The sequence below is a fragment of the Stenotrophomonas maltophilia genome (assembly GCF_900186865.1).
GTDB classification, from domain to species: domain Bacteria; phylum Pseudomonadota; class Gammaproteobacteria; order Xanthomonadales; family Xanthomonadaceae; genus Stenotrophomonas; species Stenotrophomonas maltophilia.
This window is the reverse complement of the sequence record NZ_LT906480.1, coordinates 226,072-280,518: the sequence shown is the minus strand read 5'-3', so window position 1 is coordinate 280,518 and position 54,447 is coordinate 226,072. Positions and strand designations below refer to the sequence as shown.

At 65.9% G+C, this 54,447-nt stretch carries 63 protein-coding genes and 1 riboswitch (2 of these 64 cut by a window edge); of the genes, 44 read left to right on the top strand and 19 right to left on the bottom strand.

Annotated features, from left to right (window positions below; translation table 11 throughout):
- The 17 genes from CKW06_RS01330 to CKW06_RS01255 all read left to right on the top strand — a co-directional run.
- Positions 1–258, top strand: the end of a protein-coding gene (locus CKW06_RS01330; protein ID WP_024956182.1) for a glycoside hydrolase family 19 protein. The gene continues 378 nt to the left of window position 1, outside the view; 258 of the gene's 636 nt are visible here — the last part of the coding sequence; the start codon falls outside the window, past its left edge; the stop codon is at positions 256–258.
- A complete protein-coding gene (locus CKW06_RS01325; RefSeq protein WP_024956183.1) occupies positions 258–782 on the top strand; it encodes a hypothetical protein in 525 nt (174 codons plus the stop codon). The genes CKW06_RS01330 and CKW06_RS01325 overlap by 1 nt, the downstream gene beginning before the upstream one ends.
- Positions 779–1,264, top strand: coding sequence for a phage tail protein (locus tag CKW06_RS01320; protein WP_024956184.1), 486 nt, complete (start codon positions 779–781; stop codon positions 1,262–1,264). The genes CKW06_RS01325 and CKW06_RS01320 overlap by 4 nt, the downstream gene beginning before the upstream one ends.
- The gene (locus CKW06_RS01315; protein ID WP_024956185.1) at positions 1,261–1,722 is read left to right on the top strand and encodes a phage virion morphogenesis protein; all 462 of its coding nucleotides are present in this window, start codon (positions 1,261–1,263) and stop codon (positions 1,720–1,722) included. Before CKW06_RS01320 ends, CKW06_RS01315 begins: the two co-directional genes overlap by 4 nt.
- An 86-nt stretch (positions 1,723–1,808) precedes the next feature.
- Entirely contained in the window at positions 1,809–2,699 is an 891-nt protein-coding gene (locus tag CKW06_RS01310; RefSeq protein ID WP_024956186.1) for a baseplate assembly protein, read from the top strand.
- On the top strand, positions 2,692–3,243 hold the full coding sequence (locus tag CKW06_RS01305; protein ID WP_024956187.1) for a phage tail protein I: 552 nt from the start codon (positions 2,692–2,694) through the stop codon (positions 3,241–3,243). The genes CKW06_RS01310 and CKW06_RS01305 overlap by 8 nt, the downstream gene beginning before the upstream one ends.
- A 3-nt stretch (positions 3,244–3,246) precedes the next feature.
- Positions 3,247–4,413: a tail fiber protein gene (locus CKW06_RS01300; RefSeq protein ID WP_024956188.1), complete on the top strand. Its 1,167-nt coding sequence runs from the start codon at positions 3,247–3,249 to the stop codon at positions 4,411–4,413.
- Between the two features lie 338 nt (positions 4,414–4,751).
- Positions 4,752–5,249: a phage baseplate assembly protein V gene (locus CKW06_RS01295; protein WP_231910859.1), complete on the top strand. Its 498-nt coding sequence runs from the start codon at positions 4,752–4,754 to the stop codon at positions 5,247–5,249.
- Positions 5,246–5,596: a GPW/gp25 family protein gene (locus CKW06_RS01290; RefSeq protein ID WP_024956190.1), complete on the top strand. Its 351-nt coding sequence runs from the start codon at positions 5,246–5,248 to the stop codon at positions 5,594–5,596. Before CKW06_RS01295 ends, CKW06_RS01290 begins: the two co-directional genes overlap by 4 nt.
- A gap of 15 nt (positions 5,597–5,611) precedes the next feature.
- Complete coding sequence (locus tag CKW06_RS01285) at positions 5,612–6,781, top strand: phage tail sheath protein (RefSeq protein WP_024956191.1); 1,170 nt, start codon at positions 5,612–5,614, stop codon at positions 6,779–6,781.
- Between the two features lie 20 nt (positions 6,782–6,801).
- Positions 6,802–7,311 (top strand): phage major tail tube protein, encoded by a 510-nt coding sequence (locus tag CKW06_RS01280; RefSeq protein WP_024956192.1) that lies wholly within the window; start codon positions 6,802–6,804, stop codon positions 7,309–7,311.
- Between the two features lie 60 nt (positions 7,312–7,371).
- Complete coding sequence (locus tag CKW06_RS01275) at positions 7,372–7,683, top strand: phage tail assembly protein (protein ID WP_024956193.1); 312 nt, start codon at positions 7,372–7,374, stop codon at positions 7,681–7,683.
- A gap of 8 nt (positions 7,684–7,691) precedes the next feature.
- Positions 7,692–7,808 (top strand): GpE family phage tail protein, encoded by a 117-nt coding sequence (locus CKW06_RS01270; protein ID WP_032963109.1) that lies wholly within the window; start codon positions 7,692–7,694, stop codon positions 7,806–7,808.
- Positions 7,809–7,820: 12 nt separating this feature from the next.
- On the top strand, positions 7,821–7,958 hold the full coding sequence (locus tag CKW06_RS23700; protein WP_169800875.1) for a hypothetical protein: 138 nt from the start codon (positions 7,821–7,823) through the stop codon (positions 7,956–7,958).
- 22 nt (positions 7,959–7,980) lie between these two features.
- The gene (locus CKW06_RS01265; protein WP_024956194.1) at positions 7,981–10,845 is read left to right on the top strand and encodes a phage tail tape measure protein; all 2,865 of its coding nucleotides are present in this window, start codon (positions 7,981–7,983) and stop codon (positions 10,843–10,845) included.
- An 11-nt stretch (positions 10,846–10,856) separates the two neighbouring features.
- Positions 10,857–11,258, top strand: coding sequence for a phage tail protein (locus CKW06_RS01260; protein ID WP_024956195.1), 402 nt, complete (start codon positions 10,857–10,859; stop codon positions 11,256–11,258).
- A complete protein-coding gene (locus CKW06_RS01255) occupies positions 11,255–12,286 on the top strand; it encodes a phage late control D family protein (protein WP_024956196.1) in 1,032 nt (343 codons plus the stop codon). The genes CKW06_RS01260 and CKW06_RS01255 overlap by 4 nt, the downstream gene beginning before the upstream one ends.
- A 384-nt stretch (positions 12,287–12,670) precedes the next feature.
- Here CKW06_RS01255 and CKW06_RS01250 read toward each other — a convergent pair whose 3' ends face one another.
- Positions 12,671–13,102, bottom strand: a complete 432-nt coding sequence (locus tag CKW06_RS01250) for a helix-turn-helix domain-containing protein (RefSeq protein WP_024956197.1) — start codon at positions 13,100–13,102, stop codon at positions 12,671–12,673.
- An 84-nt stretch (positions 13,103–13,186) separates the two neighbouring features.
- Between CKW06_RS01250 and CKW06_RS01245 the strand changes: the two genes are divergently transcribed.
- The 15 genes from CKW06_RS01245 to CKW06_RS01165 all read left to right on the top strand — a co-directional run bounded on the left by CKW06_RS01245 (position 13,187) and on the right by CKW06_RS01165 (position 23,567).
- A complete protein-coding gene (locus tag CKW06_RS01245) occupies positions 13,187–13,519 on the top strand; it encodes a DNA-binding protein (protein ID WP_076738385.1) in 333 nt (110 codons plus the stop codon).
- On the top strand, positions 13,516–13,860 hold the full coding sequence (locus CKW06_RS01240) for an ogr/Delta-like zinc finger family protein (protein ID WP_032963111.1): 345 nt from the start codon (positions 13,516–13,518) through the stop codon (positions 13,858–13,860). Before CKW06_RS01245 ends, CKW06_RS01240 begins: the two co-directional genes overlap by 4 nt.
- A 66-nt stretch (positions 13,861–13,926) precedes the next feature.
- Positions 13,927–14,133, top strand: a complete 207-nt coding sequence (locus CKW06_RS01235; protein ID WP_024956198.1) for a hypothetical protein — start codon at positions 13,927–13,929, stop codon at positions 14,131–14,133.
- Positions 14,130–14,699 carry a hypothetical protein gene (locus CKW06_RS23880; RefSeq protein ID WP_231910854.1) on the top strand — a complete coding sequence of 190 codons (570 nt, stop codon included), beginning with the start codon at positions 14,130–14,132 and terminating at the stop codon, positions 14,697–14,699. Before CKW06_RS01235 ends, CKW06_RS23880 begins: the two co-directional genes overlap by 4 nt.
- Entirely contained in the window at positions 14,699–15,007 is a 309-nt protein-coding gene (locus tag CKW06_RS01225; RefSeq protein WP_024956200.1) for a hypothetical protein, read from the top strand. Before CKW06_RS23880 ends, CKW06_RS01225 begins: the two co-directional genes overlap by 1 nt.
- A complete protein-coding gene (locus CKW06_RS01220; RefSeq protein ID WP_024956201.1) occupies positions 15,007–15,264 on the top strand; it encodes a hypothetical protein in 258 nt (85 codons plus the stop codon). The genes CKW06_RS01225 and CKW06_RS01220 overlap by 1 nt, the downstream gene beginning before the upstream one ends.
- A 149-nt stretch (positions 15,265–15,413) precedes the next feature.
- Positions 15,414–16,049 carry a phage antirepressor N-terminal domain-containing protein gene (locus CKW06_RS01215; protein ID WP_024956202.1) on the top strand — a complete coding sequence of 212 codons (636 nt, stop codon included), beginning with the start codon at positions 15,414–15,416 and terminating at the stop codon, positions 16,047–16,049.
- Between the two features lie 103 nt (positions 16,050–16,152).
- A complete protein-coding gene (locus CKW06_RS01210) occupies positions 16,153–18,849 on the top strand; it encodes a toprim domain-containing protein (RefSeq protein WP_024956203.1) in 2,697 nt (898 codons plus the stop codon).
- A 351-nt stretch (positions 18,850–19,200) separates the two neighbouring features.
- Entirely contained in the window at positions 19,201–19,626 is a 426-nt protein-coding gene (locus tag CKW06_RS01205; RefSeq protein WP_024956204.1) for a hypothetical protein, read from the top strand.
- On the top strand, positions 19,619–19,804 hold the full coding sequence (locus CKW06_RS01200) for a hypothetical protein (protein ID WP_024956205.1): 186 nt from the start codon (positions 19,619–19,621) through the stop codon (positions 19,802–19,804). Before CKW06_RS01205 ends, CKW06_RS01200 begins: the two co-directional genes overlap by 8 nt.
- A 14-nt stretch (positions 19,805–19,818) precedes the next feature.
- Positions 19,819–20,025, top strand: coding sequence for a hypothetical protein (locus tag CKW06_RS01195; RefSeq protein ID WP_024956206.1), 207 nt, complete (start codon positions 19,819–19,821; stop codon positions 20,023–20,025).
- Between the two features lie 179 nt (positions 20,026–20,204).
- Positions 20,205–20,396, top strand: a complete 192-nt coding sequence (locus tag CKW06_RS01185) for a DNA adenine methylase (RefSeq protein WP_197697519.1) — start codon at positions 20,205–20,207, stop codon at positions 20,394–20,396.
- A 265-nt stretch (positions 20,397–20,661) separates the two neighbouring features.
- Complete coding sequence (locus tag CKW06_RS01175; RefSeq protein ID WP_024956208.1) at positions 20,662–20,901, top strand: hypothetical protein; 240 nt, start codon at positions 20,662–20,664, stop codon at positions 20,899–20,901.
- Positions 20,902–21,323: 422 nt separating this feature from the next.
- On the top strand, positions 21,324–21,743 hold the full coding sequence (locus CKW06_RS01170) for a lysozyme inhibitor LprI family protein (RefSeq protein WP_024956209.1): 420 nt from the start codon (positions 21,324–21,326) through the stop codon (positions 21,741–21,743).
- Positions 21,744–21,785: 42 nt separating this feature from the next.
- Positions 21,786–23,567 (top strand): peptidoglycan-binding domain-containing protein, encoded by a 1,782-nt coding sequence (locus tag CKW06_RS01165; RefSeq protein ID WP_024956210.1) that lies wholly within the window; start codon positions 21,786–21,788, stop codon positions 23,565–23,567.
- Between the two features lie 222 nt (positions 23,568–23,789).
- Here the strand turns inward: CKW06_RS01165 and CKW06_RS23430 are convergent, their stop codons facing one another.
- Positions 23,790–24,437: a hypothetical protein gene (locus tag CKW06_RS23430; protein WP_143568587.1), complete on the bottom strand. Its 648-nt coding sequence runs from the start codon at positions 24,435–24,437 to the stop codon at positions 23,790–23,792.
- Between the two features lie 69 nt (positions 24,438–24,506).
- On the opposite strand from CKW06_RS23430, the gene CKW06_RS01160 reads away from it, so the two are divergent.
- Positions 24,507–25,100 carry a DUF4304 domain-containing protein gene (locus CKW06_RS01160; RefSeq protein ID WP_024956211.1) on the top strand — a complete coding sequence of 198 codons (594 nt, stop codon included), beginning with the start codon at positions 24,507–24,509 and terminating at the stop codon, positions 25,098–25,100.
- Positions 25,101–25,278: 178 nt separating this feature from the next.
- Here the strand turns inward: CKW06_RS01160 and CKW06_RS24150 are convergent, their stop codons facing one another.
- On the bottom strand, positions 25,279–25,458 hold the full coding sequence (locus CKW06_RS24150; RefSeq protein WP_024956212.1) for a hypothetical protein: 180 nt from the start codon (positions 25,456–25,458) through the stop codon (positions 25,279–25,281).
- Between the two features lie 104 nt (positions 25,459–25,562).
- Between CKW06_RS24150 and CKW06_RS01150 the strand changes: the two genes are divergently transcribed.
- Positions 25,563–26,543, top strand: a complete 981-nt coding sequence (locus CKW06_RS01150) for a cation diffusion facilitator family transporter (protein ID WP_032963115.1) — start codon at positions 25,563–25,565, stop codon at positions 26,541–26,543.
- Between the two features lie 111 nt (positions 26,544–26,654).
- Positions 26,655–27,080: an organic hydroperoxide resistance protein gene (locus tag CKW06_RS01145; RefSeq protein WP_004153735.1), complete on the top strand. Its 426-nt coding sequence runs from the start codon at positions 26,655–26,657 to the stop codon at positions 27,078–27,080.
- Between the two features lie 148 nt (positions 27,081–27,228).
- Here the strand turns inward: CKW06_RS01145 and mmsB are convergent, their stop codons facing one another.
- From mmsB to CKW06_RS01120, 5 genes are read right to left on the bottom strand one after another with little or no spacing between them, the layout of a single operon-like run.
- Positions 27,229–28,119 carry a 3-hydroxyisobutyrate dehydrogenase gene (mmsB, locus tag CKW06_RS01140; protein ID WP_005407687.1) on the bottom strand — a complete coding sequence of 297 codons (891 nt, stop codon included), beginning with the start codon at positions 28,117–28,119 and terminating at the stop codon, positions 27,229–27,231.
- Complete coding sequence (locus CKW06_RS01135) at positions 28,116–29,291, bottom strand: enoyl-CoA hydratase/isomerase family protein (RefSeq protein WP_024956213.1); 1,176 nt, start codon at positions 29,289–29,291, stop codon at positions 28,116–28,118. Before CKW06_RS01135 ends, mmsB begins: the two co-directional genes overlap by 4 nt.
- On the bottom strand, positions 29,288–30,085 hold the full coding sequence (locus tag CKW06_RS01130; protein WP_024956214.1) for an enoyl-CoA hydratase: 798 nt from the start codon (positions 30,083–30,085) through the stop codon (positions 29,288–29,290). Before CKW06_RS01130 ends, CKW06_RS01135 begins: the two co-directional genes overlap by 4 nt.
- On the bottom strand, positions 30,082–31,248 hold the full coding sequence (locus tag CKW06_RS01125; protein WP_005407684.1) for an acyl-CoA dehydrogenase family protein: 1,167 nt from the start codon (positions 31,246–31,248) through the stop codon (positions 30,082–30,084). The genes CKW06_RS01130 and CKW06_RS01125 overlap by 4 nt, the downstream gene beginning before the upstream one ends.
- A 14-nt stretch (positions 31,249–31,262) precedes the next feature.
- Complete coding sequence (locus CKW06_RS01120) at positions 31,263–32,768, bottom strand: CoA-acylating methylmalonate-semialdehyde dehydrogenase (RefSeq protein ID WP_024956215.1); 1,506 nt, start codon at positions 32,766–32,768, stop codon at positions 31,263–31,265.
- A gap of 115 nt (positions 32,769–32,883) precedes the next feature.
- Here CKW06_RS01120 and CKW06_RS01115 point away from each other — a divergent pair, with 115 nt between their 5' ends.
- Both CKW06_RS01115 and CKW06_RS24065 read left to right on the top strand, forming a co-directional pair.
- Positions 32,884–34,251, top strand: coding sequence for a helix-turn-helix domain-containing protein (locus CKW06_RS01115; RefSeq protein WP_012478808.1), 1,368 nt, complete (start codon positions 32,884–32,886; stop codon positions 34,249–34,251).
- A gap of 219 nt (positions 34,252–34,470) precedes the next feature.
- Positions 34,471–34,599, top strand: a complete 129-nt coding sequence (locus tag CKW06_RS24065; protein ID WP_262986147.1) for a hypothetical protein — start codon at positions 34,471–34,473, stop codon at positions 34,597–34,599.
- On the opposite strand, the gene CKW06_RS01110 is transcribed toward CKW06_RS24065, so the two are convergent.
- A complete protein-coding gene (locus CKW06_RS01110; RefSeq protein WP_024956216.1) occupies positions 34,593–36,485 on the bottom strand; it encodes a patatin-like phospholipase family protein in 1,893 nt (630 codons plus the stop codon). The genes CKW06_RS24065 and CKW06_RS01110 overlap by 7 nt on opposite strands.
- 193 nt (positions 36,486–36,678) lie before the next feature.
- On the opposite strand from CKW06_RS01110, the gene CKW06_RS01105 reads away from it, so the two are divergent.
- The 4 genes from CKW06_RS01105 (at position 36,679) to pncA (ending at position 41,045) form a co-directional block, all read left to right on the top strand.
- Entirely contained in the window at positions 36,679–37,728 is a 1,050-nt protein-coding gene (locus CKW06_RS01105; protein ID WP_032963117.1) for a bifunctional nicotinamide-nucleotide adenylyltransferase/Nudix hydroxylase, read from the top strand.
- Between the two features lie 64 nt (positions 37,729–37,792).
- Entirely contained in the window at positions 37,793–39,202 is a 1,410-nt protein-coding gene (locus CKW06_RS01100; protein ID WP_024956218.1) for a nicotinate phosphoribosyltransferase, read from the top strand.
- 83 nt (positions 39,203–39,285) lie between these two features.
- Positions 39,286–39,515: riboswitch (cobalamin riboswitch) on the top strand.
- A 161-nt stretch (positions 39,516–39,676) separates the two neighbouring features.
- A complete protein-coding gene (locus tag CKW06_RS01095; protein WP_012478805.1) occupies positions 39,677–40,363 on the top strand; it encodes an epoxyqueuosine reductase QueH in 687 nt (228 codons plus the stop codon).
- A gap of 55 nt (positions 40,364–40,418) precedes the next feature.
- The gene (gene pncA, locus CKW06_RS01090) at positions 40,419–41,045 is read left to right on the top strand and encodes a bifunctional nicotinamidase/pyrazinamidase (protein ID WP_024956219.1); all 627 of its coding nucleotides are present in this window, start codon (positions 40,419–40,421) and stop codon (positions 41,043–41,045) included.
- Between the two features lie 288 nt (positions 41,046–41,333).
- Here pncA and purU read toward each other — a convergent pair whose 3' ends face one another.
- A complete protein-coding gene (gene purU, locus CKW06_RS01085; protein ID WP_005411937.1) occupies positions 41,334–42,185 on the bottom strand; it encodes a formyltetrahydrofolate deformylase in 852 nt (283 codons plus the stop codon).
- Between the two features lie 114 nt (positions 42,186–42,299).
- Here purU and CKW06_RS01080 point away from each other — a divergent pair, with 114 nt between their 5' ends.
- Positions 42,300–43,211, top strand: a complete 912-nt coding sequence (locus tag CKW06_RS01080; RefSeq protein WP_024956220.1) for a LysR family transcriptional regulator — start codon at positions 42,300–42,302, stop codon at positions 43,209–43,211.
- Positions 43,212–43,214: 3 nt separating this feature from the next.
- Here the strand turns inward: CKW06_RS01080 and CKW06_RS01075 are convergent, their stop codons facing one another.
- The 3 genes from CKW06_RS01075 to CKW06_RS01065 form a co-directional block, all read right to left on the bottom strand.
- Positions 43,215–44,315, bottom strand: a complete 1,101-nt coding sequence (locus CKW06_RS01075) for an NADH:flavin oxidoreductase/NADH oxidase (protein WP_024956221.1) — start codon at positions 44,313–44,315, stop codon at positions 43,215–43,217.
- A 121-nt stretch (positions 44,316–44,436) separates the two neighbouring features.
- Positions 44,437–45,252, bottom strand: coding sequence for an NAD-dependent protein deacetylase (locus CKW06_RS01070; protein WP_024956222.1), 816 nt, complete (start codon positions 45,250–45,252; stop codon positions 44,437–44,439).
- A gap of 55 nt (positions 45,253–45,307) precedes the next feature.
- Positions 45,308–45,709 (bottom strand): acyl-CoA thioesterase, encoded by a 402-nt coding sequence (locus CKW06_RS01065; RefSeq protein ID WP_005407672.1) that lies wholly within the window; start codon positions 45,707–45,709, stop codon positions 45,308–45,310.
- A gap of 152 nt (positions 45,710–45,861) precedes the next feature.
- Between CKW06_RS01065 and CKW06_RS01060 the strand changes: the two genes are divergently transcribed.
- Positions 45,862–46,497 carry a LysE family translocator gene (locus tag CKW06_RS01060; RefSeq protein ID WP_005407671.1) on the top strand — a complete coding sequence of 212 codons (636 nt, stop codon included), beginning with the start codon at positions 45,862–45,864 and terminating at the stop codon, positions 46,495–46,497.
- A 39-nt stretch (positions 46,498–46,536) separates the two neighbouring features.
- Here CKW06_RS01060 and CKW06_RS01055 read toward each other — a convergent pair whose 3' ends face one another.
- The 5 genes from CKW06_RS01055 to CKW06_RS01035 all read right to left on the bottom strand — a co-directional run bounded on the left by CKW06_RS01055 (position 46,537) and on the right by CKW06_RS01035 (position 53,127).
- Positions 46,537–46,794: a hypothetical protein gene (locus CKW06_RS01055; protein WP_005411932.1), complete on the bottom strand. Its 258-nt coding sequence runs from the start codon at positions 46,792–46,794 to the stop codon at positions 46,537–46,539.
- Between the two features lie 365 nt (positions 46,795–47,159).
- A complete protein-coding gene (locus tag CKW06_RS01050) occupies positions 47,160–48,179 on the bottom strand; it encodes a ribonucleotide-diphosphate reductase subunit beta (RefSeq protein ID WP_005407669.1) in 1,020 nt (339 codons plus the stop codon).
- 144 nt (positions 48,180–48,323) lie between these two features.
- Positions 48,324–50,726 (bottom strand): ribonucleoside-diphosphate reductase subunit alpha, encoded by a 2,403-nt coding sequence (locus CKW06_RS01045; RefSeq protein WP_024956224.1) that lies wholly within the window; start codon positions 50,724–50,726, stop codon positions 48,324–48,326.
- Between the two features lie 632 nt (positions 50,727–51,358).
- The gene (gene zapE, locus CKW06_RS01040) at positions 51,359–52,459 is read right to left on the bottom strand and encodes a cell division protein ZapE (RefSeq protein WP_005411930.1); all 1,101 of its coding nucleotides are present in this window, start codon (positions 52,457–52,459) and stop codon (positions 51,359–51,361) included.
- Positions 52,456–53,127 carry an alpha/beta hydrolase gene (locus CKW06_RS01035; protein ID WP_012478798.1) on the bottom strand — a complete coding sequence of 224 codons (672 nt, stop codon included), beginning with the start codon at positions 53,125–53,127 and terminating at the stop codon, positions 52,456–52,458. The genes zapE and CKW06_RS01035 overlap by 4 nt, the downstream gene beginning before the upstream one ends.
- Positions 53,128–53,170: 43 nt before the next feature.
- Between CKW06_RS01035 and CKW06_RS01030 the strand changes: the two genes are divergently transcribed.
- Positions 53,171–54,028, top strand: a complete 858-nt coding sequence (locus CKW06_RS01030; RefSeq protein WP_024956225.1) for an EamA family transporter — start codon at positions 53,171–53,173, stop codon at positions 54,026–54,028.
- Positions 54,029–54,329: 301 nt separating this feature from the next.
- Here CKW06_RS01030 and CKW06_RS01025 read toward each other — a convergent pair whose 3' ends face one another.
- Positions 54,330–54,447 carry the final stretch of an ExeM/NucH family extracellular endonuclease gene (locus tag CKW06_RS01025; protein WP_024956226.1) on the bottom strand. 1,328 nt of this gene lie beyond the right edge of the window, so the window shows 118 of its 1,446 coding nt (coding positions 1,329–1,446); its start codon lies beyond the right edge, outside the window; its stop codon occupies positions 54,330–54,332.

Here is a 54,447-nt window from a genome sequence, read left to right as displayed (position 1 = left end):
TACCGCAGCATGGGTCAGCTGATCGGCCAGCCGTTGGAAGAGCAGCCGGGCCTGCTGATCGAGCCGGAAATCGGCGCCATGGCAGCGGCGGCGTTCTGGCAGGTGAACGGCCTCAACGCCTATGCCGACCAGCGCGACGTACTGGCCGTCAGCCGCATCATCAACCTGGGCAACGCCCGCAGCCGCGCCACGCCCAATGGCATGGCCGACCGCACCGCCCGCACCAACCGCGCCCTGGCGGCGCTGGGGGCGCGCTGATGCTCTACCGCGCCCTTGCATTGGCCGCATTGGTACTGGCCACCGCCGGTCTTTTCAGCTGCCAGCAGGGGCGCGTCAGTCGCGCCACCGCCGCGCTGGACAAGGCCAATCGCGCCCTGGCCACTGCCAACGCCGAGAAGTCCGATCTGGCCGGCAAGCTGGAGCTGGCCCAAGGCACTACCCGCGTCGTGACCGAGTACGTGGACCGCGTACAGCTGGTGCGCGAGCGCGGGCACACCATCACCAAAGAGGTTCCCGTCTATGTCACTGCGTCTGCTGATTCTGCCTGCGCTGTTACTGCTGGCTTCGTGCAGCTCCACGACGCCGCCGCGAGCGGCGACCCCGCCGCCGGCCCTGCCGGCGATCCTGATGCGCCCGCCACCGGCACTCCGCTCTCTGCCGTCGCCGAAACCGTCGCCGGCAACTACGCCATCTGCCACGCCACCGTCGAGCAGGTAGTGGCCCTGCAGGAGCTGGCACGCAAACTGCACGCCGAGCTTGAGCGACAGGCGGGTGGACAGTGAAGAAGCCGCAGCTGCTGCGGCAGCACCTGGTCGCGGCCATCCCCGCGCTGACCAGCGACCCGGACAAGCTGCTGATCTTCGTGGACAGCGGTGGGCTGGCTGGTACCTACCGGCCGGGCCTGGCATTCGAGTACCGCTACACCCTCGACCTGGTGCTGACCGACTTCGGCAGCGCACCCGAAGCGGTCATGGTGCCGCTGCTGCAATGGCTGACCCGTCACCAGCCCGAACTGCTGGCCAACCCTGCCAACCGCGAGAAGCTGACCTTCGAGGTGGACGTGCTGGGCGACAACCTGGTGGATCTCGCCATCAAGATGCCGCTCACCGAACGCGTGCTGGTCACCCGGAGCGCCGATGGCACCGTGCAGCTGCAGCACCTGCCCGAGCCGCCCACCGAGGTCGCCCATGCCGATACGTTGGCAGGCGGCATCTTGGTGGCCGACGGCGTGCAGATCGCCACCCTCCCGGCAATCACCGAATGAGCGAGGATCTGCAGCGGCTGGAAGCCTGGGTGGCGCCGCTGCTGCAGCGCCTCAAACCCGCCGAGCGCAACCGCCTCGCTCGCAAGGTTGGGACGGCCCTACGTCGCGCGCAACAACGCCGGATCGCGTCACAACACAACCCTGATGGCTCGCCATTCGCCCCACGTCGCGCCGCTCCCCCGCGCCGGGCCAAGGCCGGCCGCATCAAGCGCGGCGCCATGTTCGTGAAGATCCGACAGGCCCGGCATCTGCGTGTTCGCGTCACCCCCAACGAGGTTGCCGTGGGCTTTACCGGGCGCGTTTCCCGTATCGCCCTGGTGCATCAGGAAGGGCGGTCAGACACCGTCGCCAAAGGTGGCCTCAAACACACCTATGCCCGCCGAAAGCTGCTGGGCTTCTCGCCCGCCGACGAACAGCTGGTGCGTGATCTGATCCTCGACCATCTGCGGGAGCCATAGCGTAATCATCGCCATTACACGGCCAGCGCGATGACCACGCGCGCGCGCGATGGGAAGCTGCAACCACGCTCCCAGCCGATGCCGCCGTGTCTACCTTTACCGCCGTTGACCTCTCCCGCCTGCCGCTGCCTGCCGTGTTTGAGCCGCTGCAGTTCGAGCAGCTGCTCGCTCGGCGCGTGGCCGAGTTCAAGCGGTACATGCCCGAATACGACGCCCTGGTCGAATCCGATCCGGTCTACAAGGTGCTGCAGGCCAGCGCCTACCGCGAACTGATGCTGCGCGAGCAGTTCAATCAGCGTGCACGTGGCCTTTTCCTGGCCTATGCGATGGGCGCGGATCTGGACAACCTCGCTGCCCCCTTTGGCGTCACCCGCAAACAGCTGGCCCCTGCCGACACCGAAGCCGGGACGCCGGCCGTGTTCGAGACAGATGCCGAGTTTCGACGCCGCATTCAGCTGGCCCCCGAAGGGCTTTCGGTGGCCGGGCCAGAGGGCGCCTACATCTTCCACACGCTTTCTGCCGACACCGCCGTGCTTGATGCCAGCGCCACCAGCCCGGCGCCAGGGGAGGTCGTGGTAACCGTACTCGGGCGGGACGGCGATGGGACGCCCTCGGCCGCGCTGCTGGCCAAGGTCAACGACCTACTGCAGAGTGGCGAAGTCCGCCCGCTTACCGATCTTGTGACCGTCGCGCCGGCGCAGATCGTCAGCTACACCGTCGACGCGGACCTGATTACCTTTGACGGCCCGGATGCGGCCGTGGTGATCGCTGAAGCCAGACGACGTCTGGCTGCTTACATGAGCGAGGCGCATCGCCTCGGCCGCGATATCGCCGTATCGGCCATCTATGCCCAGCTGCACACAGAGGGCGTGCAACGCGTTCGCCTACGCAGCCCCACGGCCGATCTGAGCATCAGCCGCACACAGGCCGCGTACTGCGCCTCGGTCACGGTTAACCACGTGGGCACCGATGAGTAGCGCCAGCCTGCTGCCGCCCAACGCAACCACGCTGGAGCGCGCATTGGAAGCGGCAGACGCCACGGTGCTGGCCATGCCCATGCGTCACGGCCAGATCAAAGACCCGTGGACGTGCCCGGCCGAGTTCCTGCCGTGGCTGGCGTGGGAAATGTCGCTCGATACCTGGGACAGCGCGTGGCCTGAGCACATCAAACGGCAACGCATTGCCAGCGCGATCAACATCCAACGCCACAAGGGCACCGCCGGAAGCGTGCGGGAGGTGATCGAATCGTTTGGGGGATCGGTGGCGATCCGCGAATGGTGGCAGCAGGAACCACGTGGGCAGCCACACACCTTCGAGCTGGTGCTGACAATTTCCGGGCGCCCCGGCGTGGATCCCTCGGCCAAGTACGTCGAGGACGTGATCGCCGAGATCAGCCGTACCAAGCCTGTGCGTTCTCACTTCACGTTCACCCAAGGCGCCGAGTTCGCCGAGCAGCTGGGGCTGGTCGCGGCAATCAAGGCCGTCGCCTACCGCCGCTTACAAATGACCACCGAGGACTGACCCATGCGATTGAAGTTCACCACACGCGGCCGCGCCGCCCTGGTCAACGCGGCCCACACCGGCACTAAGGCGGTGACGGTCACGCAGATCGGTGTCACCGATCAGGCATTCGTTCCAGACCCCAATGGGGGCGACGTTCTCCTACCCGGCGAGCGCAAGCGACTGAACACCTTCGGCGGCAAAGCCGTGGCTGACGACGTGGTGCATCTGACCGTCCGAGATGAAACGACCGACTCCTACATGCTGCGCGGCATCGGCCTGTACCTGGCCGACGGCACGCTGCTGGCCGTGTACGGGAGCGATAAGATCATTCTTGAAAAGTCGGCCCAAGCGATGATGATGCTCGCCATCGACTGGATGATGGCGGATGTGGACGCCAGGCAGATCCAGTTCGGAAACGCCGATTTCCTCAACCCTCCGGCAACCACCGAAACGCAGGGCGTGGTCGAGCTGACCACAGACGAAGAGGCGATCACCGGTCAGGACCGCCAGCGTGCCGTTCACTCTGCGGCCTTGCATGCCACGTTGAACGCTCGCTTCGGCGCAGGCGCACCCACGCCCCTGACCAAGACCATTCTCGCGCGTGACAACGCAAACGACGTGCGCAAGGATCTCGGGCTGAAGGGGGCCTCACTCAAGGATGAGGGCGCCGGAAACGGCCTTGATGCCGACACCGTGGACGGCAAGCATGCGGTCGACTTCGCACCCAAGCAGCACAAGCACACCATCGCCGATGTCAGCGACCTCCAATCTGACCAGCTTCTACCGGCGGGCATGGTTGCCCACTTCGCGATGGCGTCCCCTCCTGGGGGTTGGCTGCGCTGCGACGGATCAGACGTGAGTCGAACAACCTACGCGGCCCTATTCGCTGCGATCGGCACAACCTTCGGCAGCGCTAGCGGGCTCACGTTCCGACTACCAGATCTGCGCGGCGAGTTCATTCGAAGCTGGGACACCGGTCGGGGAGTCGACTGGGCCAGAGAGCTGGGTAGCAGCCAGGCAGATGACCTTAGAGCGCACTCCCACGCTGTCCGTGCATACAGGCCTGGTGGGATTCGCAATGTGGCCATTGGCTCCGATGATGCAGTAGGTAGTGTGTACACCGAACCGGCGGGTGGCGGTGAGACCCGTCCACGCAACGTCGCGCTTCTCGCTTGCATCAAGTACTGAGTCGCCCAATGAGAACAAAGCGCGTATGGCAGTGCGATGCCTCTGGAAATTTACTCGGTGCAACGGTGGCTGGCGAAAGCCCACTGGAGCCTGGTGTATTCCTGATCCCAGCCGACGCAGTTGAAACCAAGCCACCCTATCCCCTCTCTGGAACGCAGCAGTGGCGATGGGTGCGCGGCTCCTGGGTGGAAGTTGATGTAAGACGGTAAGCCGGCATCAGGCTGTATGGCAGCAACTTACAGGCCGCTCCGCTCACGCGCGCGTGCAACCGCGTCCAACATGGCCCTATGGAAAGCGGCCTGCTCCAAAAAGTAAGCAACCTGATACGCGACGGCGTGGTGACCGAGGTCGATCACGCCGCCGCGCTCTGCCGTGTGCGCAGCGGTGAACTGGAAACCGCGTTCATCCCATGGCTGACGCCCGCCGCAGGCAAGGTCCGGGTGTGGCTACCGCCGAGCCGCGGCGAGCAGGTCCAGCTGCTCTGCATCGACGGCGACCTGGCCAACGCGGTCGCTGTGCCCGGAATGTTCAGCAACGCGTTCCCGGCGCCGTCCAGCAACCCGGATCTGGTGCTGATCCAGTTTGCCGACACCGCCACCGTGGCCTATGACAGCGCCGCCCACGCACTCGCAGCCAACCTGCCCGCCGGCGGCACCGTCAGCATCGTGGCCGACGGTGGCCTGCATATCACCGGGCCGGTCACCATTGAGGGCAACGTCTCCATCACCGGCAAGGCCGAAGCCAGCGAGGATGTGATCGCCGGCGGCGTCAGCCTCAAGCAGCACAAGCACCGCGACGTGCAGCCCGGCGGCGGTACTTCGGGACCGCCGGCGTGATCGGCATGGATGCCATCAACGGTGGCAGCGCCGAGGGCACCGCACACCTGGTGCAGTCCATCCGCGATGTGCTGACCACCCCACTCGGTTCGCGCATCCAACGCCGTGAGTACGGTTCGCTGCTGCCGGAACTGATCGACCAGCCGTTCAACGATCACACCCGTCTGCAGCTGTTCGGTGCCACCGCCACCGCCCTGATGCGGTGGGAGCCACGGATACGGCTCACCCGCGTTGCGCTCGCCCAAGGCGATGCCCCCGGCGTCTTTGTGCTCGACCTGGACTACCAGCACGCAGGTAGCCGCCAACCACAGCGCGCCACCGTCCCGCTTCGCTTCCAAACCCCATAACCGCAGGAGTTACCCATGGCTCAGGACTATCACCACGGCGTGCGCGTCATCGAACTCGATGGCGGTATCCGTCCCATCCGCACCGTCGCCACTGCCATCGTCGGCATCGTCTGCACCAGCCAGGATGCAGACGACGCAACCTTCCCCATCGATACCCCGGTGCTGCTGACCGATGTGCGTGGCGCCATCGCCAAGGCGGGCACCAAGGGCACGCTCGCAGGCGTGCTTGCCGCCATTGCCGATCAGTCCAATCCGGTGACCGTGGTGGTGCGCGTGGATGAAGGCGAGGATGCTGCGACCACGACCAGCAATGTCATCGGAACCGTTGCAGGTGGTCGCTACACCGGCCTGCAGGCGCTGCTGGTGGCCGAGAGCAAGCTCGGCGTGAAGCCGCGCATCATCGCCGCACCGGGGTTGGACACCGAAGCGGTCACCACCAGCATCGCCTCGATCTGCAAGAAGCTGCGCGCCATCGCCTATGTCGGCGTGGGCGAGGCCAAGACCGTCTCGGAGATCCTGCTCTACCGCAAGAAGTTCGGCGACCGCGAACTGATGATGATGTGGCCCGACTTCCTGACCTGGGACACCACGGCCAAGAAGGAAGCCGTCAGCTACGCCACGGCCCGCGCCCTCGGCCTGCGCGCCCTGATCGACCAGCAGACCGGTTGGCACAAGACCCTGTCCAACGTGAAGGTGCAGGGCGTTACCGGCCTCAGCGCCGACGTGACCTGGGATCTGCAAGACCCGCAAACCGACGCCGGGCTGCTCAATGCCGCTGCGGTGACCACCCTCATCAACAGCCAGGGCTACCGCTTCTGGGGTTCGCGCACCTGCAGTGACGATCCGCTGTTCGCCTTCGAGTCGGCTACGCGGACTGCACAGATCCTGGCCGACACCATCGCCGAGGCGCAGATGATCTACATCGACAAGCCGCTTCACCCGTCGCTGGTGAAGGACATGATCGAGACGATCAACGCCAAGTTCCGCGAGTTGAAGAATGGCGGCTACGTGATCGACGCCAACGCCTGGTACGACGAAGCGGCCAACCTGCCCACGCAGCTCTCCAGCGGCCAGCTGGCCATCGACTACGACTACACCCCGGTACCGCCGCTGGAAAGTCTGAATCTTCGCCAGCGCATCACCGACCGCTACTTCGCCGACTTCGCCACCCGCATCACCGCCTGATGCACTGAGGAACCACTCCCATGTCCCTGCCCAGCAAACTGAAAAACCTCAACCTGTTCAACGATGGCGCCAGCTATCTCGGCCAGGTTGTCGAGGTGAAGCTGCCCACCCTGACCCGCAAGATGGAAGAGTTCCGCGCCGGCGGCATGGTCGGCCCAATCGATATCGACCTCGGCCAGGAGAAGATCGAACTGGAATGGAAGTGCGGCGGCCTGATGCGCGACGTGCTGCGCCAGTACGGCGCGGTGCGCCACAACGCCGTGCAGCTGCGCTTCGCTGGTGCCTACCAGCGCGAAGACAGCGCCGAGGTCGATTCGGTGGAAATCGTCGTCCGTGGTCGCCACACCGAGATCGACGCCGGTACCGGCAAGGTCGGCGACGACACCGAGTTCAGCACCAAGACCTCGGCCAGCTACTACAAGCTGAGCATCAACGGCCGCACGGAGATCGAAATCGACATGGTCGGCATGGTGTTCATCGTCAACGGCGTGGACTTGCTCGCCGCCCAGCGCCGCGCCATCGGCGCCTGATCCCCCAAGCGCCGAGCCGCTCCCAAGGCCCGGCCGCCCCCTTCCTGAGAGAGACGCACCATGACCGCCAAGACGAACACCGCCATCGCCCCGAACACCATCGCGCTCGACTATCCCATCCAGCGCGGCGAGCAGACCATCGACACCATCACGCTGCGCAAGCCCAATGCCGGCGAGCTGCGCGGCATCAAGCTGGTGGATCTGCTGCAGATGGACGTGGGCGCGGTGGCCACGCTGCTGCCACGCATCACCGAGCCGACCCTGACCGCTGCTGATGTGAACAAGCTGGACCCCGCCGACCTGGTCGCCATCGGCACCGCGACGGCAGGTTTTTTCTTGCCGAAGGCGCAGCAGGAATTCCTCGCTGTGTAGAGGATTACATGGCCGATATCGCGGTGATCTTTCCGTTCACGCTCACCGAACTATCGGCCCTTTCGCTGTCTGAACTGATCGAATGGCGCGAGCGCGCCCGTGTAAGAAGTGGAGCCGAGCCGTGATACCGTCCCCCCATGGTCACCGTGATCGCCATCGTTGTTGCGCTGCTCCTGCTCGGGTTCGTCCTCGCGCTGCTGGTGTGGGCCTTGAGCGCGCTCTGCCGTCTGCTGGCCACGTTCGCCCCCGATCCATCCGATACCACGCCGCCGTAGGTGGCGCGCCGGTTGTCGTCGCATGAGCGGCGGCAACCTTCGCCTGCAGGTAGTCCTGCAGGCACTCGATCAGGCCACAGCGCCCTTCCGCAAGGTCATGGCCGGCAGCAAGGGGCTGGCCGGCGCCCTGCAGGAGCAGCAGGCCACCCTGCGTCGACTGAACAACGCCCAGCGCGATGTGAGCGCGTATCGCCAGCAACAGCAGGCCATGCGGTCCACCCAGCAGCGCTATCAGGAGGCCCAGGTCCGCGTCGCCGCCCTGGCCCGGCAGATGGCCACCGCTGGCACACCGACCCGCAAACTCAGCCGTGAGTTTGCTCAGGCCAAGACCGCCGCCGCCCAGCTGAAGAACCAGCATCAGCAGCAGTCCGTGGAACTGCAGCGTCTGCGCTCTGGTCTGGATCGCGCAGGCATCAGCACGCGCCAGCTCGGCGCCCATGAGCGCAAGCTACGCACCGATATCGCTGCCGCCTCGCAGCAGATGGAACAACAGCGCACTCGCTTGGCCGCACTCGACGCCGCCAAGGCGCGTAGCCAGAAGATCCACAGCGCTGGCATGAGCGCAGCAGCCCACGGCGCTGGCGTCGCACTGGCCGCATTCGGTGCGCTGCGCGCCCAGGGTCTGCCCATCGCTCAGGCTATGGAGTTCGAGTCCGCCATGGCCGACGTCAAGAAGGTGGTCGACTTCGACACACCCGACGGCTTCGAGAAGATGGGCAACGATATTCAGGAACTGTCCCGGCGCCTGCCAATGGTGCCCACCGACATTGCCAAGATCGTCGCCGCTGCCGGTCAGGCCGGCATCGCCAGCAACGAGCTGACCCGCTTCGCCGAGGACGCGGCTAAGATGGGTGTGGCCTTCGACACCACCGCCGAAGACGCCGGCCAGACGATGGCCACCTGGCGCACCGCCTTCCGCATGGGCCAGGATGACGTTGTCGTGCTGGCCGACAAGATCAACTACCTGGGCAACACCGGTCCGGCTAGCGTCCAGAAGATCAGCGAGGTGGTGAACCGTATCGGTGCGCTCGGTGAGGTCGCCGGCCTGGGTAGCGGCCCGCTGGCGGCGCTGGGCGCCACGGTGGCCGGTATGGGCATCGAGTCGGAAGTGTCGGCCACGGGCATCAAGAACATGCTGCTCACCCTGTCCTCGGGCGAGGCGGCAACGGCCCGTCAGGTGGCATCGTTCGACAAGCTCGGCCTCAAGGCGGGCGACCTGGCCAAGGCGATGCAGGACGACGCCGGCGGCGCCATTCTCGACGTGCTGGAGAAGCTCAAGCAGCTGCCCAAGGCCGAGCAGGCCGCGACCATGACACAGCTGTTCGGGCGTGAGTCCATTGGCGCCATCGCCCCGCTGCTGACCAACCTGGACCTGCTGAAAGAGAACTTCGGCAAAGTGGCCGATGAGCAGAAGTACGGCGGCTCAATGAACGCTGAGTACGCCGCCCGCGTCGGCACCGCCGAGAACGGCCTGATCCTGCTCAAGAACAGCGCCATCGTGCTGTCACAGCGGATCGGCAAGACCCTGCTGCCCACGGTGAAGGAACTGGCCGCGCGCGTGGCCAAGGTCGCCGACCGCATGGCCGAGTGGGTCAAGAACAATCCGCAGTTGGTCGCCACCATCGCCAAACTGGTCATAGGGGGCACCGCCTTGGCCGTGGCGCTGGGTGGCCTGCTGGTCGCCGGAGGCGTGGGAGCGATGGCGCTGACGCAGATCCACAAGGCCGTGACGCTGCTCAGCGGTGGCGGTGGCCTGGGCAAGCTGGTGGGCCAGGTGCTCTCACTCGGTGGCCGCGCTTTCCCGATGCTATTCAACGTCGGCCGCATGCTGCTGCCGCTGCTCGGGGGCATCAGCCTGCCGGTGCTGGCCATCGGCGCCGCCATCGGCGTGGTGGCAGCGCTGGTGTGGAAATACTGGGAGCCGATCAAGGCGTTCATGATCGGGACGTGGCAGGGCATCCTCGACGTGGTCAATCCGATCATGGCCGAGCTGGCCACCGCGCTGGAACCACTCGGCCCGGTGTGGGACATGGTCTCCTCGGCGATGAGCCAGGCGTGGGGCTGGGTGATGAAACTGTTCGCCCCGTTCGAGGCCACCAGCGAGCAGCTGCAGGGCGCCACCAATGCCGGGCGCGGGTTCGGCCAGATCCTGGGCACCGTGCTGACCGTGAACCTGCGCATGGCGGTGAAGGCCATTGGCTGGCTGGTCAGCGCCTTTACCACCATCCTGCCGGTGGTCCAGAACGCTGTTGGCGGTGCGTGGACGTACCTGCAGGGCGCGTGGAATCTGATCGTGGGCCTGTTCACCGGCAACGGCGACAAGATCCGCTCTGGCCTGAGCGCGATGTGGGCGGGCGTCAATCAGATCCTGCTCGGGTGGCCCGCGCAGATGATGCAGGCCGGCATCGACATGGTGCAGGGACTGGTCAATGGCATCGTGTCCAAAGGCAGCGCGGCCATGGACGCCGTCGCCGGCGTCGCTTCGGGTGTGGTGGGCAAGTTCAAGGGCATGCTCGGTATCCACAGTCCGTCGCGCGTGTTCGCACAGTTCGGCGACTTCACCATGCAAGGTCTGGCCGGTGGCCTCGACCGCAGCCAAGGCGAGCCGCTGCAGCAGGTAACCAGCCTGGGCGACCGCATGAAGCAGGCCGGCGCAGGCATCGCGCTGGGCGCGGCTGCAATGCCCGTTATGGCCGGCGGCGCGCCGGTGATCGCCCCAAGTGCTGCAGCGGCCGCAGCGGGCGGCTCAGGCGCTTCCAGCTACACCATCAACATCACCGCGCCGTCAGGCACCGATGGCCAGGGCATTGCGGCCCTGGTGCGCGCCGAGATCGAGAAGATCGAGCGCGACAAGGCGGGCCGGCGCTCCTCCCGTCTGACTGACTGAGATCCATCGCCATGATGATGACCTACGGCACCTTTGTGTTTTCCCTGTCTACAGCTGCCTACGATCAGCTGCAGCGGCAAATGAGCTGGCGGCATGCCAGCAGCGAACGACTGCACGCGCGCCCTGCACGCCAGTATGTCGGCCTGGGCGAGGACACCATCAACCTGCAAGGCGTGATCGCGGGCGAATTGGCATCGAATCTGCACGTGCTGGATGATCTGCGCGCCCTGGCCGACGAAGGCAAACCGCAAGCGCTGGTTGAGGGCACGGGGCTGGTCTACGGCGCCTATGTACTGGTGGGCCTCAACGAGACACGCAAGGAGCTGTTCGCCGATGGCACGCCGCGCCTGATCGAGTTTCAGATGCAGCTCGAACGCGACGATGACGGCGCCGCCGCCGAGGTACCGGCATGAGGGCCCTTCCGTATCCCGTCCCGGCTTGGCGCGTGGTGCTCGATGGCGTGGACCTGACCAGCCGCCTTGCCCCGCGCCTGCTCGACCTGTCGCTGTCGGAGAGCCGTGGCGACGAAGCGGACCAGATCGACCTGCGCCTGCACGACCATGACGGACGCCTGGCGCTGCCGCGTCGCGGTGTGGAGCTGCAGGTGGCCATCGGCTGGGAGGGCAGCGGCCTGTTCGATAAGGGAACGTTCGTGGTCGATGACGTGGAGCACAGCGGGGCACCCGATATTCTGAGCATCCGTGCGCGTTCGGCGAACCTGACCGGTGCGGTGCGCAGCCGCCGCGAACGCAGCTGGCACGAAAGCACCCTGGGCGACATTCTCGGGGCGATTGCCGGCGAGCATTCCCTGCGGCTGGCGGTGGCCGCGGATCTGGCGCGCCAGCCCATTCCCCACCTCGACCAGGCCAATGAGAGCGATATCAACCTGCTCACCCGCCTGGGCAAGCGCTTCGACGCGGTGGCCACGATCAAGGCCGGCACACTGATCTTCTCGCCCATCGGCGCCGGCACCACGGCCAGCGGCGAGCCGCTGCCAGGCGTTCAGATCACCCGCGCCAGTGGTGACCAGCACCGCTACAGCGTCGCCGACCGGGAGAAGTACTCCGGCGTGCGCGCGTACTGGGGCGACCGCAAGGGCGCCCGTCGCACAGGCGTGCTGGTGGGCACCTCGGAGAATGAGAAGAAGCTGCAGGCCACCTATGCCAACGCCGACGAAGCGCGTCAGCAGGCCGAAGCGGAGTTCAAACGGCTGGATCGCGGTACGGCGCAACTGAGCTACACACTCGCGCTGGGCCGCGCCGATATCTACCCTGAGCAGACGGTCACCGTCAGCGGCTTCAAGCCGGAGATTGATGGCACCGACTGGCTGGTGTCCAAGGTCACGCACACCATCGACGGCGGCAGCGGTTTCAGATCCAGCCTCGAGCTTGAGCGTGGCGGCGAATCCAGCGCAGAACCCTCGGCTTCAGATACCGAGTGACTGCGCCCGCAATGAGGAAGAGCAGCGCGTGCGAGAGCGAACCACCGCATGCCGCTGCCATCACCGGTGATGGATAAGTTGCCTGCCAGATCGCCAGTGCGATCAATGCCGTAGACAAAGGGCGCCCCGTTTCCGTGGGCGCCCTTTCTGTTTCCACCTGCGCTACGCGCGGATGCTCCCCATGGGGGCATTGCATCTGTACGTCGCCGGTGAACACCTGGCCAATCACGGCCCCCTCGAACACGGTAGGGCCACTGCACACGCACGTTTCATGACCACGCTTCACCTCACCGCTACAACCCATATTCCCTCACATCAGATTCCGCGCCCTGCCGGCGCCCTGTACGGGCGATTTAGCGGCCTGAATGCGATGCGGGGTAAGCCTCAGCGGGCGGCTTTCTTTGATCCTTTCGGAGCCTTGACAACGACCTTTTGCCCGCGCAGATCCACATCGCCGCTGATCTGCTGGCCGATGCTGGTGTTCTCGAAGCTGGTCCGGGGCGCAGCTGTTGTCGCCGCCGGCGTAACACCGCGCAGCGCGGCCATCACGGCGGCGCGTGCCGAAGCCGACGCATTGCGCCAGGCATCAAGCAGATCCGCGTCGGCCTCGGCCAACCGCTCGCGGTTGCCGGTCAGCAAATACACGATATCCGCGCCGAGTTCGTAGGCAGCGGTCAGGTAAGCCGCGCTCGCTCCAACGCTGTCCATCTCGTAGAAGATCTGTGTGCGTTTGGTGACACCACACGCCACACCCATGGCCTCCTGGGTAAGGCCCAGACGCTTCCTTTCTTCTTTCAGCCTAAGACCCACACTCACGCTCAAACCTCCTTGACAGGTGAAATATGTTTCACCGAAGATAGTGAAAGATATTTCACTGCTCGCTTAACACGGGGAAACGGAATGACCGCCACACGACGCACGACTCAGCCCAAATTGCGTACGCCGGAGGAAGCCCGCCAGCACCTGCGCGACATGGGTATCACCGTGGTCGCATTTGCTCGGCAGAACAACCTCGACCGTCACGCGGTCAACGATGCGTTGCGGGGCGTTGGCAAAGGCAACTTCGGCAAATCGCATGAAGCGGCTATCGCGCTTGGCATCAAGCGCGATCCCAATTCTTGCACAGTTCCCGCCAATTCCCGTCAGTCGCCCGCAACACGTGACAAGAGCGGTAAAGCCTCGAAAAAGACCACCGCCGCCAAGAAGGCGCCCAAGGCTCGGAGCAAGGCATGAGTGCCGCCGTTGGCCAGCGCGCTGTGTTCTGCTGCCCAGCCTGCAATGCCCGGCTGGTGAAGCGCACAAGTGCGTTGCAACACCCGTTCCTGCGCACTGACGCATACGTCTGCCCGAACCCCATGTGTGGTGCTACCTACACCGGCAGTTCGGAACTGACCAACCTAGCCAGCCCCAGCGGCCTCCCCAGCGCTCCGGCCTGCGAACTGCCGCCAACACCGTGGTTTCAGCGGACGATGCTGCAAGCCCGCTGGAAGCAGGACCAGGGCGAACTGCAAACCGACTGGATAGACGACATCGAAGCGCGTTCACCGGACAGCGACGACCTGCCCGCCGTCTGATTCACCTTTCCCCTTCCACAACGAACTGACCTGGCGGCTGCGGCCGCCGGCTAGGGAGTGCTGTGCATGATGCGACACAAAACCCAGCGTGACGGATGGTCTACCGCCACTGCGCCGAACTTCGTCAGCAGCCCCAGCGGCGTTGAGTACGTTCCGTACACCGAGAAGGCCCGCAAAGCGGCCGAACTGCGCGCCCTGGTGGAAGCCCACATCGCCGCCGGTGGCGACTACCAGCAGCTGCCCTCTGCCGCCGCTGCACAGGTGTCCGCATGAACCGGTTCGCTGCTGAATGCCGTTCCCACACTTTCCCGCATTTCCCCTTGACTTCGCCGGGTAGGGAGAGCATTGTCTGCCGCAAGGAGCGTCGAAACTCCGAGGATACAGCGGCATCCGCGCCCGTCAGCATCGCGGTTTTTTTGCGCCTGCATAACGAGCGCACCGACGTTTTCTACGTCGGGAGGGCGGCAGCCATACAACACCCGCAAGGGGAAAGCTGCCCGCCGGTCTGTATCCCGGTTTCGAACCTCCCGACACCCTCGGTGCGACGCGTCGAAACGTCTCGCCGAGGCCATACCTCGGATACAGGAGACGTCTCCATGCCTCATGGCGCCCCTTCCACGCCCGGCAATCCTTCCGCGCGTCACATTTCCTTTGTCTTCGGCCTGATTGCCGACACCCTCGAATGGCCCAATGAGGCATATCAGGCGTTCATCACGCGCCTGCTCGCCCTCGGCGTGGCACCTCACGAAATCACCCTGAGCGACGTTATCGCCGCCTACACCGCTACCCGTGACGCCAACGGCGGCGCGCCTGGCACCGACGACAAGGCGGTGCACTGATGGCGGGTGCCTCCAACGTGGTGATCCCTGATGCCGCCGTGCGTCCGGTGATCGTGCTGGAAACTCAGGTGCCTGGCTTTGGCCTGCGCGCGTCCTTCGACCAACGCGGCGTGCTGTATCTGGCGTTGATACACATCGAATCGGACGCGGCCGCCACCGTCTCCGCGCACAAGTCCAAGGATGTGCAGCGCGCCGCCACCGAAGGCATCCAGACCGGAACCGTGGTCTATCTGCTCGCCAGGGGCGAAGCCGACCGGTTCTTCCAATGGCTGCGCACCGGCGACAGCTATCCGGGCGGGGTGAACTGATGGGAAGCCACAACGGCCACGTGCCGCCACACCGAAACCCGGCGCCGCCCCATGCCGACCCGAACGGGCACCTGATCAGCGCCGACGACCTGACGCGCCTCTGGCGTATCTCCTACGCCGTCGAGCTGATCGCCGTCCTGCCTGCGGAGGCGGCAAAGGTGCTGGGCATCACCGCCGACCACACCTCAGCCGTGGCCGAGTACATCACCGACGACCTGCGCGGAATCCTCGCCCGCTCCAAACCAGCAGACGAATAGCCCCACACCACCCCTGCGGCGCACCACCGTCGCCATGGGTAGCCAGGAGAGAACCATGCACGCCCTCGGGCCACCAGCCAGTACCCCGTAAACCGACCACACCCGCCCCGGCGGCGCACCACCGTCGCCGGGGATGCCAGGAGAGAACCATGCACCCCACCACCGACAGTTCCATTTCACAGGAGAGAACCATGCAACAAACAGAAGATCGCGCGACGCGAGCCGTCAACTTCATAAACTTCCACGGCCTGACGCTGATGGTGGTGGAGCACGAAGGTGTCGAGTACGTCGAGGCCAAGCCGCTGACCGACCTCGCCGGCATCGACTGGCGGGGTGCGCGCCGCGCCCTCCAAGAGGGTGATAGCGCCATTCTGTACGGCGCCACGCGCCTCGAACCACCCTCAATCGCCGGTTTGGGGGGACTTAAGTCCCCCCCGGAAGGCGTCCTATATCTCCGCCTCGACCGCTCCCGCATGTACATGGCACGCATCAGCACCGACCGTATGCGGGCAAACGGTAATGGGGACGCTGCTGACCAGGTTCTGGCGCTGCAGATCGAATGGGCGGGGGTACTTCACAGGTACGAAACCCAAGGCATCGCCATGAAGAACGGGCGGAACGGAATCCTGCGTGACCTGCTCGCACTGGCCAAGACCCGTGATGGCCTGAACGACCAACGCGAGCGAAGTGCATTCACCCACCTGCTGCACGAAGAGATGCGCGCAATAGGGCTTCCCATGGACAGCCTTGATGCCCCGCAAGGCAAGCTGCCCCTGAACGCCTGACGTACCACCCGCCCCGGCGGCGCACCACCGCCGCCGGGGATGCCAGGAGAGAACCATGCACCACCATCACGCCGCGTCTGCGGCTCGCCAAGGCTGAAACGGCATGCAGGAAGAAATCCGCCAGCAGGTTCTGTCGCGCATCGAGCGCGACTATGGCCTCAAGCATCGCAACGGCACGCCCTACATGCGCGGCGGCAAGTGCCCGCACTGCGGCAAGAAGGAGCTGTACACCAGCTTCCAGACACCGTGGGTGCTGCGCTGCGGCCGGCAGGCCAAGTGCGGGCAGGAAGTGCGTGTGCGCGACCTGTACGACGACCTGTTCGACGACTATTCCAAGTCCAACCCGCAGACGCCGCAGGCCCCGCACGCCGCCGCAGATGCGTATCTGGCCACGGGCCGTGGCTTCAATGTGAAGCCGCTGCAGGGCCTCTACACGCAAGAGGACTACTACGACCGCGCCAAGCGCCAGGGCACAGCCACCGTGCGATTCCCGCTGGTGAAGGGCGGCTGGTGGGAGCGTCTGATCGACCGCCCGCATCGCTTCGGCAAGATGAAGGCACGGTTCGCGCCTGGCGAGAGCTACGCTGGGGTGTGGTGGGGCGCCGCCGCGCTCGATCAGCTCCGTACTGCGCGCGAAGTGTGGATCGTGGAGGGCATCTTCGACGCTATCGCCCTGCTGCAACACGGGATCTGCGCCGTTGCCGCCATGTCGAGCAACGCCTATCCCGAACTCTCCCTCAAGGAACTGCGCGACGCGCGCCCGAACGATCTTCCGGTGCTGGTGTGGGCGCTGGACAACGAGCCCGGCGCACGTGGCTATACCGCCAAGCACATCCGCCGCGCCGAGAAGCTGGGCTACCGCTGTAAGGCGGCGCAGATTGAGCAGACGGGCGAGAAGAAGACCGATTGGAACGACCTGCACCTGCGCGCACAGGCTGCCGAAGATGGGGATAGCCAGTGGCAGGCCGATATCGACCTGGCGCTGCACAACGGCGCGCTGCTCTTGGCGCGTACTGCCATGGATAAGGGCCTCATCATGTATGAGCGCGAGAAAAACACCGAGTTCCACCTCGAACACAACTCGCGCCTGTACTGGTTCGAGTTCGACGCCCTGCGCTACGAGAAGCTGTGCCGCGAGCGCGCCGTAGACCGCGACCTGGCCAGCGAAGATGAACTGGAAGCCGAGGAGCTGTCCAAGATCCAGCGGGCGAGCGCCTCCATCCGCCAGATCGCCAACTGCTACCCCGAGGCCCTTTACTTCCAGAAGCACGACGCCACCGACGAGAGCTGGTACTTCTTCCGCGTGGACTTCCCCCACGATGCGCCCTCGGTAAAGGGCACGTTTACCGGCGCGCAGATCGCCAGCGCCACCGAGTTCAAGAAGCGCCTGCTGAGCCTTGCGCAGGGCGCATTGTTCAGCGGTACCGGCAAGCACCTGGACAGGGTGATGGACGCTCAGACGTTCGGCATCAAGGACGTGGCTACGGTCGATTTCGTCGGCTACAGCCCGGATCACAAGGCATACATCTTCGGCGACCTGGCCGTGCGCAATGGCGAAGTCACCATGGCTAACGCCGAGGATTACTTCGAGTTCCCCAAGCTGCGAATCAAGACCACGCAGCGGTCGATCCGCATGGACATTCAGCGCGACCACGAAGCCTATCGGACGGAATGGCTGCAGTGGCTGTGGACGTGCTTCGGCACGAACGGCATGGTGGCGCTCACGTTCTGGTTCGGCTCGCTGTTCGCCAACCAGATCCGCACCGCGCACAAGTCTTTTCCGTTCTTGGAGGCTACCGGCGAGGCCGGCGCAGGTAAAACCACGCTGCTGACGTTCCTGTGGAAGCTGCTGGCTCGCAGCGACTACGAAGGCTTCGACCCGGCCAAGTCATCCAAGGCGGGTCGCGCTCGCGCAATGGGCCAGACCTCGGGCATGCCGGTGGTGCTGTTGGAAGCTGACCGCGATGCGCCCGACAAGGCGCACGCCAAGTCCTTTGAATGGGACGAATTGAAGGACTATTACGGTGGCGGCACGCTAGCCACGCGTGGCGTGCGCAACGGCGGCAACGAGACCTACGAGCCGCCATTCCGGGGAACGATCGTCATCAGCCAGAATGCCGCCGTGGACGCCAGCGAAGCGATCATGACGCGTATCGTCAAGCTGCATTTCCGCAAGCCCAATGCCACCACCGAAAGCCGGTTGGCGGCAGACAACCTCAACGCGCTGCAGGTCGAGGATCTGAGCCACTTCCTCATCAAGGCGGTGCGGGCAGAGGCGCAGGTGATGGAGAAGTTCGGCGAGCGGGTGCGCTTCTACGAGGCCAAGCTGCGCGAGAACAAGGATCTGCGCATGGAACGCCTCATCAAGAACCACTCCCAGATGCTGGCTCTGCTGGATGGGCTTCGCCTGATCATCGACATTCCCGAAGATATGGTAACGGCCACGCGTAAGGCGCTGGTTGCCATGGCAATGGAACGCCAATCGGCCGTCAGCGCAGACCATCCCTTGGTCAATGAATTCTGGGAAGCCTACGAGTACCTGGAGAGCCTCGGCAATGGCGAGCGCCCCGTGGTCAATCACTCTCGGGACCCGCAGCGCATCGCCGTAAATCTCAACGACTTCATCGCCAAGGCAGCGCACCACAGCCAACCAGTGGCGGATCTGAAGTTGCTCCGTGCGTACCTGCGCGATTCCCGCCGCTACAAGCTGGTCGATACGAATCTGACGGTGAACAGCGCCATCAAGACCAACAGCACTGGCGGTGGCGTGGCAGTGCGTTGCTGGGTGTTCAAGAAATGACCGTCTCGAAGCACGTCACGGCACTGGACGCGTTCTGGCAGGTAGTCACCCAAGGGCTGGAATCGCGGGGCGTGGGAAATCACATAGGTGACTCCGATCACCTTGGCATTTGCATGCCGGAAATCAGGACAGAAGCACGCCGCCTGGGAGTCCAGCTGCCGGCGGGCAAAGCGCTTCTCGATGCCGTCCGCACTTGCCCTCGATTTGTTCGCATTTCAGCGGTTAGGAGCCGCATCCGACGCAGCACTGTGAGGTGCTGGGTTTTCAAGAAGTAAGCGCAACAGCGGTCCGGCGGGCAGAGCACCACCTCTGACCCCAAGGCCATCCACCAACGAAGTTCAGGAGAGAACCATGCACGACATGATCGGCAGTACCGACCACACCAAGGCATTTCCGCAGGATTCCGGCACCGGACCAGCGGCAAAGGCTAGCACGGCTGGGGGATTGTGTGGATTCGATGCGGCCCAAGACCGCGACTGTAGCGCCACCATCACGCTGCGGATCACCCACAACCAGGTGATCGCCACCGCCCAACTGGACATGGGCGGGCAGAAGGTCGCCCAGCGCGTGTTCGAGCGGCGGAAAGGCAGCTCAGCGGGATGGGTTCTGGCCAGGGGAAATGAACACTTCTCTGACGAGGCAGATTGGATCTCGGCCGAGCTGGCCGCATTCGCTGACCGGCTCCCCTTTCCGTTCGCGGTAGCCAACATGCTTCCGGGTGCAAAGGCCAGCTCCAAGGTGGTTGCCCAAGCCGCGCGGGAGGTGGCCAATGGCTGATTTCGTCGCCCTGCTGGTCATGTGCGTGCTGCTGCCGGTCGCCGGCGCCACCCTGCTCAAGATTTGGCAGACACGCCCTGCCCGCCGCCGGCACAGCGGCCTGGCCGTGGGCCAGATCCCGCAGGCGCTGCGCCGCCGCGCCCCCATGGCGGTGCGCCGCGCCGGAGGTGCCGCATGAGTGCGTGCGATTGCATGGACAAGATCGACCAGCGCTTGGCTGAGGCTGGTGCGAACACACGGCTTTCCCGTTCCTTCTTCCTGGGCGACGCCGTCAGCTCCACGGTAACCATCGCCACCAAGGCGGTGGAGAAGAAGCGCGGCCATTCGCCCTGGGCCGTAGCACCAACCTACTGCCCGTTCTGCGGTGTGAAGCTGTCTAGCGGGGTGGCCAATGGCTGACCTGGACAAGGCGCGTCAGTTCCTAGCTGCCGAGTTTGAGAGTGCCGGCCTGCCTCACGTCGCCGGCGGCATCCTGGCAGGCACCAGCCCCTTGGGCCAGGGCGCGTACATCGCAGCCGTTGCTGCAGCGCTAGCGGCGCCGTGCGCCGCCTGCAGCAACGTCAATGAGGCGAGCGACCATGACTAAAGTTGCTGCACCGGCATTTCGATATCACGGTGGAATGTTCAGGGTTTCGCCATGGGTGAACCAGCATCTGCCCGCACATCGCATCTATGTGGAGCCCTTCGGCGGCGCTGCGGGCGTCTTGCTTACCAAACCGCGCAGCGGCGTGGAGATCTACAACGACCTTGACGGCGAGGTGGTCGCATGACGCAACAGCAGAAGTCACCTCCGCGCACGCTCCCCGCATGCGCGGCGGGCCACAAAGCCAGGTACATCCATGATCTACGCCGTGAGGGCGCAGGCGGTGGCCACCTGATCGAATGCCGTTGCAGCACCACTGCAAAGCATCCGTCGTTCGACCTGGCGTGGGCACATTGGCACAAGCAACACGGCCTGCAGGTGGTGCAACCGGCGACGCCTCTGCCGGCGCCCGCACCCCAGCTGCAGCTGCGGCTGGTTGGGGGGACAGGTTAATGGCAGCGCCCGGAACGGCAGGTGGAGGTGGGTTCGGCACGTTCTGGATGCTGTTCGGCCAGTTCGGGGCAACCCTCACCGTTGAGCAGTTGCGTGACGCCTTTTTCCCGTCATCAACCATGAAGACCATGGCCAACAAGCACAGCGCGGGCCTTCTGCCACCCCGTATCGGGGAGGTCTACGACACCCGCGACGTAGCCGATTGGTGGGACGACCAACGAAAAGCACGCGCATCGTGAACCAACGAAAAAGCCGCCGAAAGGCGGCTTTCTTCGGAGTCTAACGCACACAGCCCGTGCCATTATTGTGCCAATGCCTTCACAACCCTTGTAGGGCATGGGTGTCGGTCCAGTCCATCATCGGGGCAACGGACAGGCGCAGGGAATCAGCGTAACGGGCGGTGGCGGACGTCATCGGGGTGTTGATCGTGGAGACTGGCATTGCCAGTGAGATCAATAGTTTACACCGCTCGGCTGAATGGCGGCGGCTGGCGCCCGGATAGCGCTGCGGCGCCCGGGCCCGAGGGCCGTCCGCAGGCCGGGCGGCGCCAACCCACAATGACGGGCAACCGGTCACAGTTGTCGCGATTCGTTGACGACGACGAAATATTGACGCCGTTATAGTCCGTCGCTCGCAATGGATTGGACGTGTGGAGCAGATGATGCAGCACAAGCGTTTGAGCAGGACCCTCGCCACCGCGCTGGCGGTCGCCGTACTGGCCATCGGCACGGCAACCGCAGCACCGGCTGCCACCGGGCTGAGCCCGACCTTCACCACCTGCCGTGACAAGGCACAGGGTGCGATCGAGCAGGCCGCCTGCCTGACCTCGGAAAGCGCACGCCAGGACCAGCGCCTGAACCAGGCCTACCGCCAGCTGCAGGCAAAGCTGACTGGCGCAAAGAAGACCAAGCTGGTGAATGCCCAGCGCGCGTGGCTGCAGTCGCGCAGCCGCGATGGCGAACTGGATACCGCGCTGTACGACGATTCGCAGCCCGGCAACCTGCAGGGCGAGCTGAACGATGTGATGCGCCTGAGCGCGCGTGCCGACCAGCTGCAGAAGTATCTGCAGCTGCTGGACTGACCCTTGAGGGGCAGACCCTCTGACTGCACAAGGATGTAAGACATGCCAACCAACATCGATACCCATGATCTCGATGCCACCTCCGGCGCCGTGTATTTCGCCGTCGGCCGTGGTACCGAAGGGGGTCCCGCCTCCTACCATCTGGCCATCGCCGGCATCACCCAGGGCGTGACCGAACCGCACTGGGGCACGGTGAACAAAGTCGCGCAGAACAGCGGTTACAGCCTGGGCGCGATCCAGGTCGACTTCGGCCAGCGCGGCGAGTGGGCGCTGGGCGCCATCGACGGCCACGCACTGAAGGCGGGCGAGACGACCTATGTCGACGCCGTGATCGATCAGGCCAGCACCTATGCCAAGGCGCACAACCTGCCCTTCACCCAGGACCACGCCGACCTGCGCCGCGACCTGCTCAGCCACGGCAATGGCCTGAGCGGGCGCAGCTCGATCCAGTTCATCGATACCAACACGCGCGACAGCATCAACGCCTGGGCCGGTTCGGCCGAGGGCAAGCAGTGGATCCACGCGAACATCGACTACCCGCAGGTGCGCAACGCCACCCGGATCGGCATGGCGATGGTGGACGCACACGGCAGCGGCATCGCCGAGGAAAACCGCTTCGAAGCGATCAGCCTGATCGCCAAGACCGCCAACCAGTTGCCCAGCCAGCTGCCCAAGCTGCAGAAGGTGCTGGAAGAAGGCGGTGACTACGAGACGCTGCGCGCGAAGGCCGGGCAGATCCGCGAGACCTACCAGTACTTCGACGCGCCCAAGGCCGGCGACATCGCCGTGCGCTACGAAAATGCCTACGCCAACAACAAGGACGCAATGGACCGCGCCCATGCCAAGGTCAGCAGCCGCGACTACTCGCCCGCCGGTGAGCACAACGATGCGGACATCAAGGTGGCGCTGGACCAGATCGGCGCACCGCGCCAGCAGGCCGGTTCGCAGACGTTGAAGGAAGGGTCCAGCGGCCGTGACGTGCTGAAGCTGGAGAGCAATCTGGTCACGCTGGGCTATGCCAGTGCTGGCGGCCAGCAGACGCTGAATCCGGACCGGCGCTTCGATGCCACCACCCGCAAGGCGGTGGAAGACTTCCAGCGCGCACACAACCTGGACCCGGTGGACGGCAAGGCCGGGCCAGCCACGCTGGCCGCGATCGACCGCGACGCGCGCGAACTCCAGGGCAACCTGGCCGCGCTGGGGCTGACCGACGCCAAGGGCCAGGCCATCGGCAGCGATGGCTATCTGGGCGGTGGCAGCCGCCATGCGATCAACGCTTTCCAGCAGCAGCATGGCCTGCCCGCGACCGGCATTGCCGATGCGGAAACCCGCCAGGCGCTGGCCAATGAAGTGCAGCAGCGTGCGCAGGCACAGGGCAACACCCCGGAACCGCAGGCCGCGGCCGAGCCTGCGCGCGAGACGGTGTACCCGATGTCCGACCCGCGCAGCCCGCAGAACTGGCTGTACACCGAGACCCTGGTGCAGGTGAAGTTCGCCGAGGAAGCGCGTGGCCTGCCCTCCGGCGAGCACAGCGAGAAGCTGGCCGCTGCGCTTACCGTGGAAGCTGCACGTGCCGGCCTGTACCGGGTTGATCGCGTTGAGCTGAACCAGGATGGCTCGATGGCGCGCGCGGTGCAGGCCAATGCACTGCACGACGAAAGCGCGTTGAACCGCAATACCGCGCCGGTATCGACGGCGGACGCGATGCGCCAGAGCGTGCAGGAAAACAGCGAGCGGGCATTGCAGGTGAGCGATCAGCAGCGCGAGCAGCAGAAGATCGACCAGCAGACCCAGCAGCACGGGCCGCGGGCCATGATGGCGTAAGAGAGCGGGCCCACGGGCCTGCGAGTGCCATTGCCTTGCTCACCCCTCGTCGGCTTGAGGTCGACGGGGGCATTGGTTGAGGTGCGTCGAGGATTGTCGCAAATGCGAGGTCTTGCGCCCCGGAGCGTGCCCACGCTTCGAGGTAGTCGGCCTCGCGGTGTAGTCGATCCGGTTTGATCGCGTCGACGCTTTGACGACAGATAAGTCCGTCCGGAGCTTTCCCTAAGTGGTCAGTACCCGCCATCCATAGGCGGTCTGCTTCCAATAGGCGTCCTGGCCATCTCCGGTCCATGCGAACGTCCACGTCTCGCGTGCGCATCCTGGAAGATCGTTGGTAATAGTGATCTTCTCTCCGGAAGCACCATGATGGAAAAGGGCGCGGATGGCTGGCGTCCGAGGTGAATCCCGCTCCCCCCTACAGCGATGGCGAATGGTCAGTGTCCCAAGTGCAAGCGTCCGCTGGTGGACATCTTTGCGTGCGTCCAGCCATCGAGCGACTTCGTTCGCTTCGTCAGTTCCGGCGCTGTAGCGCGTGGTCCGATCGACGGCAACCGCAAGGCGGTCCAACGCCATCACTCCCGGCCATGTCGTCGAACCAAGCGCAAGCGCAAAAGCCAACAGACATTTGAATGACGCCGAAAAATTCGATTTCATGGATGCTGCTTCCTTGAACACAGAATCGCGTGTCTCCAGCCTGCTTCCATACTCAGAAGATTGGCAATGAGAAAAGCTGCAATCTGCATCATGCGATCCGACGTCTTTCGGGATTTTGCGAACCAGGGAACGACGGCCAAACAACAACTTTTGTTGATAGCGACAGCTACTGACGTCAATGCCAGTTACCGCTCCCAGCCAAGTCGATACACTCATTGCCTCGCACCGGCTTACCCAGTCTGAGAGGCCTCGCCTGCAATCATCCTCCCTCCTGATGCTCGCCTCATGACCGCTATCACAAAGCGCGCCCTGAGCATCGTCTACGCATCCTTGAAGGACGCAGGATTTGTCCGAAGTGGACCAACTTTTACGAGATGCCGCGAGAATTTCATTGATGTGCTCTCGCCTCAGATCAGAAGCGACGGCAAAGCACTCGCACTCAATGTCGGTGTGCTCGCCCGCTTCATCCCGCGGCGTTGCATGGATCGGACCACCAATCTCAACGAAACCGACTGCGACGTGAGATGCAGGGCCGCTCCCCCAGGGAACAGCGACCATTGGATAGCCGTTGAAAAGGACGCTGATCTGCTCAGGACTGAGGTGGATGCTCTATTGACAGAGAGTGCCCTTCCCTTTTTCTCAAAGTTCCAGGACATCGATTCCATCTGTGAAGCTCTGACGGTCGCGGCCATTCAGGCCGACACGACGCCGGCACACTTCAGTTCGATCACGCGCGTCGGCAGGGCCCTGCTCGCTGCCCATTCGTGGCAGGCAAAGGCTGACACCGAATCTGCCAAGGCGCTGGCCACATATGGACTCTCCATCTGTAATGGCGCTACCTCACTGAAAAGCCGATTCAGGAAAATTCTGGAAGCTTAGCCGGCCCCAGAACCGACGCAGGCATTGAAACACTGCCGCCTCAGTACCCGCCGCGCGCGCCGCCCACCTGCTCGATCAACGTCTGGCTGGCAGCATTCAGCCCCACTACCGTCACCTTCGCCCCATGTGCGGCCAGCTATTCCTGCGCGCGTTCCAGCGCGGCCGCGGCGGTCAGGTCTCACAGGTGGGCGTCGCGCAGATCAATCTGTACCTTCGGCGTCACGTGCTGGTAATCGAACACCGCACCCAGATGGCCGGCCGAGGCAAAGAACACCTGCCCACGCACGCGGTAGACCTGCGTGTCACCGACATCGTAGCGCTGCATATCCAGCATGCGGCCGAGGAATTCGATGACCATGTTGGCCAGGCCCTGGGCGACGCATTCGCGGTCACGCTCGCTGGGCCTCTCGTCGATGTCCTCGACGTTCTGCGACGATGCCGGACAGCGGAAGGCAGCGAGGCATGCCGCCGCTCTACAATCAGGCCATGGCCACCCACCGCCCGCAGTTCTTCGACCCCGCCACCGAACAGGGCGTGCTGCGCCTGTCGATCGCCGCCTCGCTGCTGCTGGCCGCCGCCGCAGTGGTATTCGGCCTGCTGGCCAATTCCTCGCTGATCATCTTCGATGGCATCTACGGCCTGATCGACGTGGTGATGACCTGGCTGTCGCTGCTGGTGGCACGGCTGATCGCGCTGTCCACCCAGACCGATGCCTTGCAGTCGAGGCTCAACCAGCGCTTCACCATGGGTTTCTGGCACCTGGAACCGATCGTGCTGGGGGTCAGCGGCACGCTGATGATCGGTGCGGCACTGTATGCCTTGGTCAATGCGGTGGATGCACTGATGTCCGGGGGCCGCCACATTGCGCTGGGCCCGGCCATCGCCTTCGCCGGGCTGTCGATCGTCGGCGAAGGCGCGCTGGCCTGGTTCATCCTGCGCGCCAACCGCCGCATCGGCTCGGAGTTCATCGCACTGGATGCGAAGAACTGGGTGATCGCGGCCAGCATGTCGGCCTGCTACCTGCTGGCCTTCCTCGGCGGCGTGCTGGTGCAGGGCACGTCCTGGGCCTGGGTCGGGCCGTACATCGACCCGGCCATCCTTGCCTTCGTCTGCGTGCTGGTGATGATCGCCCCGCTCGGCACCGTGCGCCGGGCGCTGGCCGGCATCCTGCTGGTCACCCCGCCGGAGCTGCAGGCGCACGTGGATGCCGTGGCACGCGCGATCGTGGCCAAGCATGGCTTCGTCGAGCACCGCAGCTACGTGGCGCAGGTGGGGCGAGGCGAGCAGATCGAGCTGTTCTTCGTGGTTCCGGAAAACGACCCGCCGCGGCCGCTGGTGGAATGGGACCAGCTGCGCGACGAGATCGGCGACGCGCTGGGCGAGGCCTCGCCGGACCGCTGGTTGACCATCATGTTCACCACCGACCGCGAGTGGACGATCTAGGCCAACAGGACGATCGATCAAGTTTTTCGTACGCCCTGCAACCCAACGTACGCGGAAAGCGGGCAAAGTAGGCTCCAACGCAGTACCCACCCACTGACCAGGAGCATCCCGATGTCCATCGAAAAGGTTCTGTACACCGCCCAGGCCACCTCCACCGGCGGGCGTGAAGGCCGTTCCGTCTCGTCCGACAACGTGCTGGACATCCAGCTGTCGACCCCGCGCGAGCTGGGCGGCGCCGGTGGCCCGGGCACCAACCCCGAACAGCTGTTCGCCGCCGGCTATTCGGCCTGCTTCCTGGGCGCGCTGAAGTTCGTGGCCGGCCAGGCCAAGGTCGCGCTGCCGGCCGACACCACCGTGACCGGCAAAGTGGGCATCGGCCAGATCCCGACCGGCTTCGGCATCGAAGCCGAGCTGACCATCAACGTGCCGGGCGTGCCGCGCGAGCAGGTGGAAGAACTGGTGCAGAAGGCGCACATCGTGTGCCCGTACTCCAACGCCACCCGCGGCAACATCGACGTGACGCTGATCGTTGCCTGATGGGGTGCTGCCGGCCAGCGGCCGGCACTACCAACGTAAAGAGCAAAAAAATGGGCGGATGCCGGTCGAAACCGAACATCCGCCCATCCCACCTTCGTTGTCCCACAGGGGGGCATGAGGTTGCCGGCCAGCGGCCGGCACTACCAGGTCATTTTTCGCTGGTGATGAGCTGCACGACGCTGGAGAAATCCAGCTTGCCGCGGCCGGCCTGGTGGTTCATCGAGTACAGGTTGCGGGCCACTTCGCCCAGCGGAATCGAGGCACCGACACTCATCGCCGCTTCCACCGCCAGGCCCATGTCCTTCAGCATCAGATCGCTGCCGAAACCGCCGCTGTAGCCGCGCGAGGCCGGCGCGTTTTCCAGCACGCCCGGCCACGGGTTGCACACTTCAGTGGCCCAGCTGCGGCCGGTGCTGACCGCCATCATCTGCGACAGCACCTTCGGGTCCAGGCCGTGCGCCACGCCCAGCGCGATGGCTTCACCGGTCACCGCCATGATCACGCCCAGCGCCATGTTGTTGCACAGCTTGGCGACCTGGCCGGCGCCGCTGGCGCCGACATGGAAGATGTTCTTGCCCATCGCCTGCAGCACCGGGCGCGCGCGTTCCAGCGCGTCCTCCTCGCCACCGACGATGAAGGTCAGGGTGCCGGCCTGGGCACCGGCGGTACCGCCGGACACCGGTGCGTCGATCATCTGCAGGCCACGCGCGGCGGCCGCTTCCGAGACCTTGCGGGCGCTGGCCGGTGCGATCGTGCTGCAGTCGATGACCAGCGCACCGGCCGGAATCGCGGCAAGGATGCCGTCGTCGCCCAAGTACACGCCTTCGACATGGCGGCTGGCCGGCAGCATCGAGATCACCACTTCGGCATCGGCCAGGGTGTCGCGTGCCGACGAAGCAGCGCTGGCGCCGGCATCGACGGCGGCCTGCACCGCGGCCGGGACCAGATCGAACACGCGCACGCTGTGGCCGTTCTTGACCAGATTGGCGGCCATCGGGCCACCCATGTTGCCCAACCCGATGAATGCAATGCGGCTCATGCAAGGCTCCTTTCAACAAGGGGAGTGCCCAGGTCGGCCAGCGGATGCGCGGCATCGGCCCAGGGGGAAGCGAAGAAGGTGTCGGCCCACGCGCCGGTGGCCTCGGCCAGGGTGGCCGGGTTCCACTGCGGATTGCGGTCCTTGACGACCAGCAACGCGCGGATGCCTTCGGCGAAATCACCGTGGGCGGCGCAATGCAGGGCGACGATGTACTCCAGGCGATAGATCGCGGCCAGATCCTGGCCGGCACTGCGGCGCTGCAGTTCGTACGCCAACCGTGCCGAACCGGGTGCACCGGCGGCGAGAGTCTTCTGTGCGGCCTGCAACCAGGCGTCGTCGGTCTGCAGGCCGGCAATGCGCGCCACGATGGCCTGCAGGTCATCGCCTTCGCACAGCGCCTTGACCTGCGCCGCATTGGCCAGCAGCGGGCCAGTCGCAGCATCACTGGCATGCGACTGCAGCAGATGGGTCAGGCGTTCGTGGTTGTGTGCGGAATCACTGGACCAGGCCACCTGCAGCAGCGCATCGAACACTGCACTGCGGCGTTCTTCGGCCACGTGCACGTCGGCCAGGCCGGCGTAGATAGCGTCGCCCGGGTTGAGCAGCGCGCCGGTCAGCGCCAGGAACAGGCCGCCCTTGCCCGGTACGCGCGGCAGCAGCCAGCTGCCACCGACATCGGGGAACAGGCCGACGGTGATTTCCGGGAAGGCCAGCTTGGAGCGCTCGCTGACCACGCGGTGGCTGGCGCCGGACATCAGGCCGATGCCGCCGCCCATCACGATGCCATGGCCCCAGCACAGGATCGGCTTGGCGTAGGTGTGGATGAGATGATCGACGCGGTATTCGACGTCGAAGAACTCGGCGGCGTAGTCGTTCTCGCGGATGTCGCTGCAGTCGGCCTCGCGGAAGGCGACCATGCTCTTGTACAGGCTGTGCAGGTCGCCGCCGGCGCAGAACGCCTTCTCACCGGCACCCTGCAGCACCACCATGGCGATGCCGTCGTCATCGGCCCAGGCCTTCAGCTGCTTCAGCAGCAGGTGCGCCATCGGCAGCGAGAAACCATTGAGCGTGCGCGGCGCGTTGAGCGTGGCGATGCCGATGCGCGTGCCGTTGCCGGCCACGCGCTCCTCGAACAGCACCGGTGCGTCGTCGGCAGCGGTGTCGATGCTCATGCGTTCTTCCACTGCGCGGTGCGCTTTTCCAGGAAGGCGGTCACGCCCTCGACCTGGTCAGCGGTGTCGAACAGGTCGACGAAGGCTTCACGCTCGGCCACCAGCGCCGAGGCGTGGGTGCCGGTGCGGGTGGACTGCACCAGGGTCTTGCAGGCGGCGATGCTGGTCGGGCTCTGCTTGCCGGCCTTCTTCGCCCATTCCAGGGCCAGTGCCTTGGCTTCGCCCTTGCCGACCTTTTCTTCGGCCAGGCCAATGCGCAGTGCGGTCTCGGCATTGATGCGCTCGCCCAGCAGGATCATGCGCTTGGCCCAGCCCTCGCCGACCAGGCGCGGCAGGTTCTGGGTGCCACCGGCACACGGCAACAGGCCGACGGTGGCCTCCGGCAGCGCCACCTGGGCGTGGTCTTCGATGATGCGCAGGTCGCAGGCCAGTGCGCATTCCAGGCCACCGCCCATGGCGTAGCCGTTGATCGCGGCGATCGACACGCCACGGAAACCGGACAGCGCTTCGAAGGCTTCACCGAAGCGGCGCGCGGCCTCGCGTGCAGCGGCCTTGTCGCCGGAGGCGAACTGGTTGAGGTCGGCACCGGCGGAGAAGAACTTCTCGCCGTCACCGGTGATCACCAGCGCGTAGATGTCGCGGTCTGCGTTGAGCGCACCCACCAGGTCGCGCAGCGCCGACAGGCTGTGCACGGTCCAGGTGTGCGCCGGCGGGTTGTTCAGGGTGACCACGGCGGTGTGGCCATCGACCTCCACCTTCAGGCCCACGTGCTCCAGGGTACGCCAATCCTTCATCGCAGTTCCTCTTCGGTGTTGAGCAGGTGACGGGCAACGATCACCCGCATGATCTCGTTGGTGCCTTCCAGGATCTGGTGCACGCGGCAGTCACGCAGCAGACGCTCGATCGGGTACTCGCGGATGTAGCCGTAGCCACCGTGGATCTGCAGCGCTTCGTTGCAGACGTTGAAACCGGCATCGGTGGCGAAGCGCTTGGCCATCGCACACCACACGTTGGCATCGCTGGCACCGGCATCGAGCTTGCGCGCGGCGGTGTGCACCATCTGCCGTGCAGCCACCAGCTGGGTGACCATGTCGGCCAGCTTGAACTGCAGCGCCTGGAATTCAGCCAGCGCCTTTCCGAACTGGCGGCGCTCGCCCATGTAACGGCGCGCGGCATCCAGCGCACCCTGCGCGGCACCCAGCGAGCAGGCAGCGATGTTGATGCGGCCGCCATCGAGCCCCTTCATCGCCAGCTTGAAGCCGCCGCCTTCCTCTCCCAGAAGGTGGCTGACCGGCACGCGGACGTTCTCGAAGGTGATGCCGCGGGTGGGCTGGCTGTTCCAGCCCATCTTCTCTTCCTTGCGGCCGAAGCTGATGCCCGGCAGGTCCGACGGCACCGCAATCGCGCTGACACCGCCGGCACCGGCACCGCCGGTACGTGCCATCACCACCAGCAATTCGGTGGCACCAGCGCCGGAGATGAAGGCCTTGGAACCGTTCAGCACATAGAAGTCGCCATCGCGCACGGCGGTGGTCTTCAGCGAGGCCGCATCGGAACCCGCACCCGGTTCGGTCAGGCAGTACGAGGCCAGCTTGAGGCCCGAGGACAGATCGGTGCCCCACGCATCGCGCAGGGCCGGCTGGCCCCACTTGGACACCATCCACGAGGCCATGTTGTGGATGCTGATGTAAGCCGCGGTCGACGGATCGACGTTGGCGAGCTCCTCGATGACGACGGCGGCGTCCAGTCGGCTCAAGCCGCTGCCGCCCACTTCCGGGTCCATGTACAGGCCGCAGAAGCCCAGTTCACCGGCCTTGGCGATCGCCTCGCGCGGAAAGATGCCCTCCGCATCCCATCGCGCGGCGTGCGGCGCCAGTTCGGCCTGTGCGAAGTCGCGCGCCGCCTCGCGGTACGCCTGCTGCGCTTCTTCCAGTTCCGTCGTCATCGAGTGGCTCATGGCTGCTCCTGCCGTTACTTCAGGCTGATCGTGGTGTTGACGCCGTGGCTCAGCGTCTCGTCATCGAACCAGCGCGCGGTGACCGTCTTGGTCTGGGTGTAGAACAGCACCACCTGCTTGCCGTACGGGCCCAGGTCGCCCAGCTTGGAGGCGCGCGAACCGGTGAACGAGAACAGCGGCACCGGCACCGGGATCGGCACGTTGATGCCGACCTGGCCGACGTCGATGTCTTCCTGGAACTTGCGCGCGGCAGCGCCGGACTGGGTGAACAGTGCGGTGCCGTTGCCGTTCGGGTTGCTGTTGACCATCGCGATGGCCTCTTCCAGCGTTTCCGCTTCAAGGATGACCAGCACCGGCCCGAAGATTTCTTCCTGGTAGATGCGCATGTCGGTGGTGACACCGGCAAAGATGGTCGGGCCAACGAAGTTGCCCTTCTCGAAGCCATCGACCTGCGGCTTGCGGCCGTCGAGTACCAGCTTGGCGCCCTGCTCCACGCCCGAGGCGATCAGGCCTTCCACGCGCTCGCGGGCGCTGCAGGAAATGACCGGGCCGACGTCGGTGCCGGACACGGTGCCGGCGCTGACCTTCAACGTCTTGGCCTTTTCGACCAGGTCCTGCACCCAGTTGCGTGCTTCACCGACCAGCACCAGGGTGGAGGCGGCCATGCAGCGCTGGCCAGCGGCGCCGAAGGCGGCACCGACCATCGCGTTGAGGGTCTGTTCCTTGTTGGCGTCCGGCAGCACCACGGCGTGGTTCTTGGCGCCCATCATGCACTGCACGCGCTTGCCGGCCAGCGAGGCGCGGTTGTAGACGTGGGTGCCGACGCGGGTGGAACCGACGAACGACACGGCCTTGATGTCCGGGTGGTCGCAGATCGCGTTGACCACTTCCTCGCCACCGTGGACGACGTTCAGCACGCCCTTCGGAATGCCGGCTTCCAGGGCAAGCTCGACCAGGCGCATGGTGACCATCGGGTCCTGCTCGGACGGCTTGAGGATGAAGGTGTTGCCCGTTGCAATCGCCATCGGGAACATCCACAGCGGGATCATCGCCGGGAAGTTGAACGGGGTGATGCCAGCGCACACGCCCAGCGGCTGCATGATCGTGTAGGTGTCCACGCCATTGGCCACGTTGTTGGCCAGCTCTCCCAACTGCAGGTTGCCGATGGCGGCGGCGTGCTCGACCACTTCCAGGCCACGGAACACATCGCCTTCGGCATCCGGCAGGGTCTTGCCCTGTTCGGCGGTGAGGATGTGGGCCAGCTCGCTCATGTTCTCGCGGATCAGCTGCTGGTACTTCAGGAAGATGCGCGCGCGGGTGCCGATCGGGGTCTTGCGCCAGGTCTTGAAGGCTTCCTTGGCGGCGGCGACGGCGGCGTCCACTTCGCCGGTGGTGGCGAACGGCACCTTGGCCAGCACGTCCTGGGTGGCCGGATTGATCACGTCCTGCCAGTGGGAGGTGGCCGATTCAACGAACTGGCCATCGATCAGCATGCGGATACGGGGCGCTGCAACAGTCATGACGACAATCCCACGGGGTGCGAAAGATGCTTGGCATTATTCACAGCACCCGTCTCGATTTCCGGGCTGAATCCGCTTAATCTGGCCAACACGCCAGACGATTCATGTTAATTTTGTGAATTATTCAGCCACCCAGCGGCAGCTTGGCCTGCGCTTGCTACGGCTGCGCGAGCAGCGCGGCTACAGCCAGGTGGACCTGGCCCGCGCATTGGGCCTGTCGGCCAGTTACCTGAACCAGATCGAGCGCAACAAACGCCCACTGACCCCGGCCGTACAGAAGAAGCTGGGCGAGGTATTGGGCGATGTTTCCTCACTGTTCGACGAAGATGAGCCCGCTGCCCTGCAGGAAGCCCTGGGCGAGACCCTGCGCGACCTCGGCTTGGCCGAAGTCAGCGCGACCGAGCTGCGCGCCTTGGCCGGCAACCTGCCGCAGGTCAGCCGCGCACTGCTGGACCTGCACCGCCGCCACCTGGCGCTGCGCGAGCATGCCGCCGCGCTGGAGTTCCAGCTGGGCGAGCCCGGCGCCGGCAGCACCCTGCCCGCCGGTGACCAGGTGCGCGAGTTCTTCAATCGCATGCACAACCACATCCCCGAACTGGACGAGCTGGCCGAGCAGCTGTTCGCCGAATGGGGGCTGTCGCCCGGGCATGTGGCACCGCGGCTGCGCCAGCTGCTGGCCGACCGACATGGCGTGCTGGTGGAAGTGGCTGCACTGCAGGCCGGGCGCGAGAAACGGCAATACGATGCCGGTGCGCGGCGGCTGTGGCTGCCCGATTATCTGGAGCCCGGCCAGCAGGCGTTCCAGATGGCGGCCGAGCTGGCCCTTCACGGCTACCTGCCGCAGATCGATGCGGTAGTGGCGCGCGCCGGCTTTACCGATGAGGCACGCATCGCGCAGGCGCGGATCGGTCTCTCCAACTATTTCGCCGGTGCGTTGGTGATGCCGTACATGCGTTTCCTGCGTGCGGCCGAGGCCAGCAGTTACGACATCGAGCTGCTGGCGCACCAGTTCGGCGTGGGCTTTGAAGCGGTCTGTCATCGGCTGAGCACGCTGGCGCGGCGCAGCGCGCCCGGGCTGCCGTTCTTCTTCATCCGCGTGGATCGCGCCGGCAACGTCTCCAAGCGCCATTCGGCCACCGACTTCCACTTCTCGCAGGTGGGAGGGTCGTGCCCGCTGTGGATCGTCTACGAGGCGTTCAACCAGCCCGGGCGCATCCTCACCCAGACCGCGCGCATGCCCGATGGGCGGCGCCACTTCTGGCTGGCGCGGCAGGTCAGCAGCGGGCCGGTGGGCCATGGCCAGCCACGCAAGACGTTCGCGGTGGCGCTGGGCTGCGACCTGCAGCATGCCGAACGACTGGTGTATTCGCTGGGGTTGGATGTACAGAGCCCGGGGAACTCGGTGTCGATCGGGCCGGGTTGCCGGGTGTGCCCGCGCGAGGACTGCATGCAGCGCGCGTTCGCGCAGTTGCCGGGGCGGTAGGGGGTTCTGCAGGGCTGCGCCCTGCACCTGCGGTAGTGCCGGCCGCTGGCCGGCAACCTCAAAAGCAACAGCGGGCTTTCCGTGGGATGGCCGGGCGGTGTCGGATTGCGGGGACGCCGTGAACCCGTCCCTGAAGTGACCCCCGGCATCCATGCCGCGGACACCCCGCAATCCGACACCACCCCGCCTTCGACAGTTTCCTCCTGCTGCTGGAACCTGATGCTGATGCTGATGGTGATGCTGATGCTGATGGTGATGCTGATGGTGGGTGCCGACCGTTGGTCGGCACGCTCTCGCCCTGCGCGAAATGCATCCACGCATGGCGTGGATCTACTGCCGGCTCAGTAGATCGGCGTGACCTTCATCTGCGGCAGCGGACGCGGTGCGCCGTCAGTAAGGTCCGGGCCGAGGTCTTCCCAGGTACGTCCCTGCTCGACCATCAACCCCCACAGCTGCTGCGAGGCCAGCCGCTTGTCTTCCGAGCCCAGCTTGTACGACGGCGGTGCCGGTTCCCCGCGGGCAACCATCGAATAGGCCGCGCGGTAGGCCAGTACCTGCTGCGCCGGATCATCGGTGCGTGCCACTTCCAGCGTGTAGCGCTGGTAGGCCGAGGCCAGGTTGCGCCAGCGGATCCAGTAGTGGTTCTCGAACGAGAACGAACAGAAGCGCGCGCCGGCGAGGCTGCCCTTGTCGGCGATGCGGGTCAGCACCTCCTGCGGCATGTCCAGGTTCATGCCGCCTTCGTCGCCCTGCAGGCTGACGTGCACGATGCGGTCGCGGTAACCCGGCGCGCGCGCCTGCAGCAGATCGCGCCAGTTCTGCATGGTCGCCACCACCGCGAACAGGAAGCGGCCCAGCTCGGCGGCCGCCAGCGGTGTGGCGATCGACTGGTAGGTGCGCTGCCAGCCGTGTCGGTTCTCGGTGGGCAGGAACACCGCGTGCTCCAGCGACTGGCGGCCACTGCTGCCGTGGTTCACCTCTTCGGCGTGCTGCGGGTAGACCAGATTGATGGCGAAGGTCGGCCAGCGCGGCAACGCGGCATCGAACAGATGGATCGGGAAATTGCTGCTGATGCCACCATCGGAGAACCAGCAGATGCGGAAGGCGGTGATCACCGGGCCGCAAGCCTGCCCGGCGCTGGTCAGCCCTTCCATGCTGTCGGCCACGTTGTGCTCGGGGTCCGCCGCCGGCGCGGTCGGCTCGCAGCGTCGTTCGCGGCGTGAGGGTTCATGCAGCGGCACCGCGCTGATCAGCAGCGGGAAGCTCAGGCTCATGCGCGTGGCCACCAGCACCGGCAGCTTCGGGCCCGGCGGCAGGTGGTAGTACTGCCGCCCTTCCACCTCCAGCGGCGGGCCGGCCTGCGTCACCAGCCACTGCACCACGCTGGCCGGGAACAGCTGCTCGAATTCCTCGCGCAGGAACCAGAACTGCGCGCCGCCCAGCGGCAGCGTGCGCGGCTCGTTGTGCGACACGCAGGTGGTGATCATCTGCAGGCTGATCGCATGCGGGCTGTCCGGCTCGCCGGCATAGCGCGGCGCATCGTGCAGGTCGGCGAAGGTGAGCGGTGCATCCAGCGGCTTGCCGGACAACTGCTGCAGGCATTCGTGCAGCCACTCGGTCAGTGCCGGTGTGCGTGCATCGCGGCCGAGGCCGCTGCACAGGCCCAGCAGATTGCGTCGCGCCACGCGTGCCACACGAAGCGCGGCACCGGCCACACCTGCACCGTACGCACACAGCAGCGACGGCAGCAGCGTGGCCGCCACACCGCTCCAACCACCGCCCCACCAGCCCAGGCCGAGCAGCAGCGCCAGCGACACCAGCACTTCCAGCGGCGCGATCTCGAACACGGCAACGGCCAGGCACAGCAGTTTGTGCGGCAGGCTGGCATTGCCGGTCAGCACCACCAGCAGGCGATAGGCCGCGCGTGCCCCGCGTGCGGGCTGGAACAGGCTGTAGATGAAGCCGCGCCGCGACAGCTGCGCCGACACCGCCGACAACCCGCCATAGCCTGCATCGCCGGGCAGGTGCTCGCCGGCCTGCTGACGACGATCACCGCAGGCCGCCGCAGCCGCCACGGCGGCGGCGATGGCGCCGGCCGAAGTGCCGCCGATGCTCTTGAAGCGATACTCGCGCGCCAGCGCCAGTACCGCATTGGGGTACACGATACCGCTGGTGATGCCGCCTTTCATGACCAGATCGCAGTACTTGTCCGCCACTGTCTTGCCCCCGAGCATGCCGTCCGCCGCGTGGGTGCCAGTATGGCGCAGGGGCTTCTCAGGGCCTGAGAACAACGGCGCAGTCCGCGCACGCGATGCACCGTTCAGCAGAAAGCACGGCTGCAGGCTTGACCCGCCCCGCCATCGGCGTAGCATCTGCAGCAAGCCAAGGGACAGACCCGCGGCTGCCACAACGACATGAGGGATTCTCATGGAATTCGACTATCTCGTCTTCATCGGGCGATTCGAGCCCTTCCACAACGGCCACGCCGCCGTTGCCCGCCTGGCCCTGAGCCGGGCCCGCAAGCTGATCTTCCTGGTCGGCTCTGCCGATACCCCCCGCAGCCTGCGCAATCCCTGGACCGTGGCCGAACGCGCCGTGATGATCCAGGCCGCCCTCGATGGCCACACCGACCGCCTGCTGATCCGCCCGCTGCGTGACCACCTGTACAACGAAGCGCAGTGGATCGCCAACGTGCAGCGCCAGGTGGCTGACGCCCTGCGCAACGACGGCGCCGCCGCTGATGCGAAGGTAGGCCTGATCGGCATGGACAAGGACGCGTCCAGCTACTACCTGCGCGAGTTCCCGCAGTGGCCGCTGGTGGACGTGCAGCACACCGCCACCCTGTCGGCCACCGAGCTGCGGCGCTACCTGTTCGAAGCCGGCGACGTCGATTTCCACGGTGCGCTGCTGATGCTGCGTGGCAATGTGCCGGCGCCGGTGTACGACATGCTTGAAGCGTTCCGCAAAAGCGCGCCTGCCTATGGCCAGCTGGTGGCCGAGTACCGCTTCATCGAACAGTACAAGGCCGCCTGGAAGGATGCGCCCTACGCGCCCACCTTCGTCACCACCGATGCGGTGGTGGTGCATTCGGGCCACGTGCTGCTGGTGCGTCGCCGCTCGGAACCCGGCAAGGGGCTGTGGGCGCTGCCCGGCGGCTTCGTCGGCCAGGAACAGAGCCTGCTCGACAGCTGCCTGCGCGAACTACGCGAGGAAACCCGGCTGAAGATTCCGCTGCCGGTGCTGAAGGGGTCGCTGAAGGGCCAGCAGGTCTTCGACCACCCCGACCGCAGCCAGCGCGGCCGCACCATCACCCACGGTTTCCACTTCGAATTCCCGGCCGGTGAACTGCCGCCGGTGCGCGGCGGCGATGACGCTGACAAGGCGCGCTGGATACCGGTGAGTGAAGCCCTGGACATGGGCCCGCAGCTGTTCGAAGACCACCTGCACATCCTGGAGTATTTCCTCGGCCGCGGCTGACAGGCCCGGCCTCCCCACTGGCGGATAGACCGCTGGTGTCACTCGACGCGAAGGAGCTTCCGTCATGCACTACCTCGATAATCTTCTCCTCAACACCGACAGCTACAAGGCCAGCCATTGGCTGCAGTACCCGCCGGGTACCGATGCCACGTTCTTCTACGTCGAATCACGTGGCGGCCTGCACGATCGCACGGTGTTCTTCGGCCTGCAGGCGATCCTCAAGGACGCGCTGGCACGACCGGTCACCCACGCCGACATCGACGAGGCTGCTGCGGTATTCGCCGCGCATGGCGAACCGTTCAACGAGGCCGGCTGGCGCGATATCGTCAACCGGCTTGGCGGCCACCTGCCGGTGCGCATCCGCGCCGTTCCCGAGGGCAGCGTGGTGCCCACCCACCAGGCACTGATGACCATCGAGTCGACCGATCCGGCTGCGTTCTGGGTGCCGTCGTACCTGGAAACGCTGCTGCTGCGCGTGTGGTATCCGGTCACCGTGGCCACCATCAGCTGGCACGCACGGCAGACCATCGCCGCGTTCCTGCAGCAGACCAGCGACGACCCGCAGGGGCAGCTGCCGTTCAAGCTGCACGACTTCGGCGCGCGCGGTGTATCGAGCCTGGAATCGGCCGCGTTGGGCGGTGCCGCGCACCTGGTCAACTTCCTCGGCACCGATACCGTGTCGGCGCTGTGCCTGGCACGCGCGCACTACCACGCGCCGATGGCCGGCTATTCGATTCCGGCCGCCGAGCACAGCACCATCACCAGTTGGGGCCGCGAACGCGAGGTGGACGCCTATCGCAACATGCTGCGCCAGTTCGGCAAGCCCGGTTCGATCGTGGCGGTGGTGTCGGACAGCTATGACATCTACCGCGCGATCAGCGAACACTGGGGCACCACCCTGCGCGATGACGTGATCGCGTCGGGCGCCACCCTGGTCATCCGTCCCGACTCGGGTGACCCGGTGGAGGTGGTGGCCGAAAGCCTGCGCCGGCTGGATGAAGCCTTCGGCCACGCGATCAACGGCAAGGGCTATCGCGTGCTCAACCACGTGCGGGTGATCCAGGGCGATGGCATCAATCCGGACACCATCCGCGCGATCCTGCAGCGCATCACCGACGACGGCTACGCCGCCGACAACGTGGCCTTCGGCATGGGCGGTGCGCTGCTGCAGCGGCTGGACCGCGATACGCAGAAGTTCGCGCTGAAGTGCTCGGCCGCACGGGTCGAGGGTGAGTGGATCGACGTCTACAAGGATCCGGTCACCGACGCCGGCAAGGCCAGCAAGCGCGGCCGCATGCGCCTGCTGCGCCACCTGGACGATGGCAGCCTGCATACGGTGCCACTGCCGGCCAACGGCGACGACACCCTGCCGGACGGCTTCGAGGACGCAATGGTGACCGTGTGGGAGAACGGCCATCTTCTGTACGACCAGCGGCTGGACGACATCCGCACGCGGGCGGCCGTGGGGCATTGAAGGTGCATCCCGACCGGGGTCGGATCCCGTTGCAGCGCAGCGGGTTCTGACCCCTGCGCTCTTGACCGGCGCCACCAACAGGTCCACCTTGCACACGCCGAAGGTATCCCTCCCATCGCTGCGGCGCGGGGAGGGGTTTAAACGGGAATCCGGTGAAGGCGCCTCGCGCGTCCATTCCGGAGCTGCCCCGCAGCGGTGAATGGAAACGAATCCTGCCAACAGCACTGGGCTCGCGCCTGGGAAGCGGCGGGTAGTAGGTGGGCTGCGGCCCTAGTCCATCAGCCCGAATACCGGCCCCGGCCGGGGGACACGACCGTCCCCTGACTCGACCTGGAATCTCCGCGGGGAGGTTGCCGGGGCCGTCGTCGTCCTGCGCGTGCAGGCGGTGTGGCCGCGCGCGTCCTGTTCACGGTATCCGGCCAGACCCGTTCACCCACGCGCTGATGCATGGGCCACCGCCGTTGCCGGCGGTCCATGCGGTACCTGACGATGACCGAGCTCCAACGCCCCACCCTGACCCTGCCCGCCGGCGGCAAGCGCCTGCTGCTGCATTCGTGCTGCGCGCCCTGTTCCGGCGAAGTGATGGAGGCGATCACCGCCTCCGGGATCGACTACGCGATCTTCTTCTACAACCCCAACATCCACCCGGTGAAGGAGTATGAGCTGCGCAAGCAGGAGAACATCCGCTTCGCCGAGCAGCACGGCATTCCCTTCATCGACTGCGACTACGACACCGACAACTGGTTCAGCCGTGCACGCGGCATGGAAAACGAGCCCGAACGCGGCATCCGCTGCACGATGTGCTTCGACATGCGCTTCGAGCGCACTGCGCTGTACGCGCACGAGCACGGTTACGACACCATCAGTTCTTCGCTGGGCATCTCGCGCTGGAAGAACATGGCGCAGATCAACGACTGCGGCATCCGCGCCGCCTCGCGCTATGAAGGCCTGCAGTACTGGGACTACAACTGGCGCAAGGGCGGCGGTGCCAGCCGCATGATCGAGATCAGCAAGCGCGAGCAGTTCTACCAGCAGGAATACTGCGGCTGCGTGTACTCGCTGCGCGATGCCAACCGCCATCGCCGCGAGAATGGCCGCGAGCGGATCAAGATCGGCCTGTTGTACTACGGGCAGGACGCTGGGACGCCGCAGGACGATTGACGTGCAGGCATGGGGCGGCCACGCTGGTCGCCCCTTCTGTTGTACCGGAACTGCCATGACCGCCCTGCCCGCCGATGTCGCCCTGCTGGTGATCGACCTGCAGCCGGACTTCATGCCCGGTGGCGCCTTGGCCTGCGACCAGGGCGATGCGCTGGTGGCACCGATCGCCGATCTGCTGGTGCAGCGCCGCTACCGCACCGTGGTGGCGACCCAGGACTGGCACCCGGCCGACCATGCCTCGTTCGCCAGCCAGCACCCCGGCCAACGCCCGTTCGAGACCATCCTGCTGCACGCGCAGCCGCAGACCCTGTGGCCGGACCACTGCGTGCAGGGCAGCGCCGGTGCCGCCCTGCACCCGGGCGTGGACTGGACCGTGGCCGACCTGATCCTGCGCAAGGGCACGCGCCAACAGGTGGATTCGTACAGCGCCTTCCGCGAGAACCACGGCCCCGATGGCGAGCGCCCGGCCACCGGCCTGGCCGGCTGGCTGCATGAACGCCGCATCCGCGAAGTGCACGTATGCGGCCTGGCCCGCGACTACTGCGTGCTGTGGAGCGCGCAGGACGCGGTAAAGTCCGGCTTCCGGGTGAAGTTCCTGTGGGAGCTGACCAAGCCGGTGACCGAAGCCAACGACGTGATGGTGCGCGAGGCGCTGGGCAAGGCGGGGATTGCGATCGTCTGAGGCGTGACCGCCGGGCATGGCCCGGCGCTACCGCGCACGTCGCTTATGCCGCCTGCGCGCTCCTGCCCACAACAACACAATCGATTCATCCAGCCCCCTAACTACGCCCCCCCTACAGATCGCGGGACGGCCGAACCGGCGGCTTTTCATTGGATGAAATCAGGATTCGGTAGTGCCGGCCGCTGGCCGGCAACCTCGGGATCTCTGCAGTTGCCGGCCAGCGGCCGGCACTACCGGATAGCACCCGTGGTAGCGCCGGGCCATGCCCGGCGGACGCGGGATGGGCGATTACCGGAACACCACCGTGCGATGCCCATTGAGCAGGATGCGGTGCTCCACATGGCGGCGAACCGCGCGTGCCAGCACCAGCGATTCGGTATCGCTGCCCAGCCGCACCAGTTCACGCGGTGCCATCGCATGGTCCACGCGGGCCACGTCCTGTTCGATGATCGGGCCTTCGTCCAGGTCCTCGGTGACGTAGTGCGCGGTGGCGCCGATGATCTTGACCCCACGCGCGTGTGCCTGGTGGTACGGCTGCGCGCCCTTGAAGCTGGGCAGGAAGCTGTGGTGGATGTTGATCGCACGGCCGGCCAGCGCGCGGCACAGCGTGGGTGACAGGATCTGCATGTAGCGCGCCAGCACCACCAGGTCGATGCGTTCGCGCTCGACCAGGTCGATGATCTGCTGCTCCTGCACCGCGCGTGTATCGGCGGTCACCGGCAGGTGGTGGAACGGCACCTGGTAGGACGCCGCCAGCGGCGCAAAGTCGGCGTGGTTGGACGCCACTGCTGCGATGTCCACCTTCAGCTGGCCGCTGTGGGCGCGGAACAGCAGGTCGTTGAGGCAATGCCCCTGTTTGCTGACCAGCACCAGCAGCCGCGCGCGGCGTCGGCCATCGTGCAGCTGCCAGTCCATGCCGAAGCCTTCGGCAAGCGTGGCCATGGCCGCGTGCACGGTCTCCAGCGGCAGGCCGGCATCGCGGTCGAAGTGCACGCGCAGGAAGAAGCGGCCACTCTCCTCATCGCCGAACTGCTGGGCGTCGAGGATGTTGCAGCCGTGGTCGAACAGCAGGCCGGACACGCGGTAGACGATGCCGGTGCGGTCGGGGCAGGACAGGGTAAGAATGGAATCGGGGCGCATCGCCACAGTGTAGGGCAGCGCCCTGCCCAGCGGCCGGATGATCACGGGTGCAACCGGCCTGCTTGGTTCAGTACCAAGCGATACTTGGACCTTCCCGTGGCAAGCTGGTCGGTCATGAACCTGTTGCAACTGATCCGCAGCTTCACCCGCACCGCAGAGACCGGCAGCATTGCCGCCGCGGCCCGCATCCTTGGCATCAGCGCCACCGCGGTCGGCCAGAACATCAACCGGCTGGAGGCCCATCTGGGCGTACGGTTGCTGAACCGGAGTACGCGGCAGCTGGCCCTCAGCGAGGCCGGCGCGCTGTACCTGGCGCAGGTGCGCCACATCGAAGCCGACCTGGCGCGCGCGCAGGCGATGGTCACCGCCGGTGACATCGAACCGGCCGGGCCGCTGCGCATCGCCAGCAGCAGCGCCTTCGGTCGCCACGTGCTTGCCCCCTTGTTGCCTTCACTGCAGCAGCGCTACCCACAACTGCAGCTGGAGCTGCGCCTGACCGACCGCGCCGTGCAGCATGGGCCGGAAGCGGTGGATGCCAGCATCCGCATCGGGGCGCAGCTGGAGGACGGCGTGGTCGCGCGGCAGCTGGCGCGTGTTCCGTTCGTGTTCTGTGCCTCGCCGGCCTACCTGAAGGCGCGCGGTACCCCGCAACAGCCTTCCGATCTGGGCGGTCATCGCGGGTTGCTGCACCGCTTCCCCACCGATGGCCGACCATTGCGCTGGGGCCTGCTGAAGGACGGCCAGCGCGTGGACGCCGCGCTGCCACCGAGCATGGTCTGCGATGACATCGATGCGCTGGCGACGCTGGCGGCGGCCGGTGCCGGCATCACCCGGCTGGCCGCATTCGTGGCCGAGCCGTACCTGCGCGATGGCCGCCTGCAGGCGGTGTTCGGCGCCGACACCGCGTGGCGCCCGGAACCGATGGAGGTCTACTTCTGCGTCAGCGACCGCCGCGATTTCACCGCCAAGATCCGCGCGCTGTTCGAACACCTTCAGGCCGGCATCGCGCCGGCCTGGCGGGTGTGAGCCTCAGCGCGTCTTGAACACGCCGCGCGCATCGCGCGGCTCGCAGCGCAGGTACTGTGGCGCCGGTTCCACGCTGTCGCGCAATGCGGCAGCGGCATGCCACGGCCAGCGCGGGTCGTAGAGGATGCCGCGCGCCAGGGCCACGGCATCGGCGTGGCGATGGCGCAGGATCGATTCGGCCTGCTCGGGCTCGGTGATCATGCCCACGGCGATGACCGGCATGCGCACCTTGGCCTTGATCGCTGCCGCGAACGGCACCTGGTAGCCCGGACCGACGGTGATCTTCTGGCGTTCGTCCAGGCCACCGCTGGAGACATGTAGGAAATTGCAGCCGCGCGCGTCCAGCACCTGGGCCAGCGCTTCGCTCTGCACCAGATCCCAGCCGCCATCGACCCAGTCGCTGGCGGAGATGCGCACGCCCACGGCGATCTTGTCCGATACCGCCGCACGCACGGCGTCGAACACTTCCACCAGCAGGCGCAGGCGGTTCGGCAATGAGCCACCGTAGCCATCAGTGCGACGGTTGCTCAGCGGCGACAGGAACTGGTGCAGCAGGTAGCCGTGGGCGGCATGCAGCTCGATCAGCTCGAAGCCGAGGCGCTCGGCACGCACCGCACTGGCGGCGAAGGCGGCGACGACCTCGGCGATGCCGGCCTCGTCCAGTTCCTGCGGCGCCGGGTCGGCGGCATGGAACGGCAGCGGCGACGGCGCCACGGTGGCCCAGCCACGTGCATCGTCGGCCGGCAGCTGGCCACCGCCGTCCCAAGGGCGGTTCACCGAGGCCTTGCGACCGGCATGGCCGAGCTGGATGCCCAGCGGCATCGGCGACCAGCGGCGGACGCTGGCCAGTACCTGTGCCAACGCGGCCTCGGTGCCGTCGTCCCAAAGGCCCAGGTCGGCCCAGCTGATGCGGCCACGCGGCTCGACTGCGGTGGCTTCCAGGATCAGCAGGCCGGCGCCGGATTGCGCCAGGTTGCCCAGGTGCATGGCATGCCAGTCGCTGGCGCGGCCGTCTTCGGCGGAGTACTGGCACATCGGCGCGACGACGATGCGGTTGGACAGGGTCAGGGGGCCGAACGAGATCGGCGAAAACAGCTGGCTCAAGACAGTGATGGACGACGTAGGGGATGCGTATTGCACCGCCGCACGGCTCCGGGATCAACCATCTGGATGGATCGCTGTTTCGCGGCGGCGGGTGGCCTGTAGAGTCGACTGACAGTCGACTCTACCCAGCCGATGGTTCGATAACCGACGCCAGCGCCTCAGCACAATCGCGTTCATCCTTGAACTGCAGCAGGTCGTCTGCACGGGTGCGGCCACGGTTCAACGCCGCCACCGGCAGTCCTGCTTTGGCCGCCGCCTGCACGAAGCGGAAGCCGGAATAGACCATCAGCGACGAGCCCACCACCAGCACGGCGTCGGCCTGCTGCAGGTGCTCGTGCACCGCCTCCACCCGCTCGCGGGGCACGTTTTCGCCGAAAAACACCACGTCCGGCTTCAACACCCCGCCGCAGTGCGGGCACCCGGGTACCACGAAGCTGGAGAAATCGGTCTCCAGGTCGGCGTCGCCATCAGGCGCGACGCCGGCCTCCAGCGCATCCCAGCCGGGGTTGGCGTCCAGCAGGCGCTGCTGGAAGTCCTCGCGGCCACTACGGCGCTCGCAGCCCATGCAGCGCACCCGATCCAGGCGGCCATGCAGGTCGATCACGTTACGGCTGCCGGCGCGCTGGTGCAGGCCGTCCACGTTCTGGGTCAGCAGCACCTGCAGCTTGCCACGGCTTTCCAGTGCGGCCAGGGCCTGGTGGGTACCATTGGGCCGGGCCAGGCCGAAGCGCGGCCAGCCCAGCAGGCTGCGCGCCCAGTAGCGCTGGCGGGTAGCGGCCTCGCCCATGAAGGCCTGGTAGGTCACCGGTGGCGTGCGTTTCCACTGGCCGTCGCTGTCGCGGTAATCGGGAATGCCCGAGGCGGTGCTGCAGCCGGCGCCGGTCAGCACGAACAGGCGCTGGGCGCGGTCGATGAAGTCGGTGAGTGGCAGGCTCATGGCTGCCAGATGGGGGCGCTGCGGCGCCCCTGCAAGCGCCGGTCGGTTGGCCGGGTCAGGCCGCCGGCAGCGGCGGCACCGCGATCGGGTGGCCTTCCTCGTCCAGCGCGATCATCACGAAGTGGCCGCGGGTGCACAGCTTGCGCTCGCCGCTGTGCAGGTCTTCGGCGACCAGTTCCACCTCCACCTTCATCGAGCTGCGGCCGACTTCGACGATGCGGCCGATGGTTTCCACCATCTGGCCGATGCGGATCGGCAGCTTGAAGTCGACCTGGTCGCTGCGCGCGGTCACCACGGTACGGCGCGAGTAGCGGGCGGCGGCCAGGAACGCGGCCTTGTCCATCCACGCCAGTGCCTGGCCACCGAACAGGGTGCCGAGGTGGTTGGTGTGGTTGGGGAAGACGATTTCGGCCATGCGCACTTCGATGGGCGGCACGGTCTCGGGGATCGGGGTCATGGGGGAGCTTCGGTGTGGGGTGCTGCGGATTCTAAGCGACCGGCGTGACGGCCATCGGAATGCACGTGCAACGGTCACCCGGCAGCGGTGCCTGCGCAGGCCGCGCCTGCAGCAGGCGTTACACTGCGCCACGCCCACTGCCAGGACCTCCCATGCCCGCCACTTCCGACCTGCTGGCCTTTGCGCTGGTTTCGCTGGCCATGGTGCTCACGCCCGGGCCGAACATGATCTACGTCATCTCGCGCTCGATCTGCCAGGGGCCGATGGCGGGACTGATCTCGCTGGGCGGGGTGGCGCTGGGCTTCGTGTTCTACATGCTGTGCGCGGCATTGGGCATCACCGCCCTGCTGATGACGGTACCGTTCGCCTACGACGCGCTGCGCATCGGTGGCGCGCTGTACCTGCTGTACCTGGCCTGGCAGGCGCTCAAGCCGGGTGGCCGTTCGCCGTTCGCGGTGCGCGAACTGCCGCAGGACAGCCCGCGCAAGCTGTTCACGATGGGATTCCTGACCAATCTGCTGAACCCGAAAGTGGCGGTGATGTACCTGTCGCTGCTGCCGCAGTTCCTGCACCCGGACAGCGAAGGCAGCGTGCTGATGCAGTCGATCGTGCTGGGCTCGACCCAGATCCTGGTCAGCGTCAGCGTGAACGGCATGATCGCGCTGACCGCCGGCAGCATCGCCGGCTTCCTGGCCGCACGCCCGACCTGGCAGATGGTGCAGCGCTGGCTGATGGGCACGGTGTTGGCCGGACTGGCGGTGCGCATGGCGGTGGAAGGGCGGCGCTGATCGCGGCGTGCCCTCCAGGCGATACGCCCGGCCCCGTAATCAGAACAGTTCAGCGTGGTAGAAGCTCGGTTGTGCCGACCAGGCCTTGATATCGCCACATTGCGGCACGCTGGTGTAGTACAGGCGGATGGGTATGGCGGAGACCTTCGCACTCATCAGCATGGCGTAGGTTGCCTTGCAGACCTCGGGCGGCATGCTGAAGTCGCCTTTGCTGACGATGTTGCAGACCGCGTGGATGGGCGAGACGGTGGTCGCCACGAACACCTTGCCGCTGGCATCGATGGAAACGTTGGTCACCTTGGAATCGCAGTTCGTGCCATGGGCGAGGGGCGGACAGGCGACCAGGACGGCGAACAATCCTCCCGTCCACCCACGAAACACGGTCCTGCGGGTTGCTGTTCCAGGCACTGCAGTCTCCATTGCGACCTCCAGGGTCCATTCAGTTGCGCCACCATGGCAGGACCACGCGCACGGGAACCCGGCGCTGGGATTGTCCACGCGTCATTCCTGCAGTGGCATCCCCTCTTCCTCCCCAGGCCCGGCATGGATGCGAAGCACCGCCACCACTGGCGTCCAGCGAGAATAGCTCATCCTTCTGATGCGCAACGAAAAACCCCGGCATTGGCCGGGGTTCTTCGTTGCGACAGGCCGGGCCGGTTCGATCAGAAGTTCATGTCGAAGGCGACTTCGCCCTGCACGCCGACCTGGTAGGCCGAGACGCGGCGTTCGAAGAAGTTGGTCAGTTCCTGCACGTCCTGCAGTTCCATGAACGGCAGCGGGTTGCGCACGTTGTACTTCTTTTCCATGCCCAGCTTGGCGAAGTGCTGGTCGGCACAGTGCTGCAGGTACTGGCGCATGTCGCGGGTGGAGATGCCGGCCACGCCGCCGGACAGCACGTCCTCGGCGAACTGCACTTCGCATTCGATGGCTTCGGCCAGCATGTCGTAGACCTGCTGCTTCATCTCTTCGTCGAACAGGTCCGGTTCTTCCTCACGCACCACGCGCACCGACTCGAACGCGAACTCCATGTGTGCGCTCTCGTCGCGGAACACCCAGTTGGTGCCCGAGGCCAGGCCCGGCAGCAGGCCGCGCGAACGGAAGTAGTAGACGTAGGCAAAGGCCGCGAAGAAGAACAGGCCTTCGATGCAGGCGGCGAAGCAGATCTGGTTGAGCAGGAACTGGCGGCGCTGTTCGCGGGTCTCGATGCGGGTCAGGCTCTGGATCGAGTCGATCCACTTGAAGCAGAAATCGGCCTTCTTCTTGATCGAGTCGATGTTCTCCACCGCCGAGAACGCCTTGGCGCGCTCTTCCGGATCCGGCAGGTAGTTGTCGAGCAGGGTCAGGTAGAACTGCACGTGCAGCGCTTCTTCATACAGCTGGCGCGACAGGTACATGCGCGCTTCCGGCGCATTGAGATGCTGGTACAGGTTCAGCACCAGATTGTTGGACACGATCGAGTCGCCGGTGGCGAAGAACGCGACCAGGCGGTGGATCAGGTGGCGCTCGCCCGGCGACATCTTGCTGTGCAGGTCGGTGATGTCGATCTGGAAGTTGATCTCTTCCACCGTCCAGGTGTTCTTGATCGCGTTCCGGTACATGTCATAGAACTGCGGGTAGCGCATCGGGCGCAGGGTCAGTTCAAAACCGGGATCGAGCAGCATCTGCTTGGGCTTGTCGGCCATGGGTGTTTCCTTGAATTCCTGGGTGAGCCGCCGGGCGTGGCCCGGCGCTACCGTGGGTGTTTTTCCGCAGCCGAGCATGGCTCGGCTCTACAGGTGCGAGGTGTTCGAGTGCCGACCAACGGTCGGCACCCACCGCGCGGTGTGTTACTGGCAGGCCTCGCAGGCTTCCGGGTTTTCCAGCGAGCAGGCGATGGCTTCGTCCGGGCTGAATACCTTGGCCGGGGCCGCAGCGCTCACCGTGGTCTTGGCGATCTTGGTGGCCGGGCGCGAACGCAGGTAGTAGGTGGTCTTGATGCCCTGCTTCCAGGCGTACATGTACATGGAGGACATCGCGCCGATGTTCGGGCTTTCCATGAACAGGTTGAGCGAGGCCGACTGGTCGATGAAGGCGCCACGTTCGGCGGCCATGTCGATCAGCGAACGCATCGGCAGTTCCCACGCGGTGCGGTAGACCTCGCGCAGCGTTTCCGGAATCTGCGCCACGCCGGCGATGGAACCTTCGGCCAGCTTGATGGCATCGCGCATTTCCGGCGTCCACAGGCCCAGCTTCTTCAGCTCGTTCACCAGGTAACGGTTGACCTGCAGGAAGTCACCGGACAGGGTTTCGCGCTTGAACAGGTTGGACACCTGCGGCTCGACGCACTCGTAGCAGCCGGCGATCGAGGCGATGGTCGCGGTCGGCGCAATCGCGATCATCAGCGAATTGCGCAGGCCGTGTTCCTTGATGCGGCTGCGCAGGGCGTCCCAGCGTGCGGTGTCTTCCGGCACCACGTTCCAGGCGTCGAACTGCAGTTCGCCGCTCGCAGCGCGGGTGTCGTTGAACGACGGGTGCTTGCCACGTTCCTGGGCCAGCTCGCAGGAGGTTTCCAGCGCGTGGAAGTAGATCGCTTCGGCAATCTTCTTCGACAGGGCGCGGGCTTCGGCGCTGTCGAACGGCAGGCGCTTGCGGAAGAACACGTCCTGCAGGCCCATGCAGCCCAGGCCGACCGGACGCCAGCGCAGGTTGGCGCGGCGGGCGGTTTCGATCGGGTAGAAGTTCAGGTCGATGACGCGGTCGAGCTGACGCACGGCCAGGCGCACGGTCTCGGCCAGCTTCTCGAAATCGAACTCGTTGTGCTCGTCGAAGTGGTTGCCCAGGTTGATCGAACCCAGGTTGCACACCGCGGTTTCATCGTTGGAAGTGACTTCCAGGATTTCGGTGCACAGGTTGGACAGGTGGATCACGTTGCCCGGACGCAGGGTCTGGTTGCTGGCGCGGTTGCACTTGTCCTTGAAGGTCATCCAGCCGTTGCCGGTCTCGGCCAGCGTACGCATCATGCGGGCGTACAGCTTGCGGGCGGAGATGGTGCGGTTGGCCTTGCCCTGGGCTTCGGCCTGCAGGTAGGCGGCCTCGAAGGCTTCGCCGAACAGGTCGGTGAACTCCGGCACGACGCGCGGATCGAACAGCGACCATTCCTGGTCGGCTTCGACGCGCTTCATGAACAGGTCCGGCACCCAGTTGGCCAGGTTCAGGTTGTGCGCGCGGCGGGCTTCGTCACCGGTGTTGTCACGCAGCTCGAGGAAGTCCTCGATGTCGGCGTGCCAGGTTTCCAGGTACACGCAGGCCGCGCCCTTGCGCTTGCCACCCTGGTTCACTGCGGCCACGGACGAATCCATGGTCTTCAGCCACGGCACGATGCCGTTGGAGTGGCCGTTGGTCGACTTGATGAGCGAACCACGCGAACGCACGCGGGTGTAGCTGACGCCGATGCCGCCGGAGAACTTCGACAGCTGGGCGATGTCGCCGTACTTGGAGTAGATCGACTCCAGCGAGTCCTGCGGCGAGTCCAGCAGGAAGCACGAGGACAGCTGCTCGTGGGTGGTGCCGGAATTGAACAGGGTCGGGCTGGACGGCAGGTAGTCCAGGTTGCCCATGCGCTTGTACAGCGCCAGGGTCTCGGACACGTCCTCGCTCAGCGCGCTGGCGATGCGCAGGAAGAACTGCTGCGGGGTCTCGATCACCTTGCGGGTGTGCGGGTGGCGCAGCAGGTAACGGTCGTACAGGGTACGCAGGCCGAAGTAATCGAAGTTCAGGTCCAGCGAGATGTCGATGGCATCGTTGAGCTTGCGCGCGTTGGTCTGCACGAAGTTCAGCAGGCGGTCGTTGATCAGGCCGACTTCATGGCCACGGCTGACCGACTGCGAGAAGGCGTAGATTTCCTGGCCCGAGACTTCCTTGGCGATGTAGTTGGCCAGCAGGCGCGCAGCCAGGCGGCCGTACTCGGGCTCTTCACCGATCAGCAGGGCGGCGGTGCGGATGGACAGTTCGTCCAGCTCGCGGGTGGTGGCGCCGTTGTACAGGCCGGAAATGGTGCGGGTGGCCACGCGCATCGGATCGACGGCGTGCAGGCCTTCGGAGGAACGCTGCACCGCGCGCACGATCTTGTTCAGGTCCACCAGTTCGGTCGTGCCATTGCGCTTGGTCACACTCATCGCGTTGGCCGTCGGCGGCGACGTCAACAGGAATTCGCTTTCCTTCTCGATGGTGGCGCTGGATTCGGTGGTCACGGCGTGTGTCCTCTTGGCGTGATTGGTGGGTGCTCGATGCATCGGGTGACGCAGCCCGGGACATGACAGCCCAGGATGGCAGGACGGCGTCGCAGCGGATGAGACCCTGCGCCTGCCACTGCCGTTGACGATCGCGGACGGGTACCCGGGCATCCCTGGAATTGGGGTTGCTGCGACCGACGGCCACAAGATAGTGGGGGTGATGGGGCCCGTCAACGCCAAATGTAGTGAAATTCGGCAATCCCTTGCGCCGCAAGGATCGTGCCACCGGCGTCCGGATCAGACGCTTCAGACCTGCCGGAACGGGCTGCGCAGTCAAGCCCGAAAGACGTCATTGCGGTGGTACAACGCACCGCGAAAACGGAACAATGACAGCTTCACATGACAGTGATGAAACTGGCTAGGGACAACCCTGTGGATAGGTGGTGGGCAGCCGGTGGGAATCCGGTGGACGCCGGGACCGCCCGCCGGGCAGCGACGCGAGGCTGCATGTGTCGGCCAGGCCGGAGCAGCGGCCGCAGGGAAACGCCGTTGCACCCTTCCCCCGATCATTGCCGGCCAGCGGCCGGCACTACCGGAATTCCAGGGGGGTCGTGCCGGCCGCTGGCCGGCAACGTACGCCCGCAGGCCCCTCACGCCCGGTGCGGGGTACCCAGGTACTCGGCGCTCTGCATTTCGATCAGGCGCGAGGCGGTGCGTTCGAAAGCGCCCTGCAGGCGCTGGCCGGTGTACAGCTCGACCGGCGAGGTGCTGGCGGTGCAGACCAGGTTGACGTGGCGGTCGTACAGTTCGTCGATCAGGTTGACGAAGCGGCGCGCAGCATCTTCGTTCAGGCGGTCGAAGGCGGGAATGCCGCCCAGCAGCACCGTGTTGAACTCGTGCGCGATCTCGATGTAATCCGAGGGCCCGCGCGGGCCTTCGCACAGCGCGGCGAAATCAAACCAGGCGATGCTCTTGCCACGGCCGCGCACCGGAATCTTGCGGCCCTCGATCTCGATGTTGCCGGGCTTGGCCGGCTGGCCGCCGCTCAGCTCGTTCCAGCGCGTGGCCAGCCACTCATCGCTGTCGGCCGCCAGCGGTGCGCGGTATACCGGCGAGCGGGTCAGCGCGCGCATGCGGTAATCCTCGGTACCTTCGGCGTACAGCTCGACGCAGAAGCGCTGCAGCAGGCCGATGGCCGGCAGGAAACTCTCGCGCTGCAGGCCGTTGAGATACAGATTCTCGACCGCGGTATTGGAGGTGGTGACCAGGGTCACGCCCTCGGCGAACAGGCGCTCCAGCAGCCGCGCCAGCAGCATCGCATCGCCGATGTCGGTGACGAAGAACTCGTCCAGCACCAGCACGCGCAGGTTGCTGCGCCATTCCTGGGCTATCTTCGCCAGCGGGTCGCTCTGGCCCTGGTGCTCGCGCAGGCGCTCGTGGACGCTGCGCATGAAGCGATGGAAGTGGGTGCGGTACTTCTGCTTGATCGGCAGCCCGTCGTAGAACAGGTCGACCAGGAAGGTCTTGCCGCGGCCGACGCCGCCCCAGAAGTACAGGCCCTTGACCGGCTCGGGCTTCCTCCAGAACGAGGACAGGCGGTCCAGCCAACCGTCCTCGGCACTGTCCAGCAGGCCCAGGTGGATGCGGTCCAGCTCGGCCAGCGCCGCATGCTGGGCCGGGTCGTTCTGCCAGTCGCCACGGGCAACCCCTTCCGCGTACCGCTGCGACGGGGTCAGCTCGGTTGCACTCATGCCGCCGCGCCCAGCCAGTGCTTCACGCCGTGGGTCAGCGCGCCGCGCAGGTCGATCAGCTTGCGGTGGAAGAAGTGGCTGGTCTCGGGCATGCGCACCAGCTCATGCGGGAAATCCAGCGAGTCCAGCCACTGGTAGACAGCCTGCGGGTCGACGATCTCGTCCTGCTCGCCCTGGATCACCAGCCAACGGGCCGGCGGGGCGATGCCGTCGAAGTCCCAGCGGCCGGCCGGCGGCGCGATCGAGATCAGCGCTTCCGGCTGCAACTCGGCCGCGGCCTTCAGTGAAACGAACGCGCCGAAGCTGAAACCGGCCAGCCACAGGCGGTCGTCCGGACGCTGGCTGCGCACCCAGGCGGCGACGGCCTTCAGGTCGTCCTGCTCGCCCACGCCATGGTCGAACTCACCGGCCGAACCACCCACGCTGCGGAAGTTGAAGCGCACGGTGGCGATGCCCAGCTCGCGCAGGGTGGTGGCGGTCATGGTGACCACCTTGTTGTGCAGGGTACCGCCTTCGGTGGACAACGGGTGGCAGATGATGGCCACGATCGGCTGCACCGGCGCATCGGCCTTGGGCAGGTCGACGACCACTTCCAGCGGGCCGGCCGGGCCGTCCAGTTCGAGGCAGGCGGTTTCGCCGGGGGCGACGGGGAACGAGTGCTTGTGCATGGCACCATGATACCGTCCCCCGCCCCTGCCCTGTGCCCGTCCCATGCTCTACCTGTCTTTGGCCGTGATCTGCAGCGTGCTGGTTTCGGTGTTGTTGAAGGTGGCCGGACGCCGCCAGCTGGATGTTTCGCAGATGGTCACCTGGAACTATCTGGTGGCGGCAACGCTCACCGCCGTGGTGCTGCGGCCGCCACTGGATGCGCTGCGCGCGCCGCACGCGCCGTGGCTGTCATTGCTGGCGCTGGCGGTGGTGCTGCCCTCGATTTTCCTGGTGCTGGGCCGCGCGGTGGCGGTGGCCGGCATCGTCCGCAGCGACGTGGCGCAGCGGCTGTCGCTGCTGCTGTCATTGGCCGCCGCCTTCCTGTTCTTCGGCCAGACTGCCACGCCGTGGAAGTTGGCCGGGCTCGGCCTGGGCCTGCTGGCGATGGTGGCCATCAGCCTGCGCCCGCGCGGCCCGGCGGTGGCGTCCTTGCCCGGTGGCTGGGGCTGGCTGCTGGGCGTATGGGGCGGCTTCGCGGTGGTGGACGTGCTGCTCAAGCAGGTGGCGCTGTCCGGCACGCCGTCGATGGCGGCGGTGCTGGCCAGCTTCAGCGTGGCCTTCGTGCTGATGCTGGCGTTGCAGCTGTGGCGGCACGCCAGTGGCCGCAGCCCGTTGGCCAGGCGCAACCTCGGCGCGGGGGCGCTGCTGGGCCTGCTCAATGGCGGCAACATTCTCTTCTATGTGCACGCCCACCAGTCGATGCCGGACAACCCGGCCACCGTGTTCGCCGGCATGAACATCGGCGTGGTGGTGCTGGGCGCGCTGGTGGGCGTGTTCGCCTTCGGCGAGGCGACCACCCGGTGGAACCGCGCCGGCCTGGCGCTGGCGGTGCTGGCGATCGGGTTGATCGCCTGGGGATGAGCGTTGGTTGCGGCGGGCCATTTCCGCGCCCGCGGTGGGATGTCACTTTTCTTTTCGCGCGAAAAGAAAAGTAACCAAAAGAAACGCGCCGCCAGCCGCGAGCCGGTGCTGTGCACCGGTACCCTGCGCTTCTCGATGAACCAGGGGACGGCGCCGAACTCGCTGCGCTCAAACATCGGCGCCTCTTCGCCCCTGATTCACCTGCGATGCTCGGCTCGCTTGAAGACGGACTGGAAGATCAAAAGCAACGGCAGGATCCGTGCCGATCAAGGTCCCTCCCAGAGCAGATCCCCGCCGAACCTTATCTGTCGAAACCCAACAACAGCGGGTCGTGGTCGGAGCTGCGCCACGGGCCCTGCACGTTGCGGCCCTGGTAGCCGCTGGCGTCCTGTTCGTCGGCATTGCTGTGCCACTCGGCG

Coding starts and splice junctions, on each gene's coding strand:
- CKW06_RS01325 (WP_024956183.1), top strand. CDS start 258: ATGCTCTACCGCGCCCTTGCATTGGCCGCATTGGTACTGGCCACCGCC.
- CKW06_RS01315 (WP_024956185.1), top strand. CDS start 1,261: ATGAGCGAGGATCTGCAGCGGCTGGAAGCCTGGGTGGCGCCGCTGCTG.
- CKW06_RS01305 (WP_024956187.1), top strand. CDS start 2,692: ATGAGTAGCGCCAGCCTGCTGCCGCCCAACGCAACCACGCTGGAGCGC.
- CKW06_RS01300 (WP_024956188.1), top strand. CDS start 3,247: ATGCGATTGAAGTTCACCACACGCGGCCGCGCCGCCCTGGTCAACGCG.
- CKW06_RS01285 (WP_024956191.1), top strand. CDS start 5,612: ATGGCTCAGGACTATCACCACGGCGTGCGCGTCATCGAACTCGATGGC.
- CKW06_RS01280 (WP_024956192.1), top strand. CDS start 6,802: ATGTCCCTGCCCAGCAAACTGAAAAACCTCAACCTGTTCAACGATGGC.
- CKW06_RS01275 (WP_024956193.1), top strand. CDS start 7,372: ATGACCGCCAAGACGAACACCGCCATCGCCCCGAACACCATCGCGCTC.
- CKW06_RS01270 (WP_032963109.1), top strand. CDS start 7,692: ATGGCCGATATCGCGGTGATCTTTCCGTTCACGCTCACCGAACTATCG.
- CKW06_RS23700 (WP_169800875.1), top strand. CDS start 7,821: ATGGTCACCGTGATCGCCATCGTTGTTGCGCTGCTCCTGCTCGGGTTC.
- CKW06_RS01265 (WP_024956194.1), top strand. CDS start 7,981: ATGAGCGGCGGCAACCTTCGCCTGCAGGTAGTCCTGCAGGCACTCGAT.
- CKW06_RS01260 (WP_024956195.1), top strand. CDS start 10,857: ATGATGATGACCTACGGCACCTTTGTGTTTTCCCTGTCTACAGCTGCC.
- CKW06_RS01255 (WP_024956196.1), top strand. CDS start 11,255: ATGAGGGCCCTTCCGTATCCCGTCCCGGCTTGGCGCGTGGTGCTCGAT.
- CKW06_RS01245 (WP_076738385.1), top strand. CDS start 13,187: ATGACCGCCACACGACGCACGACTCAGCCCAAATTGCGTACGCCGGAG.
- CKW06_RS01240 (WP_032963111.1), top strand. CDS start 13,516: ATGAGTGCCGCCGTTGGCCAGCGCGCTGTGTTCTGCTGCCCAGCCTGC.
- CKW06_RS01235 (WP_024956198.1), top strand. CDS start 13,927: ATGATGCGACACAAAACCCAGCGTGACGGATGGTCTACCGCCACTGCG.
- CKW06_RS23880 (WP_231910854.1), top strand. CDS start 14,130: ATGAACCGGTTCGCTGCTGAATGCCGTTCCCACACTTTCCCGCATTTC.
- CKW06_RS01225 (WP_024956200.1), top strand. CDS start 14,699: ATGGCGGGTGCCTCCAACGTGGTGATCCCTGATGCCGCCGTGCGTCCG.
- CKW06_RS01220 (WP_024956201.1), top strand. CDS start 15,007: ATGGGAAGCCACAACGGCCACGTGCCGCCACACCGAAACCCGGCGCCG.
- CKW06_RS01215 (WP_024956202.1), top strand. CDS start 15,414: ATGCACCCCACCACCGACAGTTCCATTTCACAGGAGAGAACCATGCAA.
- CKW06_RS01210 (WP_024956203.1), top strand. CDS start 16,153: ATGCAGGAAGAAATCCGCCAGCAGGTTCTGTCGCGCATCGAGCGCGAC.
- CKW06_RS01205 (WP_024956204.1), top strand. CDS start 19,201: ATGCACGACATGATCGGCAGTACCGACCACACCAAGGCATTTCCGCAG.
- CKW06_RS01200 (WP_024956205.1), top strand. CDS start 19,619: ATGGCTGATTTCGTCGCCCTGCTGGTCATGTGCGTGCTGCTGCCGGTC.
- CKW06_RS01195 (WP_024956206.1), top strand. CDS start 19,819: ATGGACAAGATCGACCAGCGCTTGGCTGAGGCTGGTGCGAACACACGG.
- CKW06_RS01185 (WP_197697519.1), top strand. CDS start 20,205: ATGACTAAAGTTGCTGCACCGGCATTTCGATATCACGGTGGAATGTTC.
- CKW06_RS01175 (WP_024956208.1), top strand. CDS start 20,662: ATGGCAGCGCCCGGAACGGCAGGTGGAGGTGGGTTCGGCACGTTCTGG.
- CKW06_RS01170 (WP_024956209.1), top strand. CDS start 21,324: ATGCAGCACAAGCGTTTGAGCAGGACCCTCGCCACCGCGCTGGCGGTC.
- CKW06_RS01165 (WP_024956210.1), top strand. CDS start 21,786: ATGCCAACCAACATCGATACCCATGATCTCGATGCCACCTCCGGCGCC.
- CKW06_RS23430 (WP_143568587.1), bottom strand. CDS start 24,437: ATGAGTGTATCGACTTGGCTGGGAGCGGTAACTGGCATTGACGTCAGT.
- CKW06_RS01160 (WP_024956211.1), top strand. CDS start 24,507: ATGACCGCTATCACAAAGCGCGCCCTGAGCATCGTCTACGCATCCTTG.
- CKW06_RS24150 (WP_024956212.1), bottom strand. CDS start 25,458: ATGGTCATCGAATTCCTCGGCCGCATGCTGGATATGCAGCGCTACGAT.
- CKW06_RS01150 (WP_032963115.1), top strand. CDS start 25,563: ATGCCGCCGCTCTACAATCAGGCCATGGCCACCCACCGCCCGCAGTTC.
- CKW06_RS01145 (WP_004153735.1), top strand. CDS start 26,655: ATGTCCATCGAAAAGGTTCTGTACACCGCCCAGGCCACCTCCACCGGC.
- mmsB (WP_005407687.1), bottom strand. CDS start 28,119: ATGAGCCGCATTGCATTCATCGGGTTGGGCAACATGGGTGGCCCGATG.
- CKW06_RS01135 (WP_024956213.1), bottom strand. CDS start 29,291: ATGAGCATCGACACCGCTGCCGACGACGCACCGGTGCTGTTCGAGGAG.
- CKW06_RS01130 (WP_024956214.1), bottom strand. CDS start 30,085: ATGAAGGATTGGCGTACCCTGGAGCACGTGGGCCTGAAGGTGGAGGTC.
- CKW06_RS01125 (WP_005407684.1), bottom strand. CDS start 31,248: ATGAGCCACTCGATGACGACGGAACTGGAAGAAGCGCAGCAGGCGTAC.
- CKW06_RS01120 (WP_024956215.1), bottom strand. CDS start 32,768: ATGACTGTTGCAGCGCCCCGTATCCGCATGCTGATCGATGGCCAGTTC.
- CKW06_RS24065 (WP_262986147.1), top strand. CDS start 34,471: ATGCTGATGCTGATGGTGATGCTGATGCTGATGGTGATGCTGATGGTG.
- CKW06_RS01110 (WP_024956216.1), bottom strand. CDS start 36,485: ATGCTCGGGGGCAAGACAGTGGCGGACAAGTACTGCGATCTGGTCATG.
- CKW06_RS01105 (WP_032963117.1), top strand. CDS start 36,679: ATGGAATTCGACTATCTCGTCTTCATCGGGCGATTCGAGCCCTTCCAC.
- CKW06_RS01100 (WP_024956218.1), top strand. CDS start 37,793: ATGCACTACCTCGATAATCTTCTCCTCAACACCGACAGCTACAAGGCC.
- CKW06_RS01095 (WP_012478805.1), top strand. CDS start 39,677: ATGCGGTACCTGACGATGACCGAGCTCCAACGCCCCACCCTGACCCTG.
- pncA (WP_024956219.1), top strand. CDS start 40,419: ATGACCGCCCTGCCCGCCGATGTCGCCCTGCTGGTGATCGACCTGCAG.
- purU (WP_005411937.1), bottom strand. CDS start 42,185: ATGCGCCCCGATTCCATTCTTACCCTGTCCTGCCCCGACCGCACCGGC.
- CKW06_RS01080 (WP_024956220.1), top strand. CDS start 42,300: ATGAACCTGTTGCAACTGATCCGCAGCTTCACCCGCACCGCAGAGACC.
- CKW06_RS01070 (WP_024956222.1), bottom strand. CDS start 45,252: ATGAGCCTGCCACTCACCGACTTCATCGACCGCGCCCAGCGCCTGTTC.
- CKW06_RS01065 (WP_005407672.1), bottom strand. CDS start 45,709: ATGACCCCGATCCCCGAGACCGTGCCGCCCATCGAAGTGCGCATGGCC.
- CKW06_RS01060 (WP_005407671.1), top strand. CDS start 45,862: ATGCCCGCCACTTCCGACCTGCTGGCCTTTGCGCTGGTTTCGCTGGCC.
- CKW06_RS01050 (WP_005407669.1), bottom strand. CDS start 48,179: ATGGCCGACAAGCCCAAGCAGATGCTGCTCGATCCCGGTTTTGAACTG.
- zapE (WP_005411930.1), bottom strand. CDS start 52,459: ATGAGTGCAACCGAGCTGACCCCGTCGCAGCGGTACGCGGAAGGGGTT.
- CKW06_RS01035 (WP_012478798.1), bottom strand. CDS start 53,127: ATGCACAAGCACTCGTTCCCCGTCGCCCCCGGCGAAACCGCCTGCCTC.
- CKW06_RS01030 (WP_024956225.1), top strand. CDS start 53,171: ATGCTCTACCTGTCTTTGGCCGTGATCTGCAGCGTGCTGGTTTCGGTG.